This is a genomic window from Bradyrhizobium denitrificans, assembly GCF_013179005.1.
Classification (GTDB): Bacteria; Pseudomonadota; Alphaproteobacteria; order Rhizobiales; family Xanthobacteraceae; genus Bradyrhizobium; species Bradyrhizobium denitrificans.
On sequence record NZ_JABFDP010000044.1, the window covers coordinates 1 to 50,402 of the forward strand.

The window sequence follows — 50,402 nt, forward strand, 5'->3', positions numbered from 1 at the left end:
GCGGGCCTCGCCCGCGGCTATTGGCAGCGTGCGTCGCTGAGCGCGGAGCGCTTCGTCCCCGATCCGTTCGGCGCAGATGGTGCACGGCTGTACCGGACCGGGGACCTGGCGCGCTGGCGCGCCGATGGCGTGCTCGATCATGTCGGCCGCGCCGATCATCAGGTCAAGATCCGCGGCCATCGCATCGAGCTTGGCGAGATCGAGGCGCGGCTGCGCGAGCAGCCCGGGGTGCGCGACAGTGTCGTGGTGGCGCGGGAGCTGGGCGGAAGCCGGCAGTTGGTCGGCTATGTCAGCGGCGAGGATGCACTCGATGGCGCGAGCTTGCGCGCAGCGCTGGTCCCGGTGCTGCCGGACTACATGGTGCCGTCGCGTGTGATGGTGCTGCCGCAGCTGCCGCTGACGCCGAACGGCAAGATCGACCGCAAGGCGCTGCCGCAGCCCGATGCACGGCCGAGTGAGCGAGCGCGCGTCGCGCCGCGCAATCCGACCGAGGCGGCGCTCGCCGCGATCTGGGCCGATCTGCTGCATCAGGACGAGGTCGGCGTCACCGAAAATTTCTTCGAGCTCGGCGGCGATTCCATCATCTCGCTGCAGGTGGTCAGCCGTGCGCGTCGCGCTGGCCTTGTCATCGAGCCGAGAGACGTGTTCCGGCACCAGACCATCGAGCTGCTGGCGCATGTCTCTCGCGCGATGCGGGAGGACAAGCGGACGGCGGTCGTGACTCGCGGTGTATTGGCAGGCCTCACCGATGACGAGCTCGCGCGGCTCGGGCTCGACGAGGACCGCATCGAGGACTTCTATCCGTTGTCGCCGATGCAGCAGGGTATGCTGTTCCACAGCCTGCGCGACGCCGGCAGTGGCGTCTATGTCAACCAGATCAGCGTGGAGATCCGTGGGCTCTCTGTCGAGCGCCTCCGCTCGGCGTGGCAGGAGGTGTCTGCGCGACATCCGATGTTGCGGACGGGCTTTCTGTGGCGCGAACTGTCGGGATCTCCGCTGCAGGCCGTCTACCGGCACACGGTGGTGCCGTTCGAAACTGAAGACTGGCGCGGGCAGGCGGTCGACGAGGCCAGGCTGTCGGCGGCCCTGGCCGGTGAGCGGGATGCGGAGTTCGACCTCGCGAGGCCGCCTTTGCAGCGCGTGCGTCTGCTGCAGGTCGAGGATCAGTGTCACCGCCTGATCTGGACCTATCACCATATCCTGATGGACGGCTGGAGCTCGGCGCGTTTCCTCCGCGAAGTCCTGGACACTTATGCCGGACGGCAGCTCGGGCCCGGCCCGTCGCACTATCGTGACTACATTGCCTGGCTCGTGGCCCAGGATGCCACGAAAGCCGAGCGCTTCTGGCGTGGACAGCTGGCTGAATTTGATGAGCCGACGCAACTGGCTGACGCGTTCGGTGGCCGCCGGCACCAAGTGCACGGGCACCTTCGCTGCTCCACGCGGCTCGATGAGAGCGCGACCACGGCCCTGAAGGCGTTTGCCCGCCGCGAGCGCGTCACGCTGAACACGCTGATCCAGGGCGTCTGGGCGCTGCTGCTGCAGCGCTATACCGGTCAGCAGACCGTCACCTTCGGCGTCACGGTCGCTGGCCGGCCTGCCGATCTCGACGGCGTCGAGCAGATGATCGGCCTCTTCATCAATACGCTGCCGATGATCGAGACCCCGCCGCCGGCCTCCGCCATCGGCGACTGGCTGCGCGCGATGCAGAGCCGCAGCGCCGCGATCCGCAACCATGAGCAGACGCCGCTCTACGACATCCAGAGCTGGGCAGGCCGCGCCGGCGAGCCGATGTTCGACAGCATCATCGTATTCGAGAACTATCCGGTTGACCGTGGCCTGGTCGGAGATGGCTCGCTTCGCTTTGCGGGCCTGCGCAATGTCGATGTGACCAACTATCCGATGGACCTGTCCGTCATGGTCGACGACACGCTCCAGGTCGAGTTCACGTACATGCCCAGCCATTTCACGTCTGAGCAGGCGGAACGGATCCGGGCGCAGTTCGAGCATCTGCTCGCCGCGCTGACGCACGACTCCGCGGTGCTGCTTGGCGCGCTGGATCAGGCCACCAGCCAGGATCTGGCTTACGCGCGCGCCAGCAACGCCCATGCCGTGCCCGCTGCATCGGCTCCGCTCGTGCATGAGGCGATCAGCAGACACGCGCTGATTGATCCTGAGCGTACGGCGCTGACGATCGCCGGCGACAGCCTGTCCTACGGCGCGCTCGAGCGCCGCGCCAATCGCCTGGCGCATCATCTGATCGCGCTCGGCCTCGCGCCGGACCAGCGCGTCGCCGTCGTGGTCGAGCGCACGGAGGCGACGATGCTGGCGCTGCTGGCCGTGCTGAAGGCGGGCGGCGCCTATGTGCCGCTCGATCCGGAGCTGCCGCCCGAGCGGATCGCCTATGTGCTGCGCGACAGTGGGGCTTTGTTCTTGCTGTCCGGAGCGCGCGACGTGGCCGCGCCGAACGACGTGTCGCGCGTCGACCTTGGCGGCTTCGATTTCGAGTCGGGACCGGATCATTCGCCGCAGCCGCGCCTGCATCCGGAGAACGTTGCTTACGTGATCTACACGTCCGGCTCGACCGGACGGCCGAAGGGTGTCGCGGTCGCGCACGGACCCCTGGCCATGCATTGCCGCGCGACCGCTGCGCTCTACCAGATCGACGACCGATCCTGCGAGCTGCACTTCCTGTCGCTCGCCTTCGACGGCGCGCATGAGCGGTGGCTCACGGTGCTGTCGCACGGGGCGCGGCTCGTCATGCGCGATGCGGAGCTGTGGACGCCGGAACAGACGGTCGAGACGGCGCGTGCGCATGGCGTCACGCATCTCGGTCTGCCGCCGGCCTATCTGCAGCAGGTCGCCGATTGGGTCGAGCAGAGCGGCAATCCGCCGCCGGTGCGGCTGTATTCGTTCGGCGGCGAGGCGATGCCGAAGGCGGGCTTCGACAAGGTGAAGCGGACGCTGAAGCCGCAAATCCTGATCAACGGCTACGGACCCACGGAAACGGTCGTGACGCCGCTGGTGTGGAAGGTCGATGGCAGCGCCGATTGCGACAAGGCCTATGCGCCGATCGGCGTTCCCGTCGGCAGCCGCACGGCCTACATTCTCGACGGCCAGCTCAACTTGATTCCAGCCGGCGCAGCAGGAGAGCTTTATATCGGCGGCGCCGGCCTCGCGCGCGGCTATCATGCCAAGCCTGGCCTGACGGCTGAGCGCTTCCTTCCGGATCCATTCTCGTCCGCTCCTGGCGCACGCCTGTATCGCACAGGTGATCTGGCGCGCTGGGACGCCGACGGGGTGATCGAATATCTCGGGCGCGGCGATGACCAGGTCAAGGTCAGCGGCTTCCGTATCGAGCTGGGCGAGATCCAGTCGGCTCTGTCGTCGGAGCAGGCGGTCGCGCAGGCCGCCGTGCTCGCCATGCCCGGCGTCGCAGGCAACCAGCTCATCGCCTATGTGGCGCCGAGGGATGCGCGCAACGCCGTTGGGGCGTCGGCCGAACGACTATCGGCCAGCCTCGTGGCATCGTTGCGCCGGAGCCTGCCCGCCTACATGTTGCCGGCGCGAATCATCGTGCTCGATCATCTGCCGACGCTGTCGAGCGGCAAGGTCGATCGCAAGGCGTTGCCGGCGCCTGATGCCGCGGCGGCCCGCACGTTCATCGCGCCCGAAAGCCCGGCCGAGATCGCCATGGCCCGGCTGTGGGCCGATGTTCTTGGAGTGCCGCAGGTCGGCGTCACCGACAATTTCTTCGAACTCGGCGGAAATTCGATCCTGAGCCTGAAGGTGATCGCACGGCTTCGTCGCGAGCCGATCCTCGGCGGCGATATCAAGCTGCGCGATCTCCTGCAGAAGCCGACGATCCGTGCCTTGCTCGGCGCGCCCGCGAGCCCGCCCGAGCGGCCGTCGGCTCTGCTGCCGTTGAATGCGTCGGTGTCGGGCATAGCGCCCGTCTTCTGCGTCCATGGCGGCTTCGGCACCGTCTTCGACTATGCGCCGTTGGCGCGCCGCGTGGAGGGGCGTCGCCAACTGATCGGGGTGCAATGTCGCACCTTGATCAATCCATCCTTCGCCGACCCGTCGCTGACGGCCATGGCCGCCGGCTACGCCGACGAGATCATGGAGGCCCAGGACAGCGGTCCTTATCATCTGATCGGCTGGTCGCTTGGCGGACTGATCGCATGTCTGGTCGCCGCTGAACTTGAGCGCCGCGGCAAGGAGGTCGCGAGTCTCGGGTTGATCGATAGCTTCGTTCCCGATCCGCAACGTCGCGCGGAGCGACGCGCCGAAAAGTACTGGACCGACGAACTGCTCGGGCTGCTGTCCGTGGCGGCACCCGGTGCGCAAATCGCAACGATCAGGTCGCAGGCCGCGGCGCTCCGTGATGCCGGTGCGCCTGAAACGGACGAGGCGATCAGGCACCTGATCGCGAGCGCGATCGCAACGACGCACCGGCAAGCGCGCGACCGCTTGCTCGGCGTGGATGACATCGTCGCTGCGTTCAGGGTGGGGCGGCATCTGAAGCGACTCGCCTATGAGGCTGACTGGCCTGCGGCTCTGTTCGCCGAACCGGCCTGCTGGTGGACATCCGGGCGGCTGGAGCAGCGCGACGTGCTGGGGGCGCGGCTGACGGCAGCGGTGGATCTGGGCGTGCTCGGTGATGACCACTTCGCGATCCTGGCCAACGACGCCTTCCTTTCGTCCATCTGGTCATGGCTCGAGCCGGTCGGCGCAGCGCAGCCGGTGCAGGCGCCGCAGTCCGAACCGGCAGAATGAGGTGATCATGAGCCTTCATCCCGACATTGCAGCGCTGCTCGACATGATCCAGCTCGGAACAGAATCCGGCGCGCGCATTCCGTTTCCGCAGCTCACACCGGCGCAGGCGCGCGCCGATTTCGACGCGTCGTCGCCGTTGCTGGACGTCGATCCGCCGCCACTCGTGCATGAGAGACAGCTGATGCTTCCGGCGCGCGACGGAACGGCGATCGCCGCCCGGCTCTATGCGGACCGCACGCCCGATTGCGCCGAGCCGCTGCCGGTGCTGCTCTACATGCATGGCGGCGGCTTCGTCGTCGGCAGCCTCGATTCGCACCAGCCGCTGTGCCGCGGACTTGCGATCGACAGCGGCGTGGCCGTGTTGTCGATCGACTATCGGCTCGCGCCCGAGCATCGGTTTCCGACCGCGTTCGAGGATTGCGTCGATGCGCTCGCCTGGCTTGGACGCGAGGGGCCTGCCGCCGGCCTGGACGCGCGGCGCGTCGCCGTCGGCGGCGACAGCGCCGGCGGCACGCTGGCGGCGGCGCTGGCCATCGCGGCGCGCGACGATCGCGCCTTGCCGCAACCTTTGTTCCAGGTGCTGGCCTATCCCGGCCTCAGCCCGCAGCAGAGCTCGGAATCCTATGCGGCGTTTGGGTCGGGCTTTCTGCTCGAGCGCGAGACCGTGGACTGGTTCTTCAATCACTATCTGCGTCAGGAGGCAGACCGGCACGATTGGCGCTTCGCGCCACTGGCCGCGCCCGACCTCGCCGGCGTCGCGCCTGCGATGCTGCTGCTGCCCGAGTTCGATCCCCTGATCGCCGAGGGAAGGGATTATGCCGCGCGGCTGCGCGCGGCCGGCGTCGCCGTCGATCTGAAGATCTATCCCGGCATGATCCACGAATTCCTGCGCATGGGCAACGTCGTGCCGGACGCGCTACAGGCGCGCGCCGAAATCGGCGCCAGGCTCGCCGAAGTCTTTGCTCGGCAAACCGGAGTTGGCCGCTGATGACGACCTCATCCAATCCGGGGATGGTGCATGCCGGCAGCCTGCTGCGGCCGTACTGGAAGCTGGTTCTCTGCGGCCTCGTGCTCGGCCTCATCGGCGGCGCCAGCGTCGCCAGCCTGCTCGCGGTGGTGAACAGCGGGCTCTATGCCGGCTCCGGCGATGTCGGTAGCCTGGTCGCATCGTTTGCCGGCCTCTGCGTCCTGATCGTGATCGGATCGGTCGGCTCGGACATCAGCGCCAATGTTGTCGGCCAGCGCATCATCGCCTCGCTGCGCAAGTCGCTGGCCGCCAAGATCCTGATGGCGCCAATCGATCAGCTGGAGTCCTATCGCGCTCACCGGCTGATTCCCGTCCTGACCAAGGACGTCGATGCGATCAGCGATTTCGCCTTCTATTTCCCGGCCTTCCTGGTCTCCGGCGTCATCGTCGCCGGCTGCCTTGTCTATCTCGCTGTGCTGTCGTGGCCATTGTTCCTGATCGTGGCAGCGTTGATCGCGCTCGGATCGTTTGCGCACTTCCGCGCGCGCCAGCGCGGCCTGTCCGGGTTCAATCTCGCCCGCCGGTACGAGGACGATCTGCAGAAGCATTACCGGACGATCGCCGAGGGCGCCAAGGAGCTGCGTCTGCACCGCCCACGCCGGCATCACGTGCATGTCGATCTGATCCAGCGCACCATCGAGCGGATCAGCGACGTGCAGATCAGCGCCATCAATCTGCTGGTCACCACACGCGCGCTCGGCACCGTGATGCTGTTCCTGGTGATCGGGGCTGCGCTCGTGCTGCGGCCGCTGCTGTGGCCGGACAGTCCGTCGTCCGTATCCAGTGGATTCGTCCTCGTGCTGCTGTTCATGCGCGGACCGATCGATCAGCTCATCGGCATGCTGCCGTCGCTCGGGCGCGCGCAGGTCGCGATGCGGCGTATTGCCGAATTGTCCGAGCGTTTCGCAACCGCCGAGCAGGATCTGCTCGACGAGCCGGCGCAGTCCGCCGGCGAACGGGTCGGCTCGATCGAGCTGCGCGGCGTCTCCTACGCATTCCAGGCGGCTGCCGGAGACAATCCGTTCGTGCTCGGTCCGATCGATCTGCGCATCACCTGCGGCGAGATCATCTTCATCGTCGGCGAGAACGGCAGTGGCAAGACGACGCTGATCAAGCTGCTGCTGGGGCTCTATGTCCCCCATGAGGGAATGGTGCTGCGTGACGGCGTGCCCGTCGTCAGCGATACGCGGGACGACTATCGTCAGCTCTTCACCACTGTGTTCTCCGACTACTATCTGTTCGATACGCTGCTGCAACCCGGCAGCCAGGCGCCGGAAATCGCGCAGCGCTATCTCGATCGGCTGGAGCTCGCCCACAAGGTCTCGGTCGAGAACGGCGCGTTCTCGACGACGGATCTCTCGACCGGCCAGCGCAAGCGCCTCGCGCTGATCAATGCCTGGATCGAGGGCCGCCCGGTGCTGGTGTTCGACGAATGGGCCGCAGACCAGGATCCGGCGTTCCGTCACGTCTTCTATACCGAGCTGCTTGCCGACCTGAAGCGGCTCGGCAAGACGATCATCGTGATCTCGCATGACGACCGCTACTTCCACTGCGCGGACCGCATCGTTCGGCTCCGCGATGGACGGGTCGACGAGGCCGCGGCGTTCGTCAACGTCGCGATTGCAGGACGGGGTGGCGTCACGCCAGCCGTCGAGGGCGTGAGCGAGCCGCTTTGTAACTAATCTAGATCGAGAGCGGGCCATGCCTGCTTGTCTTCGGCGCGACGACAAATTTACATCTTGAACGGGAGCGGCTGGTGGCGAAGCACGTGCAGGTCAAAAGCGGTGAGGGGCGTATGAGCGCGAGCTTCGATGCAGGGAGTGGGGCCTTCCGGGCCGGAACGGATGTCGCGATGTCGGTCGTCCGCGATGATGAAAGTGTTCGCGTGATCGCCGGCGGCGAGTTGTTGCTGTCGTTCCGGTTCGACGGAGATCGGGGCACGGTTGCCATGTCCGGCGATGTGGGAGATCCCCGGCGCTTGGTGAGCGGGCTCTCCGCCGCCGCCGAGGCGCTGTTTGGCTGGCATCCGTCGCTCGACAGACTCGTCCTCGATCTGCGCGGGCGGCCGGCGGCCGCATCGACGTTGGCGCGCGATGGCCTCGCAGTGATCGTCGATGGCGCGCCCGTGCTTCTGCCGGAGATGCTGATGCAGCGGCGCGAGGCCTGGCTGTCGGACGCGGCCCGGCCGGCGTTTCCGCTGTCCTACGTGATGACCGGCGGCAAACGGCATCCGCGGCGGCCACCGAAGCCAGCCGGCCGGGTCTATTCGCGCTTCATTCCGTGGCTGTCGGACGTCGTCAGCTTTCGTGTGGTCGACATCGAACGCGATCTGGCACTGGTTCACCGCTGGCTCAACGATCCACGCGTGGATGCATTCTGGAACGAGGCGGGCGACCTCGACAAGCATCGCCAGTATCTTTCGAAGCTGCTGTCGGATCCGCACATGCTGCCGCTGATCGGCTGCTTCGGCGAGCGTCCCTTCGGCTATTTCGAGCTGTACTGGGCCAAGGAGAACCGCATCGCGCCGTTCTACGACGCCGACGACCACGATCGCGGCTGGCATGTGATCGTCGGTGAGGACGAGTTTCGCGGCCGCGACTTCATCACTGCGTGGTTGCCCTCGCTGATGCACTACATGTTCCTCGACGATCACCGCACCATGCGCATTGTCGGCGAGCCCGCGGCAGCTCACCTCCAGCAGCTGCGCAATCTCGACCGCGCCGGCTTTGCCCGGATCAAGAACTTCGACTTCCCGCACAAGCGAGCAACCCTGGTCATGTTGCTACGTGAACGGTTCTTTGCCGACCGGCTGTGGCAGCCGGCAGCGAAGGACACGCCCCTCGAGACCCAACGCTGACGGAGCATCACCCATGTCGCATCAACTCGCCCCGGACTATGATGTCGTCGGCGTCGGCTTCGGGCCGTCCAACCTGTCATTGGCGATCGCGCTCGAGGATTGTGCCCGACAACGACGGCTGGATTGCCGCGCGCTGTTCGTCGAGCGGCAGCCGAGCTTCAAATGGCATGGCGGCATGCTGCTTCCCGGCAGCAACATGCAGATCTCTTTCCTCAAGGATCTGGTGTCGCTGCGCGATCCGACGAGCCCGTTCACCTTCATCAACTACTTGCACAAATCGGGCCGGTTGCTCGACTTCACCAATTGCAGGACGTTCTATCCCAGCAGGATCGAGTTCAACGACTATCTGCGCTGGGTTGCCGGCCAGTTCGACGCGATGGTCGAATATGGCGAGACGGTCGTTGCGGTCGAGCCGGTGAGCGCCGGCCAGTCCGTCGTCGCGCTCCGCGTAGTCACGCGGACCGGGGACGGGGCCGAGCAATCGCGCATCGCGCGCAACCTCGTGGTCGCGGTCGGCGGCGTGCCGCACGTTCCGGCCGTGTTTCAGTCGGTCGCCGGTGACCGAAGGGTCGTGCATACCAGCGGCTACCTCGATTCATCCGCGATCGCCGAGCTGAGCGGCCGGGCGCCGCGCGTGGCGGTGATCGGCGGCGGCCAGAGCGCGGCCGAGGTCACGCTCGACCTTAGCGAGCGGAATCCGAACGTCCGGATCGATCTCGTGTTCCGCGGGCACGCGCTCAAACCGTCCGACAGCAGCCCGTTCGTGAACGAGATCTTCAATCCCGACTACATCGATCATTTCCATTCGCGCGACGAGAGCCAGCGCGCCGCGATCATTCGCAGCTTCCGCAATACGAACTATGCCGTCGTCGACCCGGACCTGCTCGATCAGCTCTATCGCATGACCTATCAGCAGCGCGTCTGCGGCTCACGGCGGCTCGCACTCCACCCCCGTAGCGAGATCGTCGGCGCGCAGGCCGTCCGCGACGGAATTGCGCTCGAGCTTCTAAACAAGGACGAGGGCATCCGTCATCACGCGACCTATGACGCGATCGTGCTTGCCACCGGCTACGAGCGATCGCCGATCCCGGCCTTTCTCGATCCGATTAGCCGCTACATCGAGACCAGCGCGCTGGAGCGCGACTATCGTCTCCAGACCAGCCCCGGCTTTCGCCCGCAGGTCTATCTGCAGGGCTGCTCGGAAATCTCGCACGGTCTGAGCGACACGCTGTTGTCGGTGCTGCCGATGCGCGCCCACGAAATCACGGCGGCACTGATGTCGAGCACGGGGACGCAACGCGGGGTAGAACAGGAGCCGCATTTGGCCGAGCGTGTCTACTCCTAAGGCAGGTGGTGACCTGGTTCCGGGCCGGCGCGGAGCCCAGGCGATGGCCGTGAGGGAAATCGAGCGTCACGGCCGATGAGCATCGGTGATCGCTGTGAGTGCGCATGTTGCCGGCTGGCATCCTGAGCGGCAAGCAGGCACGGCGGAGGGCAGGACTGTCAAATGGCTGAGCCGCATTTGCCTGAGCGGGTCGTGAATATGTTGGTATCGAGTGACCATGCGCGGCTGGTCGGCCGGACGCTGACCGAGCAGCGCGATTACATCGTCGATATCGCGACATTGCATACGCGCGATGAGCTGCTGCGGCGTTTCGGGGGCAATCGCGTCCTGCTGAGGCAGGTCGAGAAATGGCTCGGCTTTCACGGCCGCCGCCTTCGGCGGCCGGCCGAGAGCATCGACATCGTCATGTGCGGATTGGAGTTTCGCAAGCGGCGCATTCGGCGGTCACGGCCGGTGGCCCGGCGGCGCCCGCTGGATCCGAAGGTCGCTCCTCAGGAGCGAGGCTGACGATCCGGTTCGGGTCTGCCGAGGGCCCTCGGCGAGTGGGATGACGGCCGGGTTCTGGCTTCAGCCATGGCGCACGCAAGCCGCGAAGCGCCGGTTCGCCTTGCCCAGGACTGCCGCAACGGGACGGCCATAGGCAGGGCGCAGGGAGCGCGGCTGACCGGGATTTACAACAGCTCTGGTCGAAGGTCGCCTGCCAGCGCGGCGGGATAGCGAAGGGGACGCAACCAGGATGCGCGCGGCACTGTAGCGTCTGCCGGACGCGCGCGAACGACGTCCATAACCGCTGCCGAGACGCCGACAAAGGCGGCCTCGATGTCGTGTCCGTGCAGCGTCGGCGGGCAAATGCCAAATCCAAAATGGTGCCCCTGGCCGGCTTCAAACAAAACAGCTAAGCGTTTGAGTTAACATCATTTTGCTCTGGGCGTTTGTAGACGATACCAGCAACAGCGCCAGCGTAAAATCCGTGTATTTGGGTTCGAATCCGATCTCGCTGCCCTCCGGCGTCGGCCCGGGTTATTCATTCAAATTTCCGTCATAAATCGCAAGGGCGGTGGCGGCACACAGGCGCCGAAAGGCTCCCCAGCTGGATTGGTCCATGACGGCAGATGCCGGGCCAAGCGTCTGGGGTCGCTCCTGAAGACGATCAGCCAGAGCCCGCTGACCATGTAGACCTTCAGCCGCTACGACGATGAGGACCCTTGGGGACAGAGGCCTTGGGTCAGAGCTGACGCTTGCGGGAGGCATAGGACTAGTACCTCGACACAGAGGTTTTGACTCTTTGCTTTTTCGTCGCTCCAGCTGGGACTTTGGGATAGGCGCGGCCTAGTTTGGCGCGCGCCTGTTCGGGCGTGAACATCCATTTGATTTGTGCTCGCTCAGCGTTCCGACGTTTCTCACATGCGGCGGTCTCTTTGACGAGGCGGGCGTAACTGTCGATGCGCCGGTCGAGGCACTGGCGGACGAGGTCGCCGATCTCGATCTCGACCATGTTGAGCCAGCTGGCATGCTTCGGGGTGTGATGGAACTCCAGACTACGCAGTAGCCGACGCTCCTGGTCGGCCGGGAACGCCTGGTAGAGCGCGCCGGCCGTATGGGTGGACAGATTGTCGAGCACCACGCGAATGCGATCGGCCTTGGGATAGTGCACGTCGTCGAGTTCGCGCATGCACTGGGCGAAGCCGATGGCGGCGCGGTGCTCGGTGACCTTCACCTTGCGCCAGGGACGGTTCACGTCGATGAACACGAACAGATTGGCCGTGCCATTGCGCCGATACTCGTAATCGTAGCGCTCGATCTGTCCAGGCTTTGCCGGGATCGGCGGCCGGGTCTCGCCTATGAGCTGGACCGGGCTCTCTTCAAAGCAGATCACGGGCTGACGCATCTGATGGCTCGGCGTACAGATCAAGCACATCCTCGATGCGCGCGACATACTCCGCATCGATCTTCGGCACGCACCACATGCGCCTGCGCCATGGTTTGAGATCGTTCTCGGCCAGGCGCCGCCGCAGGGTATCGCGCGACAGGCTCTCGTGCGACGTCAACCTGACCATCTCGTCGGCCAGAAGCTCCAGCGTCCAACGCGCTCGACCCGCAGGCGGGCTCGAGGCAGGCGGTAGCCACCAGCAGGGCCTCCTGCTTGTCGGTGAGCTTGCGCTCCGCACCGGCCCGTGGCTCCTCACTCAGGGCGGCAACCAGATTGCCTTCGACGAAACGCCTACGGGTCCGATACACCGTCGAATGGCCGACGCCGACGTGGTGGCAATGTCGTCGTCGCTCATCCCAGCATCGGCTGCCAGGAGGATCTGCGCCCGCTTGAGCTTGCGTAGCTCTTGGCTACCTCCGGCTAGTAAAAGCCCCAGTTCCGCCCGCTCGGCGCAGCTCAGATCGACGTGATAGCGTATGTTCATCCCGGCCTCCGTCCTGGAGGCCGAGCTGAATCGGCCGATCAATCAAATGTACGGCAAAGCAGCGCCCGGCTTCACTCCCAAGCAGGGCCGGTATCTGACGTTCATCGACGCCTACACCCGCCTTAACCGGCGGCCGCCCGCCGAACGCGACATCCAGCACCATTTCGGCGTCACGCCGCCGACAGTGCACCAGATGATACTCACGCTCGAGCGCGCCGAATTCATTAGCACGGGGCGCCTCACGCAGCATCCAAGTCCTCGTCGCACCCGAACACCTGCCGATTCTGCAGGACTCCGATCAATCGGTCAAAACCTCTGTGTCAGGTACTAGTGTCCAGATTCACAAGTTCGCAATCGTGGATTCGCAATAGGTTCGTGTCGCTATGCCAGAGATGGTGGCTGCAGAGCGACGGAGGATCTGCTGTCGGCCCGGCCGCTTGTTCTCCTAATATTGAGCGATGACGAGCGAGCTGAACTAAAGTCGCTAACAATGCGCCGGAAGACCGCGCAGGGGCTGTCTCTGGAGCCCGGATCGTGTTGACCTGCGCGGAAGGCAGTCAAAACACGGAAGTAGCAGTCAAGTTAGGCCTGGAACGGGAAGCGGTGGGCACGTGGCGACGGTGTTTTGTGGAGCAGCGCATGGCTGGTCTGCACGACGAGCCGCGTTCTGGGGCGCCGCGCAGCGTTGACGATACTCGGGTCGAAGCCGTGATCGTGAAGACGCTGGAAAGCTGCCCCGAGAACGCTACTCATTGGAATTCCCGCGGCATGGAAGGCCAGCGGTCTGTCGGTGTCGACAGTACAGCGTATCTGGCGGGCTTCGGGCTCCAGCCGCACCGAATGGAAACGTTCAAGCTCTCGACCGACCCTAACTTCGTTGCCAAGGTACGCGACATTGTCGGCCTTTACGTCTCGCCGCCAGAGCACGCCATCGTTCCGTGTGTGGACAAGAAATCCCAAATCCAGGCGCTGGACCGCAGTGAACGGACGCTGCGATGCGTCCCGGCCAGCCGGCACGTAAGAGCCGTGACTACAAGAGGCACGGCACCAAATTCCTGTTCGCCGCCCTCGACATCGCGACAGGACGGATTATTAGCAAATGCTACGGACGGCACCGTGCTACTGAGTTCTGCAGGTTCCTCGACGAGATCGAAGCTGCCGTGCCGCGCGAACTCGACGTCTATCTCGTCATGGATAACTACGCCACCCATAAGCCTCCGATTATCCGGAAATGGCTCGCCGAAGACCGCGTTGGCATGTGTACCTGACTCCGACCAGTTCGTCATGGCTCAACCAGGTCGAGCGCTTCCTCGCTATCCTCACCGAAAAGAAAATCAGGCGCGGAGTCTATCGCAGCGTCGGATCATGTCCCATAGAGTGGTGTAGCTGGCATTGTGGGTCACCGGGCAATTCCGGTGCGGGTCGAGCTGGTTAGCCTGCCACGGCGGGCAGGCCTGTAACGGGACCATCGCTCAAAGGCCCGATGGTTTCCAGCGTCATGTAGCGGGCGCGCTGGACGGCCCACTCGTCGTTCTGTACTAGCAGAATCGCTCCGACGAGGCGGACGATGGCCTCCTCGTTTGGGAAGATGCCGACGACCTCGGCGCGACGCTTGATCTCGCCATTGACCCTCTCGATTGGATTGGTCGAGTGCAGCTTGGCGCGGTGCTGTGCCGGGAAGCTCATATAGGCGAGCACGTTAGGCTCGGCCTCATCCATGAGGGCAGCGAGCTTGGGCCCCTTGGGACGGAGCTGATCGGCGACCTTGCGCCATTGCGTCTTGGCTGCCTCGGCGTCGTCCTGGGCGAAGGCCGTGGCGATGAAGGTGGAGACCACGCGGCGCCCGCTCTTGCCAGCATGTGCGAGAGCATTGCGCATGAAGTGAACGCGACAACGTTGCCAAGTGGCATTGAGCACCTGGGATACTGTGGCCTTGATGCCCTCGCGAGCGAGGGTGTCAGAAAGAGCGTGTAAGGAGGTTTCTATGAGTTTACCGTTCCGAGGAGACTCACATGACGACGATAACACCTGAGTTACTTGATCAACTTCTTGCTAACCATGAAAAGCCGAAGGACCTGACGGGAGACAACGGGCTGTTCAAGCAGCTCAATAAAGCATTGAGCGAGCGCTCGGCACCGAACTGAGCGAGCACCTCGGCTACGAGAAGGGCGATCCGACAGGTCGCGGGACCGGCAACAGTCGCAACGGTACTAGCAGCAACAGGATCCTGACCGAGGAAGGCGCGATCGAGATTGCCGTCCCCCGAGACCGCGCCGGCAGTTTTGAGCCTCAGCTCATCGCCAAGGGACAGACGCGGTTCGATGGCTTCGACGACAATATCCTGAGCCTGTATGCCCGCGGCATGACGGTGCGCGAAATCTAGGGCCATTTGGCCGAGCTCTATGGCGCCGAGGTCTCACCGGACCTGATCAGCCGGGTCACCGACGCCGTCCTCGATGAGGTGCGGGAATGGCAGAGCCGGCCGCTGGAAGCCATCTATCCCGTGGTTCTCTTCGACGCACTGCGCGTCAAAATCCGCGATGACGGCCTGGTGAAGAACAAGGCTGTTTGCGTGGCGCTGGCGCTCAACCCGGACGGCGAGAAGGACGTGCTCGGGTTATGGATCGAGCAGACCGAAGGGGCCAAGTTCTGGCTCAAGGTCGTCAACGATCTCAAGGCGCGCGGCGCCAACGACATCCTGATTGCTATGGTCGACGGGCTCAAGGGCTTTCCGGAGGTCATCACGTCGGCATTCCCGCAGAACGTGGTACAGACCTGCATCGTATACCTGATCAGGAGTAGCCTGGCCTTCGTGTCCTGGAAGGATCGCAAGGCGATCCTGTCCGCGATCAAGGCGATCTATCGGGCTGAAAACGCCTATGCAGCGCTCGTCCGCCTCGAGGAGTTCGAAGCCGAGTGGGGCAAGCGCTACCCGGCGATCGGAGCGGCTTGGCGGCGGGCCTGAGACTACGTCGTGCCATTCTTTGCGTTCCCCCCAGGCATCCGCAAGATGATCTACACCACCAATGCGGTCGAGGCGTTGCATCGCTCGTTGCGCAAGATCATCAAGACGCGCGGCAGCTTTCCCAACGACGATGCAGCGTTGAAGCTGCTCTATCTTGCGATCAGGAACCCCGGCTGCGCTGGCGACGCCCGGTCGAATGGACCGCCGCGATGGGCCAGTTCGCAATCCAGTTCGGCGAGCGCTTCGCGGGAACGACGCGATGACGAACGGCATCACGGCAACGATGATGATTGCTCGGCGAGCCCCTTCGCCGTCAAGTCCTGTGCCTGCGGCGCATCGCTTCGCGGCTTCGGGACTTGACCGCTCGGTACCGCCAAGCAAAATTGTCAACCATGCCGTCGACGCCTCAGTCCTGATCCCGCGACATCAACTTCACCCCTCACGGACACCCCTTACACAAAATTCCTGAAATTCCCTCGCGAGCATCCGAGATCACGAGCTTGACGCCACGCAAACCTCGGCGGGCGAGCTTGCGCAGGAACGCGGTCCAGAACGCTTCGGCCTCCGACGGGCCGACGTCCATGCCCAGCGCCTCGCGCCTGCCGTCGCGGTTGACGCCGATTGCGACAATCACCGCGACCGAGACAATGCGCCCGTTCTGGCGCACGCTATGGGGGAACGCGCGGGCGGACGGCTTTGCTCTACCGAGCTCAACCACGCTCGAGGACACGACCCAGCATCGCCGCCCTCAGGGCAGATATCACCTCGCTCATCGACCGGCACGACGCCGATCCCAAACCCTTCCGAGGGACCAAATCAGCCGATGACATCCTTGCTTCCATCGAGCGCTTCAGCCGACACAGTGCCCCAACAGAACTCAACGCGATGCCGCGAACTTCCGGTTCACGACACTAGTTCGCAGACAACTCATCCTTATGGTCGTAGACAGCGATTTATTTAATCTGGGCGATGAGCCAGCCTGTCACGAGGAATGGTGAGCTGCCGGACTGCGCTGTTCATTGATCAACTGCAGTCTTCATTTGTCGTTTGAACCGACTCGTCAGTTTGGTTCGGATCATCGGTAACTGCGGATCGTCGGCGTCGATCTGAAGTCGTTTCCACGGAAATAAAAGCAGGGCGTGGTGCGTTGACGTCTCTTCTCCGAGCACTCTGGGTGTGGGGTGTGAGAAGCGTATCCCCGTTGAAAACAGCAGGCAGATGCCGCCGCGCTGCCGGTGCCGAGCGATGAGCTCGCTAAGCTGGGTCAGTGCCTCTTCATCCAGACCTGCCTCCGGATCGTCTAGCAGGAGATAGGGGGGGGCCTTGTAGAAGGCTCTTGCGATAGCAAGCCGCTTCAGAACGCCCGGAGAAGCAGACCCGGTAACCTGATCGATATTCGTCCCCGCCAGCGGAGCCAGCTCGCTGAGACCAATGTCTGCAAGAGCTGTCTCGACAGCATCCAGGTCAGGCTCAGGATTGAACCGCGCGATATTGTCGGCGAGCGTGCCGTGATAAAATTCGATTCTTTGGGGGACATAGCCAATGCATTCGACGCGCTGGTCGCGGGCGATATCCTCAAGGAAAACGCCACCGAACGAGATGGACCGCCGCCGTGTGGGTAGGCACCCGGCGAGCGTGTTTGCAAAAACAGTCTTGCCAGCTCCAGTTCGTCCTACCACCATCAGCGCCTCGCCCGCTTTGAGCCTGAAGCTAACTCCCTGCAAAATGGTGATCCGGGTACCTGGCGTTTCGATCGTGAGATCGTCGGCCTGCAGCACAGGTCGGCCCATCCCAGGATATCCGACGGGCGACGGCGTGCTTACGCGTCCGGCAGAACGCAACCGAGGCCAAGCGGACCGCGCACCCTTGATGTCACGCCAACTCTTGATCAGCGTATCGACTGGATCGACGATCCGGGGAGCGAGAAACGCTGCGATCATCATCGTGCCGACCGATGCATCGTGTGCCATCATGAGATATGATGCGAGGCCCAGCACGGCGACCACGTAGACGCTCTTGAAGGAACGAGACAGCGCGTTCAGCGCGTCGTCGGGCAACGAGTCGTTCCAGCGAATACGCTGGCTTTCGCAATGGTCGTCGATCAATGTGCGTTGAATGTGGGACCACGGGACGAAGGCACGGCTAAGAAGATCGCCGGGATTGTTGATTGCTGGTTTGGTGCGTTGAAGGGCGGCGTTGCGAAGGCGCGCCAGATTGTACTGTTGCACGATACCGAAGCCTGCGACCAATGCCGTAAACAACGCAGAGAGCACTCCCAGCCAAATATTGATACGCACCAGAACCGCGAAATAGATCAGCACCCAAGGTGTATCGAACAAGCTGACGAATCCGTTTCCGAGCAGAAATGTGCGGATCGTTTCGATGTCGCGCATAGAAACGTTCTCGCTCCTCCGAGGCGCGTCGATCACGACGATGTGAGGAAGTGCTAGCTCACGGTAACGCTGATCCACGTCGATTGCGAGCCGCCGTATGACGCGAAGCCGTATGAAGCGAAGCGTGGCCTGACACAGGTGGATGACGATGATTGTGCCGAACAATTCCAACAACAGATGCAAGCTCTGCGTTTTCCGGCTGACTTCATAGATCGAAGCGATCACTAAAGGAACGCCGAGGTTTAGCAGGCCACGTAAGCAGCTTAGCCCTGCGACGAGCCCGATCGCGAGCTTGAATCGGGGCTGGGATTTGGTGTTGAGTTCCTCTCGCCTGGATTGCCGATTGGACTCAGCTTGTTGCCTGTGCTGCTCGAAGACGGCGCGGAAATACGGCATCGGAACTCAGCGCATGTGGACAGAACCCGAAACGCTCTCAATCGTCCTTTTGGGGCGTGAGATCGAAGATCTTCGCAAGCGCGGCAGTCACATCGCTGCGCGCTATAGCCGCCGCCTCGCGGTCATAGCCGAAAGTTACTCCTCTCGTGACGCACGCGTCCTTCGGCTCGAAGGCCTTTCCAGTATCGCGGTTAACGAAATCGCCGCGAGCCCTTTCCTCAAGGCGGCAGCCGCGCGCCGTTGCGAATTGGCTAAGGAACACTTGATGCTTCAGGTCCGGATTATCGAAGGAGTTGTACGCGTTGGGATATTCCCGGAGGACGATGTCGATATTCGCATTCGACAGTTTGGCAACGTAGTCGCGGCAAACGGATACTGGAAACCAGTCGTCAGAGCTGCCGTGAAATAATCGGACCGATGCCTGACTCGGCTCCGTCTCGTCGACCAGGCTGATGTTGCAGGGCGTGTACAATCCGATGAACAGGGCAATCCGGGCACTGCCCGTAGAAAACGCTTTTCGAAACCTCTCCAGCCGCCCGTAAAGCGCGACGACTCCGCCCGTACCAAATCCCATCAACGCGATCCGGCTTGCGTCGATGCGCGGATGCTTAGCAAGCAGATCAAGGGCACGATATGCATCGGGAATCTGAAAAAGGCGCTGTGTGGGAGGGTCAACTTGACTTTTCCCTGCATTGAAACGCCGCCCGCTGAAGGAGTCGACCGTGAAGGTCGCAATTCCCTGTTTGTTCAGCGCATTGGCCCAGCGCTCGACAGCAAGGTTGCCGCCGTCAGAGCTGGGAATCAGGATTACCGCGGGGAACGCAGGATCCTGCGATCGTGGCAGTCTCAATTCGCCGGCAATCGTCGCTGGCGTGCCGCCGGTCTGTCCCATCAGAACATCATTGTCGGCGCTCGTGGTGGTTGCAAACGGAATCAATAAAACGTGACTGGCGTTTTGGCCGAAGCACGGTGCGCAACATGTCAACCAGACAGAGAGGGCTGCGATACAGAAGCGGTTCAAGGTCACGTTCCACCTTCAGAGAGGGGGCGCCTCAGGACGAGTAGACTCCGTACAATTTAACGCTGTAATCGAGGTGCTTCAACAGAAACAAGTCGCAAGCGCATTCGAGAGTATCGCTTGCTCGTGTTAGTTATGATTTCGCCGAAAAGAGATGATTGGTAGTTGTGCAAGGGAGAGTTGAGCGCCCCCGTGCGACTTGATGTCGCGAAAATGGTTGCACGAGGACTGGGAATTCGTTAAACAGAAACTCAATCTTAGGCTGTCTAGAAAAGCATGCTTGCAGCGTATGGCTCAAAATCTGTCGCCGTCAGACAAGGTCGTCGTCAATCAGAATTCATCTCGCCCAGGTCCGTACAGTTATCCAGCATGCCAAGGCAGCGATCGGTTCGACTATAGTACTCTCGATAGATCTGTTGCCAATTTTTTGACGGGGCATGCACAGCGAATAAGAAAGTATGTGCATGCGACCACGATTCAGGTCGGCAAGGACTTGATCGCGGCGAAGCGATATCTGAGTCACGGCCAGTTCATTCGCTGGATTGAACAAGAGGTCGGAATACCGGCCCGGACGGCGCAGGCCTATATGCGTATCGCGCATTGGGCAACAGGAAAAAGCTCAGTTGTTGCACGTCTTCCGTCGACGCTGCTATTCATCTTGTCTGCCTCCAGCACACCAGTTGAATATGCCGAGGATATTCTTCGACGTCTCGAATCGGGCGAAAAAATCGCACCAGCGACCGTGAAGAAGGAATTGAAGCAGCTGCAAACGAGGGGGCCGTCGACGCAGCTGCTCTGCAGCGACGAGGTCACGAGAGATGCTTCCAACGGCATCGGTGACGTGGAGGTTGTGATCCCGACTAGGGAAGAGGCTCTCAGAGAGGCCGTTCTGATCCTGTTCCAGAAGCTATCGCAAGATGAGTTCATGCGCGTGAAATCGATCATGACGAACCGCACGATGCTCAACGACCCGGAACTGTCCATCAAGCTCGCCGAGGCGTTCACGACGGTCGCATAGTGCGGCGACTTCAGATCGTTCCCGGCTTCGGCCGCCTTGCGGTGTCTAGACCGGAAGCGCCGCCGCCTCTCGCCTCGTGAGGCCTTCCCGGAGCAGATCGGCAACGAGATTGGTATGGGGCCTCTCGCCGCGGCCCTTGACGAAGATGTGCGCGAAGAGATCGAAGGCCAGTCCGTAGATGCCGGTAAACGGCGCCACGGCGCCGAGACTGCGGGCGTATATCGAACGATGCTGGGAGAATGGTGGACGGAGAAGCGAACGGTGCATCGTCCCGAGTGCGCTCGGTAGACCCAGCTTTCGTCGCATCGCTGCCAAGCAGGCAACCGGCCCGAGGGAGGCCGCTGCGGCCTTGAGCGCCACCTTCTGGATGCCAAGGCGACGGTTGACACGATGCTCCAACGGCAGCTGCAATGCTACGCCGGCAAAAATATCATCGAGATACGGAACTCGGCATTCGACGCCGAAGGCCATGTAGTACTTGTCGGCGATCTGAAGATGATTGGAGACGAGCTGGTCGTGCAGATAGATGTCGAACACGATTTCGGCATGTTCGTCATCGGACCGCGCCGCGGCAAGTCGTTTTAGGTCGTGCATGATGTTGGGATGAGGCGTAATTCCGCGTGCCGACAGTCGACTCACCCGATCGAGGCGCTCCTGCGCGTCCTTCGCATGTCCCAGATAGGTCTTGTAGCCGCCGAACAGTTCGTCTGCCCCTTCACCGCTCATCATGACACGATGATGTTTGGCGGCCTCCATGGCCAGGAAATAGTTCGGTATGGCCGAGAAAGTCGAAATCTGTTCCTCGATCCATGCGACGTCGGCGAGCGCCCCAACGTATTCGTCTGGCTCGACGCTCCGCTCGGTGATGGAGACAGGGTAGCTTCGTGCGACGTGGCGCGCGACTTCAAGGTCGTCAGAGAGCGTGCTCTCTGATACACAAATTGCATGTACCGGTGTTGCACCTCTCTTGGCAGCTAGGATTGTGATCGCGCTGGAATCAAGTCCACCGGATAAGGAGACCCCAATTGACGCTTCGCAGGCGAATTGCCGGCTGACGGCAGTATCGAGCGCCGTGAGGAGCTTCGCCGCGTTCGCGTCCAGATCTCGATCGTTGTCCGGAACGAATTGAACGGTTCGGAAACGTCTGGTCGAGCACGCAATTCTCTCCGATCCGCGCTCGACGGTCATGATCGTTCCGGGCGCCAACTCGTGAACGTCCTGAAGGAATGTGGTGCCGGCCGCGGGATAGCCCTGAACCGTATTGTCGACGACGGCCTGCCAGTTCACGCGTGCCGAGAACGCGGTTGACGCCGAGAGAGCCTTGATCTCGGAGGCAAACAGCAGCGAATACGCGCTGGATTGACAAACATAGAGTGGCTTGATCCCGAATCCATCGCGGCACAAATGAACCATGTTGCCATCAAAGAGCGCGATCGCGAACATGCCTTGAAGACGGGTGATCGCCTGCAGCCCTTCCAACGCATAGAGCTGCGCAATAACTTCGGTATCGCAGCGTGTGGAGAAGCGAACGCCCTTGCGCTCGAGTTCCTCGCGCAGTTCGCGGTGGTTGAAAATCTCGCCGTTGAACAGAACGGCAACTCTGCGCGTGCTGTCATAGATGGGCTGGTCACCTCCCCGCGGATCGACGATCGACAACCGAACCATCCGCGCCGAGAACCACTCGCCATGGAGCGCGCCGATGCCATCTGGACCACGATGAGCCATGGCACAGATCATTCTGTCCGCAACGCCTGCGTCCGCGATACCAATGATGCCTGCGATACCGCACATAAAGTCGTCTCTCCAACCACAAGTCTATTGATGTCCTATTGGTCCAGAGCAGACTTCAACACGATCTTCAGGTCAAGAAGTCCGTAAGGTTTCATTTACTCGACCTGCGTGGCGTGCCGGCGGATCCATCAGGAAAAGAGAATCGGCTCGCGCGGGGGCGCGGGCAGGTGGAGATGCGCCGAGAAGAGGGTCTCCAAGTGCGAGGGATGCTACGGGTTTGAATGCAGGATGAAGTAAGAGCTCGCGACTCGATCCTAGAAAACGAATTGATCACGATATCATTCGTGCGACGAAAAGCAGTAAAGACGAGGAGAAATATCGGCGAGCTGTTCCCAGCAGGCCAGGCAAGAGCGCGGGGCGGCCGTCAGGATGACGAAGCCGGACGAGGTTTCTCCGTTGAGTCCCCAAGAGGGCCGAAGGTTGGACGCAATTGCGCCCAGGCGCACAGAAAGACGAAATCTCAACCGAAGGTAGAGTTTTCAGGATGTGGATCTCGGTGAAGCGGCTTGATTCTCCTCAGACCAGACGATAGTGCCTGCAGACAGGCGCAAATGGTCAAAGGCTTCGGGCGATTGGGCCACATATTTCGATAGCCTGTTGACCCATTCGGTCTAGAGCAGGACAGCTCCAATCGTGCTCACGGCGTCCAGTAGAAATTGAAGTGCGTCGCCGTCGGAGGGGCTCCCGACGCGCAATGGTGCGAATACAGCAGACTCACGGCGCTGATTGCCGCAACACCGAAATGGCAGAAGCTGATAGCGGGCTCTATTGCTTCTAAGCTTGCTGGCGACCGGATTTGGTTCATAGAGGCTGACGCCTTCTTGCGCATAGGCGCAACGATTGCGCATTTGTGGCTGGCGATGTGCTATGGCCTCAGAATAGCCGCGACGTTGGTGGAGCGAACAATGATGTCATCATCCGGCTCGCTGACACTATGTGAAAACTGGAGGCGCGTGTGACGAAGACCGATCCGGCCGTCGGGGCCCATTGTGACTTTGCGGACGTCGAGCATGCGGAGGATGTTGCTGATCCCTACCGTACACTGGAAGATGGCTCGCGACCCGATGTGCAGGACTGGCTACGGTCGCAAGGGCAGAAGACACGGCGCTTTCTGGACGCCTTGCCGGGGCGCGACCGGATCGAAAGAATGTTATTGTCGGCGAGCTCCACAACTCGGTGGGGCGTACCAATACGACGTGCTGGCAAGAGCTTCTACACCGTTCAGCACGGCGATGCCCAGCAGCAGGTCTGGATGGTGGCTGATAAGGCCGGAGAACGCATCCTGGTCGATCCTCACTCGTGGCGCGGGCAGGATACCGACTATGTCGGTGCGTTCGAGCCTAGTCCTGATGCCCGCTACGTCGCTTATGTGAGGCATCTGTCGGGAAGCGGCTTCGGTACCTTGCACATCTTCGATGTCGAGCGCGGATGTGACTTGCCGGAGGTCATAGGTCGCTGTCGTCTGGCCTTTCCTTCATGGGCAGCGGACAGCCGTCGATTCTTGTACACGCGAAGCTCCGAGGAATTGCCGTCGGCGAGCGCCTGGGATGAGATCGTGATGCACCGCGTGGGCGACACGGTGGATTGCGACCAGGCGCTGTCCCTCCGATGGGACCCTAGTCTACGCTTCGGCTGGACGAAAAGCCTTCCGGACCGCAGCGGCTTTGTTTGTTACCGAAATGGCGGTGGCAGCAGACACGCCGTGTGGATCCTGGATGAGAACGGTGCGGAGGTGGTACAGATCGCCGATGCGAATGAGTTTGATCTCTCCGTCGTCCACAAGACGGGTTCCACGATCTTCGCGTTGACCGACTATATGGCCACTCGCATGCGCGTCGTGGCGTTCGATCTGTCCGCTCCACAACCGGACAACTGGCGAACTGTCATCCCGGAGTCGAGTTGCGTGATCAAATGGGTTACGTTCGTTGGTGGAAGTTGGGTATTGTGCCGAAGCGAGCATGGCTGGGACAGGGTCGAAGTCCAGGATGCCGATGGGGGCCCACTCCGGCGCGTTCCGCTTCCCGAGCCGGCCATATTATCGTGGCCGCAATCGACGCCAGACGATGACGATCTCGATCTCGCAGTCTATTCATTGGCTCATCAAGGAACGATTTACCGGATTACGCCTCGCCTCGCGGCGGCGCATCCCGTTCGATCGCTCAAAGGCGATCACGGGTTGTCGGACTGCGTCTTGGCGCAAGTTTTTGTCACCGCGCGCGATGGCGAGCGCATACCGTTGACGCTCATCCATCCTCCGGGATTGGTGCGGGATGGTCGGGCTCCCACGTTGCTATACGGATACGGAGCGTTCGGCCGTCCTGCCGCCCACGGCTTTTCATTCGCGACCTTGGCCTGGCTCAAGTCTGGCGGCGTCTATGCGATCGCGCACACCAGGGGTGGCAGCGAGGAAGGCGAAAATTGGCACGAGGCTGCCAAGGGGGCCAAACGAAGTGTTGCACACCAGGATTTTTGCGATTGCGCGGAATGGCTGATAGCCGAGCGCTATTGCAGCGCTGACACGCTTGGGATCCGCGGCGCAAGTGCAGGCGGTTTGCTGGTCGCGACCGCCTTTTTGCAGAGGCCGGATCTGTTCGGTGCAGCCATCTGTGACGCCGCTCCTACCGACATGGTCCGGTTTCCGAAGTTCACTCTGGGCAGTGCGTGGATCGATGAGTTCGGTGACCCGGGCGACCCGGCCGCGCTACAGGTCATCCTGCAATGGTCGCCCTTGCACAACGTCCAGAGCGATCGATCCTATCCGCCGATATTGATCTCCACTGGCGCCCGCGACGAGGTCGTGGCTCCCCTGCATAGTATGAAGTTCGCTGCTGCGCTTCAGAACACGCCGTCACCCCTGGTGCTTTTGCATGTTAAGGAGAATGCCGGCCACTCAGTTGCGAATTCGCGCGACCAGAGGCGGCAACTGGTGGTCGATCAGCACGTATTCCTCTGGAGCTGCCTTGCAAAGGCCGGCCAGAGCTCTGGTTGAATCGCGCGCGCGGGACTCGCTCATCCAGTTCACGCCGGGCGGAGGGGGGGCGGCATTGTCTCCGCGATGCATTCAGCGGTGATCGCCGTCCGGTACTCGCATCGGCTTTTTGTCCGTCGCCTCCTGGCAGGGGCAGAGACGCGGGGGCCATTTGATAGATCTCGCGTGAACGGCAGATGAGAAGAGAACGGATGGGAATAGCGAACTGTTAGTAAAAACAGTCAGTTGCAGATCTGATCGGAGTTGTCTGTTTCGTGTTGCTAGGACGATCAGAGATATCCAGAATGCGAGCCGGGTCGATGCCAATCCCATTGAGGAGTTGAAAGATGCTGAATGAAGTCGGACGCGAGTCATCGTTCCTGAAAGCCGTTCCGCAGGCTCTTCTCAGCGAAGATCATGCCCTAGTATCAGTGGCAAATCTGGCGCGTGAGAATTTTGAGCGGATTGCCGATTTCGATCTAAGCGATGTCGTCGCGCGTTACGTTAGGGAGCATCGTGTCGACATAGAGACCGCAAATGAGCATGCAGTTGAGCTGAAGAAGTTCCTTGCCGTGTGCTCAGCAGCCCCGGTGGGAATGGCTGGACCAATTGACGATGTGTGGCATGTTTTCGTGCTATTCACGCGCAAATATGCCGAGTTCTGCAGGAATATGTCTGGCGGCTTCGTTCACCACGAGCCGGATACGTCCGATGAAGATCACGAGCGCTCGACATCGGGTTATCAAAAGTTCATCGACATCTACGAAATGGCGTTTCAGGAAATTCCGCCCGGCCACATTTGGCCGGATCGGACGCTCTTTCTCGACTCCGCCTCAGCTGGTTGCGCCGGTTGCGGCAGCGCAAATAGCCCAGCCGGTTGCACATCGTGTTCCGCATGCAATGGACAGGACACGACGGTCGTGTAAGCTGCCGTAGGGAGGTAATGACAGCTGAGTTGTCGATGTCGGCATCTTGAAAGGGGGGGGCTTTGAGAGATGCATATTGAGTCCGGACAAGAACCGTCATTCCTCCCGCCCCTTTCCGGGACGCTTCTCTCTGGCGAGACGCGCACCGCGCTCGGTCACCAGTCGTGCGCGCGAGAATTTTGCGCGCATCGTCGATTGAGATCTCTGTAATCTCATCGGGTCAAGGATTGCCATGTCGACCAGGAGACGACGCGCGGGAAGGTTTTGAACTAGAGAGGCTTCTCGCGATTTGTGGCGCAGTGGCTGTTGATATGGCGGGATAATTAAGCGGCAAAATGACAAACATACTTTTTTGTGGCAAGTGGCCGCCGATTCAGGGTGGAGTATCACGAGAGAGCTACGAATTCGTGGTGTCGGCTTTGGAGCATGGCCACAGGGTGCGTGTCGTGACCAATGCGGATGATGTGGACGCAACATTTAGGATGCGGTTCGCTGAGGGTGATCTGGCTAGGGTGCGGCTCGCAGCGTTTGGTAAGTCTATGAAGCTGCGCAATACGGAGCGTGTCCGCTACGGGAGCTATATTCCCTGGGCCTCGCCGTTCCTGAGCTCGCTCCTCGGATCGCTGCTTGATGAGGTGAGTGCCGAAGCACCGGATGTCATACTTGGTTCCTATCTTGAACCCTATGGGATTGCCGCCGCGCTTGCTGGTCAGCTTACGGATACGCCTGTTTTGATCCGTCATGCGGGTAGTGATATCGGTCGCTTGGCTAAGGTGCCGAGCCTCAAGATGGCCTACAGACGTGTCCTTTCAGGAGTCAGGTCGATCCTGACAGTTCCGAGTGGCGGAGCCAGTGCTGCGCTCGATGACCTTGGTGTGCCCGAAGATCGAAGGTACATACTCCGAGGCGATCCGTTCAACTTTGAAGGGTTTTCCGATGCTGCATCGCTCGACATCGAGGGGCTGCTTAGCGTCTCAAAGAGCAACGGCGAAAGCTCGTCAGCGTCCGAAGCGGCTCTTCCTGCGAGCAACCGACCATTCGAGCCGGACGGCCTCGTGATCGGCATCTATGGAAAGGCCGGTCCATCGAAGGGCACAGTCGAGCTCGCCGAGGGGCTCGGTGTGCTCGCGCAAGAGGGGATTCCGTTTACCTTTCTAGCGATGAGCACCGGCTGGCCTTCGCACCTCGAGATGTTGCAGCGAGTTGTGAAGGCTAATGACGAACTCGCTCGACGAACGTGGTTTCTGCCGTCCGTTCCGACATGGCGTGTGCCCGAGTTCCTCGCACGCTGCGACATTGTGGCGTTCCTGGAGAACAATTTCTCGATTGAATTTCACGGCCCGCGTGTTCCGCTGGAGGTCATCGCAGCCCGGCGCGTTCTGATGCTGTCGACAGACCAGCATCAGCGGCTTTCGTTCAATCGTGCTCTCGTAGACGGCAAGAACGTTCTGCTTGTCGATCTTGCGAAGAGATCGAGTGACATTACCGCAAGGCTGCGTGAGGTTCTCGTCCAGCGCGAGAAGTTCGAGCGCTTGCGCGGCGGCGCGGTTACGTTGCCGAAGCTGCTGGGTCTATCAATCGAGAGTCGGGCGCAGAAGTTGAAGCATCCCATGCTCTCTGCTGTCGAGGAACTCATTCCATGAATGCGCCGACAGGTGCGATCGAAGGCCTGCAGAGGTCGGCATTTGCGCGCGGACAAAGCCTTGCGCAGTTATGGGAAACTGGCGCCTTCGAGTTCGTTACGATATGGTTCACCGACCTCTCTGGTCGTTGGATGCGCCTGAGCTGGCCGCGCGAAGCGATGAACTACCAGAAGCTGGTCGGTGGGATTCATTCATCGGTACTGGCAAGTCACTGGCGGGATGCAACGAACTGCGACTATCTGTTCAAGGCCGATGCAGATACGGCGTTTATTGATCCTTGCGAGGCGTCCCCGACGCTATCGTTGATTGCAAACGTCTGGGAGCCCGATGGGAGCGGGCAGTACGCGCGAGATCCACGAGGCGTATTGCTGCGCGCTATCAAGCAGCTCGAGCGCGTTGCGAGTGGCTGTCTGTGCAAGGTCGGTCCTGAGCTTGAATTCTATATATTCGATGAAGTACGGTACAAGCTAGGTCAGTTTGAAACCTACGTGAGGCTCATCGAGGCGGAGAGTTCGTCCAACAGCGAGCGTACTCAGTCGGCACACAATCGCGGATACGTGCTCGGTCACTCGAGCCTGCATCTGTCGCCGACGTCCGACTATACGGCGCCCACTCGGGAAGCAATCCTAAGGAATTTGGCAGCAGTTGGTCTGTCGCCACTCCACAATTTCCACGAGGCCGGACCAGCGCAGGCTGAAATTGGAATCAGTCATCTTGAAGCTTTACGCGCTGCCGATGCGATCCAGCTCTACAAGCGGGTGGCGCGCGCGACGGCGACAAAGCTTGGCCAGCTCGTTACTTTCATGCCTGCTCCGATACCCTTCGCGCCCGGCTCAGGTCTACATTTCCATCTTTCAATCTGGAGCGAAGGAGTCAATCTGTTCAGCGGCAGCGGTCTCGGCGGCATGTCGGAGACTGCAATGCATGCAATCGCTGGTGTCATGAAGTATAGCAAGGCACTCTGTGCCTTCCTCACACCGAGCCATAATAGTTTCTGCCGGCTATCGCATGCGTTCAACCCCATACGCGATGTCGAATTCGGCGTTTCCAACAGGCGCATACCAATTCGCATTCCACCGGCGCTCGAGCCCAATGAGGCTCGTATCGAGTTGCGCTTCCCTGATGCGTCCTGCAACCCGTATCTCGCATTGGCGTCGATCATCGTAGCGATGGTGGCGGGAATCGAGCAGCGTCTTGAGCCGGGTGCCCCGGCGGTCAACAATGCGCCAGGTTTCCTTGGCGACGTCCGCAATCGGGCGAAGAACGGCCTGCCGCGCGATCTTGAGGAAGCCCTCCTAGAGCTGGATAAGGTCAAGGATGTGTTTCTCAGAGACGACGTCTTCTCCGAAGAGATGCTGAACGCTCACATCGAGCTTCTCAGTCGCCGTGCGCTCTTTCGCGCCACGCGCGGGCATCCGGCGGACTACGCGGAATGCCTGGATTGCTAGCGAAGCGAGAATAGGTGTGGAAGATCCAGAGATGCCAGCCAGGGAAATGGGGCGAACAGAATGAGCGGTGAGTTTGAAACCACGTCGCTCCAACTGTCGCACCGCAACCACTTCCGATTTGGCTACAACGGGATATGGTTCACCGAGCGTAAGAAGGCTGAAGATCGCTGGAACGTTGCCTATGGCCGCTGCGAGCGACCGGTCGCCGATTGGCGCACGGAGTGTATCAACACGGCGCGGCTGATCCGGGAGGCGACGTCCGAAGACCTCTGGGTTCTGTTCTCAGGCGGGATCGACAGCGAGGTCGTCGTCCAGTCTTTCATGTTCGCGGGGATCCCATTCAAGGTGGCCATCACGTGCTTCGATAGCGACCTCAACCGCCAGGATGTGCGCTACGCAGTCAAATTCTGCGAAACCCATCAGATCCCGTACCGCCTGCTCAAGCTCGATATCATCGACTTCTTCGAATCGGGGGAGGCACTCAGCTACGCCGCAGCTTCCAAATGTGTACAACCGCAGCTTCTTCATACCATGTGGGCGATGGATCAGGTGGACGGCTATCCCATCCTGGGAAGCGGCGAATGTTTTCTGCAGAAGAGCGTCAGTCCAGCTGAGCCCGATCATTGGGTCATGTACGAGAAGGAACGCATAGCCGCCTGGTACCGGCACCTGCTGCTGCGCGGCAGGGAGGGCTGCGCCGGCTTCTTCCAGTACACGCCGGAGATCATGCTATCGTTTTTGCTGGACCATGAGGTCGTGCGGTTATGTACGGGTCAGGTCAACGATGTCTCCAGCACGATGCCGGTGAAGGCAAGCATCTATCGCCGATATTTCCTGCTGGAGCCGCGTCGAAAATATCACGGCTTCGAGAACGTGCTCCATCTGGACGACGGATTGCGGCCGGAGCTGGAGCGCCGCTTTGGCGATCACAACGCCATCGTCTTTACCGAATACACGCAGCTGGTCGCGGCTCTCGCAATGGAAGTCAATAGCCGCGATATCAGCAAGATACGGGGACAACCGTGTGCAGCGATGTAGTATGATCGGTTACCATTGAACGGGCGAATGACCGGGTAGGTTGAAATGTACACCGAAGGTGCATCTGGCGCGAGCGGCAGCGTGGATTTCATCCGCCAGCATATTGAGCGCTACGGCCTGCTGGGCGAGAACAATGTTGAGTCGAGCCTAGAGCAGCGTGTCCCCAGTGTTGCTGATGTCCCGGAGTTCACGAAGGGCAACCATTTCAAGTTCGGGTTTGACGGAGGCGTCTTCAATGGACGGCCGACTCGCTCGAGTATCTATTGGGTGGAATATAGTGCGATCACTCGCTCGCATCGATCGTTCCGCGAGGAGTTGCGGCAGGCGTTGATTGATGTCGCTGATCGAGTAGGTGCCTTCAGCGTCACGTCGAGCAGGTCCTATATCGCGGCCTTGGTCGCGGCCGAGGCGACGCAACTCGGATTGCCGGTCAGGCGAATTGCGATCGAGATCGAAGGTCTGAGACCGGCGCATTTGGCAGCAGATGGCGAGACGGAGCGCCATACCGTGTCCTGGGACCAATTTAGTGCGTTTGCCAAGGAGTTTGCCAAGTGCGCAGGTTGCTCGGATCCGTGGATCGCATTCGAGGCGATGCACGGCCACCTGTCTGATCTGCCCCATATCTACGATGGCTCGGAGATACGGATCGAGAACAACAATTTCGACTGGAGCCGGAGATGCGCAGTCGGCGAGGCCGAGTGGTCCCTTGTCGACAACGAAAAGTTCACGGCGATCAACCGCTTCTTGCTCGAGAAGGGTCGGCTTGGAATTCCGCAGATCCTGAGATGGTCTCCCGAGCTTCTGGCCGCCCAGATCAACTCGTCACCATATCGTCGATGGTTCCAATACGGGGCGAATAAGGGGGGCATGTATCGCGAGGGCGGACGCAATCGGTTGGCGCGGATCGGCCTGGCAGTCGAGGCGATGGGAAGTACAGACGTCGTACCTAGTGCTAAACTTGAAAGCTGCGAACCCGCGTTGGACGAGCTCATGAAGGCGCTCCGCCGCAACATGAAGAACATTGCGCCCGGCTGCGTCGCCCAACATCGTTATCCCTTATGGCGTCTGTCACCGCTGCTGGGCCTTGATGGTCCGGACCGATTCAATGTAACCCCTGCCTGGTATGGTGTCGTCCATGAGCAGTAAGCTTGTATTCTCCATCATTCCTTTCCCGGAGTGGCGACGCGAGATTGCGCCGCTTTGGCTCATGGATGGTCGTCACCGAACAATCCCGCCGATCATCAACGGCCATGGGCAGATGCAGTATGTTGGACGCGAGCTGTTCAAGGGAATCGTACTGTTTCCGATCGCAGCGGAATATGAGGGCGAGCGGATTGCGTGGACCTCGGTCTACAATATTTCGAGTACTGCTCTGCGGGTGCGGGGCATCTATGTCTTGCCGGAGTATCGTTCCAATGGCATCGGACGGGCGATGGTCGAGTACGCGCTCGGCCTTTGGCCCGCACCATGGCGGATGTGTTACATGTATGCGAGGGAGTCGAACGTCGAGCGCTACAAGCGTTGGGGATTCGAAGTTGTGCCTGGATGCTTGGTCCGTAGCTGCGATGAGGCGAGGATGCCTGACGAGGCCGGAATCATCCTGATGCGCAAGCAGATGAACCAGGAGGAGGCGGTGCACGGTTCGCAATGGAGAGGCGTTGCGTGACGCCCGGTGGACGGTGCCGTTCGCTTGCAGAATGAACGGCTTGTCATGTAGGACTGGACGTGGGCGACGATGTTTCCGCTCACCGATCAGCAATTCCTTCTCGACGGTCGCGCAGGACGCTCGTTGCGTAGTGGCTGTGCCGGGATGCGAGCTGGCGCGGCTGCTCTACGTTGATGACGGTGAGCATGCTCGATGTGCGCTTCGGCTCCGTGGCAACCGACAGCGATCGAAGGGATATTGCGTGGCGTGCGGCATCGGCCGTCGCTTACGAATGGTGGGTAGTGGGGCCGGTGCGCGGGGCCCGGGTCCGGGAGAAGATAGATGGCCAACCATTTCGCCGTTGAGAGCATTCCATCGAATAGCACGATCTTTTCGTACCTGAAGCAAAGCACCGACTACGAGCGTGCCTGTCGCGCAGTACGGACCAGGTTGAGGCAAACGGAAAAGCTTGAGCTCGATCTGTTGGGAGTCGACGTCGCCGAGTTGCGAGAGAGCGTCAATAGCATCATCGCGAGCCACGGCTTCGGCGGCTGGCGCCACCAAGGTGGGGAGAGCAGCACCTACGGCGGCTTTTCGTTGACCTATAATCCCGATCACCAGGACAGCCCTGACCCCCATGTCGGATCCATTGGAACCCCGAAAAATCTCCGATCGGAGTTCTTCTGGAATGCCACCGGCCGGCACGCGGAGCTCAAGCATTCCTATTTCGATACATATGGCTTCCGGAAGCGAACACCAGCATCGCGCCAGGGAGCACTCGGACGATTCATCGACAGTTTCGGCAAACGCATGATCCGGAGCCGCGTCGGGATCATTCCCGGTGATAAAATCGATACCTCCGATCCCGCGTACCAGCAGGGCGAGGGCTGGCATCGGGACGAGCCCGTGTTCGAAAACCTCAGGATCAATATCCCGCTGCAGACTGACGCGAACTATGTTTTCCAGATGGAGGGGGGCGAGCCCTACCATCTTGAAGTGGGAACGGCCTACAGTTGGGACACCAATCGTCCTCATCGGGTATTTGCGCGCGGGCCGACGAAGGTCATGCGGATCCATCTTGTGTTGGGGTTCGCTCCATGGTTCGACTATTCCGACGAGGCGGATGAATGGTTCCCCAACGAATTCTTCGGCCGAATGCATCCGTTCGACATGCTTGCCGACGGCTATTTCAGCAAGCATCTCCGGCTGCGGCCCAACCGGCTGCGACTGTAGTAGCCCTCCAGCGCGCGCCGAGCCGGCGAATGATGCCGGACCAAGAGCCGGTGACGACCGCCGAAGATTTCGTCACCGGCCGAAACGCCGTTCGGAAGTGGCTTTTCGCGGGCTACGCCAGCTTTCAAGTACTGCTCCGTGAGCTGGTTTGCTGCTGGAGAGCGGGGGCGTGACGTCCGAACAGGAGACGCAGGCTCTCGGATCCGGCAAGAGGGAAGCGGCCGTCTTCCCGGGACGGCGTCTGATGGCGATTGTCTTGGTTATCCTTTGCGCTGCGGCCGGTCTGACCATCGGTTGGCAGTTTCCGCAGTCTCGATCCGTCGCGCTCCGTGCGCCGACGATTCTGAAAGACTGGCTGGCACGGTGGGGAGCGCCTGCGGAGCAGTTTGCGGCGCAGCCCCGTCCGCCTGTCCAAGTCAAGGTTGCGACGGTTCGGAAGGACGACGTGCCGATCTTTCTGACCAGCATTGGCAACGTCCAGGCATACAACACGGTCAATGTTCAGAGTCGGGTCGACGGGGAAATCACGAAGATTCTGTTTGAAGAGGGGCAGACCGTCAAACTGGACGACGCGTTGGCCGTGGTCGATCCGCGCCCGCTGCAGGCGCAGTTCGATCAACAGCAGGCGATCCTGCAAAAGGATCAAGCGATGTTGTCCGGAGCAGTCCTGGACCTTGAGCGCTACGAAATGCTGTCGAAGACGTTGGCAGTGACGCGGCAGCAACTCGAGCAACAGCGGGCCCTGGTGGATCAATACAAGGCCCAGATCAAGGCCGATCAAGCCCAGTTGGACTACGCGCTGACACAGTTGACCTACACCGCAATCCGCGCGCCATTGTCTGGGCGCATTGGAATCCGCCAGGTGGACCAGGGCAATCTCGTCCGCGCCGGCTCCGGGTCGGTGATCGCCGTCATCACGCAGTTGCAGCCGATCTCGGTGATCTTTACCGTCTCGGCTGCGGCCCTCTCCGAGACCCAGTTCGTGCCCGGACCGATCAAGGCGGCGGTGACCGCTCTCGATCAGGACAACGCCACAGAACTCGATCATGGCACGATCGATCTCGTGGACAACGTGGTCGACCCGGCGACCGGCACGATCAAGCTCAAGGCGAGTTTTCCCAACGTCGCTCAGAAGCTTTGGCCGGGCAACTTCGTCAACGGCAGGATCACGCTTGATGTGCGTCGCGATGGTCTGACGGTTCCGGCCGTGGCCGTGCGCCATGGCCCGCAAGGGGACTTCGTATGGGTGGTGCGGCCTGACCATACCGCGGGTTTTCGGAATATTCGCGTGAGGCAGATCGTCAATGGGCGGGCATTGATCGAACGCGGACTTGCGCGAGGCGAGCAGGTGATTGTCGAGGGCTATTTCCGGCTTGAGAATGGCTCAAGGATCGAAATCACCGAGGAGACGCCGCCCGCCAAGAAGCGGACGAGTACGGCGGCAGAGCGAGGTTAGGTCTGTGCTCTCGGCGCCCTTCATCCTGAGGCCAATCGCAACGACGCTCTTTATCGTCAGCCTCTTGCTGCTGGGAGCGATGGGTTATCGCATGCTGCCGGTGGCTCCGTTGCCGAGCGTGGACTATCCGACCATTCAAGTCGTCACATCTTTTCCAGGGGCCTCAGCGCAAGTGGTCGAGACCTCAATCACGACGCCATTGGAGCACTATTTCGGCATCATTGCCGGGCTTGAGCTGATGAACTCGACCAGCTCCTATGGCGTCAGCCAGATCACGCTGCAGTTCAATCTGGATCGCAACATCGACAGCGCTGCGCAGGACGTTCAGGCCGCTATCAATGCTGCGTCGGGCTGGTTGCCGACGAGCCTGCTGCCGAGTCCGCCAACATATCACCAGGTCAATCCTGCTGACACCCCCGTGCTGATCTTGGCGCTTACGTCTGACACGATGCCGCTTCATCAGGTCAACGACTACGCCATCACGGTTCTGGTTCCCAAACTGTCCCAGGTCTCCGGCGTGGGTCAGGTGACGGTCGAAGGCGGCCAGACCCGTGCGGTGCGATTACAAATCAATCCCACCCGAATCGCCGGACTCGGCATGTCGCTTGAGGATGTGCGGAGCGGCATTGCCGCGACTACGGTATCAAATCCTAAGGGGTCTCTGGATGGGCCGCGACAGTCCTTCCTGGTCGATGCCAACGATCAGCTCTTGGAAGCCGATAGCTATCAGGACGCCGTGATTGCTTATCGTAGTGGCGCGCCGGTCCATCTGCGCGATATCGGCCGCGCCGTCGACAGCGTCGAGGACGCCGAGCAGGCGGCTTGGTACATGGGCAGGCAGGCGGTGCTGCTCGAAATCCAGCGCCAGCCTGGCGCCAACACCATCCAGCTCGTTGACGCAGTGAAGGTAGTGCTGCCGTCATTGAGGGCAGCCCTGCCCGCCCAGGTGCGGGTGGATGTCGTCAGCGATCGCACCGCGACGATCCGCGCGGCGATCGGTGACGTGAAGTTCACGCTTATACTCACAGTGGTCCTGGTCGTCCTGGTCATTTTCCTGTTCCTGCGCAGGCTATGGGCGACAGTGATCCCAGGAATCGCTCTGCCGGTCTCGCTGATAGCGACCTTCGGCGCCATGGCGCTATGCGGGTTCAGCCTCAATAATCTATCCTTGATGGCGCTGACGATTGCGTCGGGCTTCGTGGTCGACGATGCGATTGTCATGATCGAGAACATCACGCGCCATGTCGAAGATGGAGAGGCCCCGCTTGCCGCGGCACTGAAAGGTGCGCGGCAGATCGGATTTACCATCGTCTCGCTGACCGTCTCGCTGATAGCTGTTTTCATACCGCTGCTGCTGATGGGCGGCGTGGTCGGTCGGTTGTTCCGCGAATTCGCAATCACGCTTTCGCTCGCGATCGTCATCTCGGCCATCGTCTCGCTCACGTTGACGCCGATGATGTGCGCTCAGCTGCTCCGCGCCGAGGATGAGCCAACATCCGGGCTGCTGCGCTGGACCGAGAGGGTCTTCGATATCTCTGCGAGAGTCTACGCCTCAACGCTGCACATCGTGCTACGACACCGGGCTGCGACCCTGCTATTCACGCTCGCGATGATGATCGCTGCCGCTGTGTTGTTCTCGGTCGTGCAAAAGGGCTTTATGCCTCAGCAGGACACTGGTCTTATCGTCGCTACGACGGATGCGCCTCAGGACGTTTCGTTTGTTAGGATGACAGAAATCCAGCGCGAACTGGCCAAGATCGTCCAGCGCGCTCCAGAGGTTGTTGCGGTCGAGAGCTTTGTGGGCGCCGGAGCTGTGAATGCGACGCTGAACAGCGGTCGGCTATACATCGATATTGGTTCACCCGAGCATCGGAACGCCTCGATCTGGACGGTCATGGAGCGGCTTCGCGAGTCGACGAAGGGTCTGCACGATGTCACGATGCATCTTCAGGCCGTGCAGGATCTGGTCATCGAGACGAGGGGAGCGCGAACACAATATCAGTATATGCTGCAGGACCTGGACAGTGGTGAGCTGAAGATATGGAGTGAGCGGCTTTTGGCGGCGTTGCGGGAACATCCGGAGTTCGCCGACGTGGCCAGTGACCGGCTGGACGACGGGATACAAATGGCTCTGACCATCGACCGCAAGGCCGCCGCGCGCTATGGCATAACCATGACCAACATTGACCAGACGTTGTACGACGCGTTCGGTCAACGCCAGATCGCAACCATCTATGGCCCGCTCACGCAGTACCGGGTCGTTCTCGAAGTAGATCCGACATTTCGCATCGGTGGTGATCTGCTCAACAATATCTACCTCAGCCCGGCCAGTGCCCAGTCGTCGACGCTCGACCAGCAGGCAGGCGGCATAAGCGCGAGCTTCACTGCTCCCTCATCGCAGATCCCGCTGTCGGCGGTCGCGCAGCTGGAGCGACAGCCGGCGCCGCTGCTCGTGGCACATCAGGGACTGTTCTCGGCGACAACGATCTCGTTCAACCTGGCTCACGGCGTGTCGCTCGGGCGCGCGATCGAGACGTTGCACCAGGCCGAACGCAGGATCGGTATGCCGCCATCCGTGACGACCAATCTGGCCGGCGCAGCCTCGGAATTCACGAAGTCGCTCCAGAGCGAACCGTGGCTGCTTTTGGCTGCTGTTGTGGCAGTCTACATCGTGCTGGGCATGCTCTATGAGAGCTACGTTCATCCGATCACCATACTTTCGACCCTGCCGTCGGCCGGCATTGGCGCTTTGCTCGCGCTGATGCTTTTGCAGCGCGAACTCGACTTGATTGCCCTCATCGGAATCGTGCTGCTCATTGGCATTGCCAAAAAGAATGCGATCATGATGGTGGATTTCGCGCTTGCGGCTGAGCGGGAGGAGGGGCTGTCGCCGTTTGAGGCCATTCGCAAGGCATGTATTCTGCGCTATCGTCCCATCATGATGACGACCGTAGCGGCGCTGTTCGGCGCGTTGCCGCTCGCGGTTGGGACTGGCACGGGCTCGGAGTTGCGGCAGCCGCTCGGTATCTCCATCGTCGGCGGCCTGATGCTTTCGCAGATCATTACGCTCTATACGACTCCCGTGATTTATCTGGCCTTTGCGTCTCTCGCTGAATTCGTGCGGAAGGCGACGTCGGCGGGTCGGGGAGCAGGCGCCGAAATCCTGCCATGAACATATCGACGCCGTTCATCGAGCGGCCGGTGGCGACATCGCTGCTCATGCTTGGTTTCGTCCTGCTGGGCGTCGTTGCGTTTGCTCAGTTGCCGATCGCCTCGCTGCCAAGCGTGGAGAGGCCAACCGTGGTCGTCAACGCGCCGTTCCCCGGTGCCAGCCCTGGCACGGTGGCCTCGGCGCTGACCCAGCCGCTCGGCCGCAGTATCAGCCTCATTCCCGGTGTCGCCGAGATGTATTCTACGAGCGAACTCGGTAGTGCGACAATCATCGTCCAGTTCGACCTGAAAAAGAGCCTTGATGCAGCATACGGAGCCGTTCAGGCTGCGATGAAGAACGCGGCGCCCGATCTACCCAAGGGACCGTGGCCGGCCTACGCCTTCAAGGCGAACCCCAACGGCTTCGCAGCGATCTCCCTGGCGATGACCTCTGATGTCGTGCCGATGACGGACGTCTACAATTACGCCGACAGCGTCGTGTCGCCGAAACTGTCGGAGCTGCCGGGAGTGGCGCGGGTCTATATCTACGGGGCCGACCGTCACGCGGTGCGGATCCAGGTGTCGCCGGATCTTTTAGCGACCATGAACTTGTCAATGGACCGTGTTCGACTGGCGATTGTTGCTGCTTCGCAGAACTTGCCAAAGGGATCGATCGCGGTCGACGGGCAGCGCTATGTGATAGAGGCCGAGGACCAGTTGCTATGGGCGGATGATTATCGAGACCTCATTGTAAGCTGGCGTAACGGCTCGCCGGTGCGGCTCGCCGATATCGCAAAGGTCAGCGACAGTGTCGTCAACAGTCGCCTTGCCGGTTGGTACGGCACTCAACGGGCGGTGATCCTCTATGTCTACAAGCAGCCAGACGCCAACATCGTGGCGACGGTCGATGCCATCAAGGCGATGATCCCGCAATTTCAGGCCTGGCTGCCGCCTTCCGTCAAACTGCGCACCGTCTACGATCGCACCACGCTGATCCGTGCCGCGGTTCACGACGTGGAGCATACGCTGCTGATTGCCGTGGTCCTGGTCGTCGTGATCATCTCAGTCTTCCTCAGGAGGCTCACGGCAACCCTGATTCCGGCCATAACAATTCCCGTGTCGCTGGCCGCGACGCTAGGAGCAATGTATCTGTTCAATTTTTCACTCGACAACCTGTCCCTGATGGCGTTGACGATTGCCACGGGCTTCGTGGTTGATGATGCCGTGATCGTCATCGAGAACATTATCCGGCGAATGGAACTCGGCGAAAGCGCGCTTGATGCCACAATTCGCGGCTCGCAGCAAATGGGCTTTACCGTTGTCTCGGTCACGGCGGCGCTGATGGCGGCGATGATCCCCGTGCTCTTCATGTCGGACATCGTGGGCCGCTATTTTCTGGAGTTTGGTGCAACGGTCGTGATCGCGATTGTGGCGTCGGCACTGATCTCGCTCTCTCTGACCCCGACACTCTGCAGTCGCTGGCTCGCTACGCGGGCCCAACCACAACCGTCCGTGTCGCGCATCGGCGCGGCGCTTGCACGAGGATATTGCTTCTGCCTCGATTGGTCGCTGCGCCATCGCGGCACGTTGCTGGCTGCGAGTGCGCTGGTCACGGGCGGGTCGGTCTGGCTCTACCTCGATCTTCCGAAGGCGTTTATGCCGACGCAAGACACTGGAGTCATGCTGGTTCGCATTGTTGCGCCATCAAGCATCTCTTTCGGTGCCATGGAAGAATGTCAGCGGGCGGTCGGCGAAGCGCTTCTGGAGGATCCGGCCGTCGCTGCTCTCAATTCGTACATCAGCGATAGCCCCAGGAGCGTCGGTCAGATGATAGTGGCGCTGAAGCCCCTAGAGTCGGGGCGGCCGCCGATCGAGCGCGTGATCGAGCGATTGCGCGACCGCGCGGGTACCATCAACGGCGTTCGTACGGTATTCGTACCCTTGCAGGATCTCAATGTCGGTGCGCAAGGCAGCGCAGCGCGCTACCAATACACGATGTTTGGCGTCGACGAGGATCAGGTGCATGGTGCCGCCGAGACGATGGCCCGGCGTATGAGGAACATCCCGAATCTCGTCGACATGGTGCCGGATTGGGAGACCGGGGGATTGCAGGCCGGCCTGACCATCAGCCGCACCCGCGCAGCTGCGCTCGGGGTCACGGCGAAGGGGATCGACAACGCCTTGAACGACGCATTCGGCCAGCGCCAGATCAATCTGCTCTACTATCCGACCAACTACGGCCGTGTAATCTATGAAATCCCTCCCGAACTGGCGACCGATCCGTCGATATTCGCGCGCCTGTATGTTCCGAGCGCGACCGGCGCGGTCGTGCCGCTCACCGCGCTGACAGTGCCCAAGCGCGCGCGGTCGGCGATGTGGATGCACCATAGCTCGCAGTTTCCGTCCCGGACGGTTTCGTTTGATGTCAAGTCGAATGGGTCCGTCAAGCAGCTACTGGATGCGATTCGGGCCGAAGAGGTGGCCGCCGGCTTTCCCGACGGAGTGAGAGCCGAATTCCGTGGTCTCGCGAAGGAAGTGGAAGCATCATCACAGCGCCAGATATCGCTGTTCGCGCTGGCTCTGATCACGATCTATGTGTTCCTCGGTATCCTCTATGAGAGCTATATCCACCCACTTACCATCCTGTCCACTTTGCCTTCGACTGCATTTGGAGCATTGCTCGCTCTCAAGATCACCTCGGTGCCGTTCTCGCTGATCACCACGATTGCCTGCATCCTGGTGGTTGGACTTGTCATGAAGAACGCGATCATGATGGTGGATTTCGCGCTCGACCTTCAGCGGACAAGTGATCTCCCTGCACGCGATGCCATCCGTCTCGCGGCGGCACAGCGGGTTCGTCCGATCGTAATGACCACGCTGACGGGGATTTTGAGCGCGATTCCGGTGGCAATCGGCACCGGCCCGGGCCACGAACTACGGCAGCCGCTCGGAATTGCAATTGTGGGCGGGCTGGCGGTGTCGCAGGCTCTAACACTGCTCACGACGCCGGTCGTGTTTATCGTGATGGACAGTATCAGCGGACTCATTCGAAGCCGGACGGTCGAAGCGAAGATGTCGCATCGAGATAAGTTCTCTACCGATAGATAGGGGATCGTATGACCTTCATCATGTGCCAGGGTATTATAATACCTTGATCATCGACACAGCATCAGCTTTCAACGCATAGTCGTCTAAACGTCGTCTTTCCGCACTGCGCCGGTTAAAGGGCGGGCAATAGGGCTCACCGGGCTTTCTCTCAACCCGTCCTCTGGATGCCATCTAACTGGATCTGCAATCCAGCGGTTTAGATCGGATTCATGCCAGCCCGAACCGTTGCTGCTGATTTTGAGCTGAGCCGGGAACGTGCCCTCGGCGATCTTGCGGTAGATGGTGGACCGGGACAGTCCGGTCCTGGCGAGGACGGTCTTTAGACGGATTATACGGTCTGGTTCGCGCATGGCCGAGCTGCCTCTCGCTCGCTGTTTCCGACGGCTCCTGAGACAGACAGGCCAAACAGTTTCGGGGACAAGAGGATTTCGAACGTTGGCGGGGGTGGCGTAGAGTCGGCGGCAAACAGGATGGGTCAAATTCCGATGCTCCGGCCTCTGCCGAGATCGAGGCCGTGGGCGAAAGCCAGTTCCTGCCCGAGCCGGCGGCCTNGGCCGTGGGCGAAAGCCAGTTCCTGCCCGAGCCGGCGGCCTGATTCGAACGCGACGCCAAGGTCGTTCTTGCGGCTGACGAGGATGGATTCCAGTTGCGGATCGCGTTCGAGGCCTTTAGCCATATCGCTCATCGCCGAGCGAGCGGCCTTATAGCCGGGCATGTCGCCCGCCTGATACAGGCGCTGACTACTGTGGTCGAGCTTGCGCCAGCGCTCCACAAAGAGGTCGGCGCGAAGAGCGGGATCGGTGCGCAGTTCGGTTTCAAGCTGGAGAGCTCGGACTGCGCGGCCGACCTGACCGCCGGACGCCTCGCGGGCCAGCTCGGGATTTTTTGTATAGGCGGCTTCAGCGTCGTGCGGGCCATAGGACCGCACCGCCTCAAAGGCTTGGCGGGCCTCATATAGCTCTTTCACCTGGTCTGGACTTGCCACGCCACCCGTTTCCTGCGCCGTAAAGATCGCATCCACGGCGCGGGCATGGCGCACCAGTGCCTGGGTCCGCACGCGACGCAGCTCCTTATCTGGGTCTTCCGCCGGCTTCCTTCCCGGCGCTTCGACGCCGCGTCGTTCGGCTGGCATACCGCTCGTTTCTCTTTCCGGAATTGCCGGCTCCGGCCTCCGCCGGCTATCCAGCCCGGGCACATCTGTAGGAGAGCGCAGGCCGTCGAATAGGTCGCGCAGCTTCTCGGGCACGACCTTGCGCACCATCTCGGCCACGCGCTCGCGGAAGCTGATCCCACGCCGCTGGGCGTAGCTCCGGACGGGATCAACACGGTCGTAGTCCGAGGCCATGTCCTTAGCGCGGTCGCGCGACAGGGCGCGGGCGAGCCGGTCCGCGTTGGCAAAATCGTCACGGCCATAATGCAGCTCCACGCCGTTGCGGTGCCTCGATAGGGCGACATAGCTGCCGTGGGCATCCATGCCGGGTGTCGCCAGCACATGGACGCGGTCGACCGTCAGGCCCTGCGCCTTGTGGATCGTCGCGGCATAGCCATGGTCGAACCGGCTGTAATCCTTTAGGTCGAAGCGCACGGATCGGCCATCGTCCGTATGCACGGCCATGGATTGCGCGCTGACTTGCTCGATGGTCCCGAGCGTGCCGTTCTTGACGCCGAGGCCGCGTTCGTTCTGCAGGAACATGACCCGGTCCCCGCTGGCAAAGTTTCTCGCGCCGCGCTCGACCGTCACCCCCACCTCGTCGCCGAGATCGCCCGCTGCCCGCATCCGCTCGCGCGCCGCCTCGTTCAGGATGCGGACCTCGTCGTTCGTGTGGGTCAGGATGATCCGGCTCCGATCCGGCGATGCCTGCCGGTCGCGATCCCAGTGATCGATCAGATCGCCGCGCGCCTGGTCGCGACTCTCGGCTTCATGCACCATGCCGTGGGCGCGGTACGCTTCAAGCGCGTGGCCCACCTTGCCAGTCGCCAGATCGCGTGTGGCGTCGCGCTGCCAGCCCTCCCGCTGACGGCGCACGTCGCCGATCTCGGCGCTGCCGTGACGCTCATGAATCGACCGGAACGCCGCGCCGGCTTCGATGGCCTGCAACTGTTGCGGATCACCGACCAGCACCACCTTGGCTCCAGCCTCGGCGGCATGGGACAACACGCGCTCGAGCTGTCGCGTGCCGACCATCCCCGCCTCGTCGATGACCAGCACATCGCTCGATTTGAGCAGGTCACGGCCCTGTTCCCAGCCATGCTCGAGGCTGGCAATCGTGCGCGAGGCAATGCCCGATCCGCGTGCCAGGTTTTCTGCGGCAATGCCGGACAGCGCCACGCCGCGGACCTCGAAGCCGGCTGCTTCCCAGGCCTCCCCCGCCACCCCCAGCATCGCGCTCTTTCCCGTCCCGGCATGGCCGACCACGACGCTGAGATCGCGCCCCTCAGTGACATGCGCCAATGCCTCGGCCTGCTCGGCCGACAGCACCAGGCCGCGCGCTCCCGCGCGCGCCAAAGCCGCCCTGCGGTCCGCGTCACGAACCTCATGGCGATCCCGGTGCGCCAGCAGCTCAGAAGCCCGGTGCAGGCGCTGTTCCGCCTCGATCATTCCGCGGGTGGTGAAGCGGTCCTCGCCGCGGGCGTCCTTGCCGAGTTCAATCAGATCGGGCGCTCCCTGCATCGCGCCCACCACCTGGTTGAACTGGTCGAGCCCGTCGCTGTGCCGGTGCGCGAACTTGGCCAGGTCGCGGCAGGTGAAGGTCGATTGCTGCCGGGTGATGGCCTCCAGCCCAAGGGAGGGATCGGCGATGATCCGTGCGCCATTGTTCCGCGCGATCTCGCGGTGCATCTGGGCGCGGTCGGCCCCGGCATCTTCGCCGGCGATACCCCGGACCTCGATCCGTTTCGCCGGCGCGCCGATCTGGCTTTGCGGCTCGAGCGCAATCCCCTGGGCTTCCAGACTGCGATGGTCGATCCGCGCATCGATGTCGAGCTCCGTCAGCCGCTCATTGGCGAGCTCGGCCCAGCGTTCACGCCAGCGCTCCACCAACTTGGTGCGGTTCCAGTCCCGGACCTTCTGGCCAAAGCCGTTCTTGTCGACCGCGCGCATTGTCAGCATGACATGAGCATGGGGCTTAGACATGCCGTCCTCACCCCTGTCCCAATGCACATTGAGGTCGGCGATCATGCCGAGACCGACGAACTCGCCGCGAACGAAGTCCCGAGCGAGCTCAATGCCCTGCGTCTCAGCCAGCTCGCGCGGAATGGCAAACTCGACCTCGCGGGCCAGCTGTGCATCTTTCCGGATTTCGAACGCTTCGACATCGTTCCAGAGCCGCTCCCGATCGCGCCAGGCTTGCTGCGCATTCTCCGGCATCATCACCTCGGAATGGACGACGCCGCGCTTGGCGGAGAAATCCTGATCACGGCCGAGCCGCTCGTCGCGCAGCCGCGAGCCAGACCGGTAGGCCGCTGATGCCACCGCACTGCTCCCGGCCTTCCGGCCGATGACCTTGACGTGAAGATGATAGATCGCCATCGCGACCAGAGCATCTACACAGCGAAGCGTACGTCGGCACGACGTATAAGCGCGCCCTCCCTCGAAAAAATCTCGGGAGGGATTATCCCGTCTCAGCTCGTCCTGACGACCTTACAGCATTCCGCCTGCCGCTTGGCTATCGTTTCTCCATCGAACTCATGGAGACGATGATGCGCAGACCTCGCGACCTTGATGCGGACCTGAAGGCACTCGAAGACAAGGCACGCGGGCTGAAAACTCGTAAAGTGCGCCAGCTCGGCGAGCTTGTCATCGCGACTGGCGCCGACACTCTCACCGCGGAAGAACTGGCCGGCGCGCTGCTTGTCTTGGCCGAGACGAAAGAGGCCGGAAAGAGGGAGGCATGGGCCAAGCGCGGCGCCGCGTTCTTTCAAAGCCGGACGCGGCGAATTGCACCAGCAACTGACCGCGACGGGGACGGCCCTTCGGCGCAACCGAGCGGCCCTCAACCGGCACCGAGCCGCAAGGGCGCGACATGATATGCGCACCTGGCAAGTCGAGCGCCGCAAGCGCACGCGGCATCTCATCGAACTCGGTGGCCTCGTCGTCAAGGCGGGCGTTGTTGACCTGACCGGTGACGACCGCGCCATCATCTACGGCGCGTTGCTCTGGATGGCCAAAAAGCTCCGAAGCGAAGAGCGCGAGAAGGCGTCGGCGCTCTGGACTGCAATGGGGAAAGAGGCGTTCGAGGACGGCCAAAGCGTTGGTGCCTCCGACGCCCAGGTCTAGCCTCCGAGCCATTCGTGCATTTTCTCGATCTTCGCCGAGCCGAAGCCGTGCGCGAGCGGCTCGGCTCAGGCGGACTATTTAATGAAGGCGAGCGGCACTTGAAGTGTATCCTCCCCGAGCTGGATCTCGGCGAGAGTGCTGGTCCTTGGAAGCTTGAAGACGTTCGATCAGACGACAGGTTGAGGGCGGCGTGCTAGCACCGGATGTGGAAATCGGATCAAGTCGACGTACGGCCCATGTTGGCTAGACTGACAGTCGCCGCGATGCGCCGCTCGTCCATGCCGTCGAGGGACGGGTCTACTGCTCGTCGCTGCACACAATAACGTGCGCTTGCGGTCGTGGCGGATTATCCATCGCCGGCAACCGACGAATGAGTGCACGGCCAGCGTCAACCAGTGGACAGGAATCGGATCGCGCGCCAACATAAGGCCATGAAGAAGATCGGGAAAAGCGACGTCATCGGGCAGCAGGGAATGTCCCTCATCGAGGGAATCATTCTCTCCATGGGATTCATGTTTTATCCAACCGGCGGCGTCGAAGCGGGCATCGACGGCTTCATCGAGCTGCGTGATGCCGAGACGGGCGAGGTGGGCAACCTGCTCCTGCAGGTCCAGGGCAAGGCGACCGAGCGCGAACGGCTTCAGGGGGAGAACGGGGAGACGTTCGAATTCCCCTGCGCCGACGCCGATATCGAATACTGGACCAGAGGCACGGCGCCCGTTCTCCTTATCGTCGTGGCTCTGAGGACGCGAAAGGGCTACTGGAAGTCGCTCAAGGAGTGGTTCGCGGATCCGGAACGACGCAAGTCACGCAAGGTCGTCTTCGACAAGAGGAAGGACGAGTTCACGCGGGAGGCCAAGGCCAGCCTGATCTCGGTCGCGACGGCGGTCCGTCCCGGGGCGTCGGGCCCGAGCGTCAAGAAAAGTGAGCAGATATTGGTGAACCTGCTGGAGGTCAAATTCGCGCCCCGGCTGTTCTGGGCGCCTACGTCCCACGGATCGGACAAGTCGTTCGGCGGAGCGCTCGGCGAGATAGTGAAGCCCTTCCCAGGAGAATGGATCGTCCGTTCGAAGTCGGTGCTGTGCTTCCATCCTCTGGACGAACATCCGTGGAAGAAGCTCTGCGACTGGGAGGCCATGGAGGAGTTCGACGCCACGGAGTGGGCGAATAGCGACGACGAGGACCGGCAGCGCGACTTCGTGGCTCTCCTCAACAGGGCGATCGGTGTGTTCGTCAGGCCGGACCTGTACCATGACCGCGACAGCCGCGTGTTCTTCTTCCGCAAGCCGAAGGATAGGGACAGCCTGAACTATGCCTACCGAAGCCTGCAGAACACCACTACCCGTCGCGTGGTAGGACCGTATGGCAAGAAGAAAAGCGATCCGAAGAAATTCGCCTATTGGCGGCACTCGGCCTTCCTGCATCGCTTCGTCCGGCTCGCCGGCAAATGGTACGCCGAAATCACGCCAACTTACCACTTCACGTCTAATGGACAGGATGCCGATGCCTACGCCGGCGAGCGGCTGAAGAAGATTAAGGAGATCGAGAACAACGCGGCCGTCATGGGGCAGTTCGTGATGTGGCGTGACTTCCTGACGACGCACGGTGCGGAGGACCTGTTGACGAAGACGTACCCGTTCCTTTCGTTCAGCGCGGTCGACGCACTCGAACTCGACGTCGGGGTGCCGGACGATCTTTGGAAGTCGCAGGAGACCGACCCCTCGTCTCCGTTGTTCGAATACGCCCTGGCGGGCGAAACGGTCGAGAACATCACGTGAGGCTCACCCATCTCACCGAACCGGACCTGGAGTTCGGACACGCGTTCCGTCATCCCGATATTCGTTTCGGCATCATGGACTACGGTCCGCTCGATTTTGGGATGGAGAGCGCGCCCAAGCGCATCAAGATGGGAGTCATCGGCAGCGCAGAGACGGTTGAAGGAACGGCGCGCTGGATCGAAAAATGCGCGAAGGGATTCGCCGCCAAGCAGAGCCGGCAACCGAACCTCTTCCCTTCGTTCCCTGGTGTCGATTTCGAGACCACGTTCAGATGTGAATTCGTGACTTCCGACGAGATCCAGCGCGTCCTTCCGGCGCGTGAGATCGCCCGCCTCGTAGCGATACCGGGCCAACGGGAGGTCACGCAGGCGATCGTGGGGACGATCACCAACGAGATCTCGGCCTTGGCAGAGCAGACGGCGAAGCCGGACGTCGTACTGATCGCGTTGTCGGTCGAAATCATCGAGCGGACCTACAACGCCCGTGACGTAGCAGGCGGCGAGGACGACGACGAGACCGAGGCGGGTACCGCGCTTGATTTCCGCGGCATGCTCAAGGCGTCGTGCATGCGCTTGAGGCTGCCGATTCAGCTTCTCTGGCCGACGACCTACGACCCCGCGATTAGGATCCCGCGCAAGCTGAAGGAAACCAGCGAACGCCTCACCCAGGACTCGACAACGATCGCTTGGAATCTGCTGACGGCGGCCTACTACAAAGCGGGCGGTTTGCCTTGGCGTCTGGCGCGCGACGCGCGTCAGCTCCGGACGTCGTTCGTTGGGCTGAGCTTCTATCGTTCGGTAGACGGCTCGCAGGTCCATACCAGCACCGCCCAGATGTTCGACGAGCGCGGAGAGGGGCTGATTCTGCGGGGTGGCCGCATGGTCGAAAGCGAGGAGGACCGCCGACCGCACCTGACTGCAATGGACGCTTATGAACTGCTGAAGGGTTCGCTGAAGGTGTTTCGGGCTCAGCACGGGCATTGGCCTGCTCGCGTGGTGCTCCACAAGACCTCGAAGTTCGACCGCAACGAGCTGGAGGGTTTTCACAAGGCGATAGATGAACGCGACATCGATTACGCGGATTTCGTCTGGATCCAGAAGTCGATGACCCGCCTCTATCGTCTCGGCATATACCCGCCGTTGCGGGGGACGCTGCTGCGCTTCGACAAGGATCAGGCGCTTCTCTACACCCGCGGCAGCGTCGACTTCTTTCGAACCTATCCTGGCATGTATGTGCCGCGTCCTCTGCAGTTGCGGTGCCAAGTCCAGGGACAGCCGTTGCAGCACGTGGCCGAAGAGACGCTTGCTCTCACGAAGATGAATTGGAGCAATACGCAGTTCGACAACGGCATGCTGATCACGATCGCTGCCGCAAAGCATGTGGGAGAGGTATTAAAATACGTGCCAGAAGGGCAAGAAATAGCGCCGAGATACAGTTTTTATATGTGATGATGACACGGTCGCTGTCCCATGCAGCGGGGCACGGTCGGTGACGTGACGATCTACGTCGACGTATACGTTGACCGGACCTCCTTCTGCTCCAACTTGTTTTCGATATCGTCGGCGACTTGAGATGGTTGAGAAGGCATCGGATTTCGATGGTCTCATCTCGGACGGCATGCGGTTGTCGCTGTCGCGTAAAATCTTTCACCGTTGCTGGTGTCCGCGACTATCCAACTGGCCGTCGTCGTGCGCGGTCGTGCGCTGTGACGCTCGGATGCTCGCATTGACGCCGCCAATCGCACAGACGAGTCTCGTTCTCGTCGAGTCGTTGCTGGCAGAGGAATCCATGAACTGTAAACGGCGAGAGAACGTCGAGTTAAAAGAGACACATGTCAATTCATCGGCGTCGGACATCGTACCGGTGCAGCCGATGCCATTTTCCCAGAAAATCACCTGCACGATCAACGAAGCGTGTGAAGCGACGAGCCTCGGGCGTACGAAGCTCTATGAGCTGATTGGGGACGGGCGCCTCGCGACGACAATCGTCGGGCGCCGGAGATTGGTGGTTGTCCGTTCACTTCTGTCGCTCCTTGAGCCGAATACCTCGGTGTGACGGTGCGCGGCTCAAGTGCGAGCGATTCGGCTTTCCGAGTTTTCTTCGTCGGCCGCTCATTTTAGGACCCGGCCGAGTTCCTTTATTCGATCTAGCTCACCCGCCCACCATTGCATCATGCGCATGCGGTCCCGCCAACACCCGGCTGAATGGTGAGGTGCCGTATATGAAAGCTCTAACAAACGCCCGCTGACTATTCAGACAGAATACTGCTTTCAGAAGACCCTATGAGGATGCGCAGATGCTTGCTAAATATCCGAGGTTCGTGCCTCACACGATCGAATGTTCCGACGGTATTTGAGAGGCCATTCACATGAGCGAGGATGGTGCGCTACACATTGTCAAGCTAAATCCGGAGCCGGAAGAGTATGTCGAAGCCGAAACCGCGTTTTTGCGAGCGATTGGCCTGTGCATAACTCAATGGGCATTCATCGACCGGATGCTGTTTCGTTTATTCAAGCAAGGCATCGGTGCGCCGACGCATCGTGCGGCGATTGTCTTCTATGACCAGCACTCAATCAACTCCCATTTCCGCCAAGTAGACGCGCTTTTGAGGGGGCTACTTGAAGACAAGGAGTACAACGATTTGCGCGAGCTATGGAAAGAGCTGCGCGAGAAAATTACCGACCTGCTGCCGACAAGAAACGTCATCGCCCATCAACCGGTGCGACGAATTGGAACCCACGATGGACAGAAGGCGGTGTACATCTACGGTATCTACGTGGAGCCGTACCAGCGTTTTCTCAAGAAAGATCCAAAGGGAATGAAGGGGAAGGCGGCGCTGGTTACGGAAGATTTGAACGCTCATGCAGAGGCCGTTGAGGAGTTGATGGTCCAGTTGATATCATTCAGTAAGATGGTCATTCGAACATTCACACGCTGATAGCTGGCGCTATGGAATTACTGCATGCCGAAGAACGATGAAGCTCAACAGAGGAGGAATCTCGTAAACGTTTCCCGGTTTGAAAGGCACTGGGAGCCCTTGGGAATCAACTTCTCGGACTTCTTTACATGTCGGCTTCGGGTGCAATATCGCGATCTAGACAAGAGCGTCACGACAACAGCGCGGCTCTTCCCGGGCGGCAGGGTGTATGTGTCAGAAGCGGAATGGTTCAATGCGGATGATCACTACACCGAATTTCTGGTTGATTTTCAAACCTATAAGCTAACGAAGCGACGGAGAGCTCTGCGCGTGTACGGCGGCGGCCCACGACCGCCGGCGGACAAGATGGGCGGTCCGTACGTTTACGACATTCGGCCGATCAAGAAGAAGCGACATCCCTGACCTATAGATGGCCATCGGTCTTTTCTGTAGGTCTAACCGAGCGCTCGCTTCGTGATCTGAGGGGGCCTTCAGGCTCGGATCTTAACGACACGCCCGAGTTCTTTCATCCGATCAAGTTCATCCGCCCACCACCGCATCATACGCACGCGCTCCTGCCAAAACTCGGCGGCATGGGTATAGGCGCCACGGATTTCATTCGCCTCCTGGTGGGCAAGCTGACGTTCGATCGCGTCCGCATGCCATTTGCCGCTCTCGTTGAGCAGAACCGAGGCTGTCGATCTGAGGCCGTGGACCGTGATTTCGGTCTTGTCGTAGCCGAGTCTTCGGAGCGCGGCGTTCAGTGTGTTGTTGACCTTGCCCCTTGGGCATAATCCAGTTTGAAGTTCGTTC

At 61.2% G+C, this 50,402-nt stretch carries 36 protein-coding genes and 4 pseudogenes; 28 read left to right on the plus strand and 12 right to left on the minus strand.

The genetic code is table 11. From position 1 onward, the window contains the following. From HL671_RS34340 to HL671_RS34365, 6 genes are all read left to right on the plus strand, one after another. Nucleotides 1–4,779: non-ribosomal peptide synthetase (locus HL671_RS34340; protein WP_172242796.1), on the plus strand; the 4,779-nt coding region annotated here is incomplete at its 5' end. 7 nt (nucleotides 4,780–4,786) lie between these two features. Beyond that, on the plus strand, nucleotides 4,787–5,767 hold the full coding sequence (locus HL671_RS34345) for an alpha/beta hydrolase (RefSeq protein ID WP_172242799.1): 981 nt from the start codon (nucleotides 4,787–4,789) through the stop codon (nucleotides 5,765–5,767). Then, the gene (locus HL671_RS34350) at nucleotides 5,767–7,488 is read left to right on the plus strand and encodes a cyclic peptide export ABC transporter (RefSeq protein ID WP_172242802.1); all 1,722 of its coding nucleotides are present in this window, start codon (nucleotides 5,767–5,769) and stop codon (nucleotides 7,486–7,488) included. The genes HL671_RS34345 and HL671_RS34350 overlap by 1 nt, the downstream gene beginning before the upstream one ends. 74 nt (nucleotides 7,489–7,562) lie before the next feature. Further along, the gene (locus HL671_RS34355) at nucleotides 7,563–8,663 is read left to right on the plus strand and encodes a GNAT family N-acetyltransferase (RefSeq protein ID WP_250173270.1); all 1,101 of its coding nucleotides are present in this window, start codon (nucleotides 7,563–7,565) and stop codon (nucleotides 8,661–8,663) included. A 13-nt stretch (nucleotides 8,664–8,676) separates the two neighbouring features. Then, the gene (locus tag HL671_RS34360; protein ID WP_172242805.1) at nucleotides 8,677–10,008 is read left to right on the plus strand and encodes a lysine N(6)-hydroxylase/L-ornithine N(5)-oxygenase family protein; all 1,332 of its coding nucleotides are present in this window, start codon (nucleotides 8,677–8,679) and stop codon (nucleotides 10,006–10,008) included. A 162-nt stretch (nucleotides 10,009–10,170) separates the two neighbouring features. Further along, nucleotides 10,171–10,515, plus strand: coding sequence for a hypothetical protein (locus HL671_RS34365; protein ID WP_210264219.1), 345 nt, complete (start codon nucleotides 10,171–10,173; stop codon nucleotides 10,513–10,515). A 748-nt stretch (nucleotides 10,516–11,263) separates the two neighbouring features. On the opposite strand, the gene HL671_RS39225 is transcribed toward HL671_RS34365, so the two are convergent. From HL671_RS39225 to HL671_RS39240, 4 genes and pseudogenes are all read right to left on the minus strand, one after another. Further along, nucleotides 11,264–11,896: an IS630 family transposase gene (locus HL671_RS39225; RefSeq protein WP_374050088.1), complete on the minus strand. Its 633-nt coding sequence runs from the start codon at nucleotides 11,894–11,896 to the stop codon at nucleotides 11,264–11,266. Continuing rightward, a complete protein-coding gene (locus HL671_RS39230; protein WP_374050089.1) occupies nucleotides 11,871–12,056 on the minus strand; it encodes a hypothetical protein in 186 nt (61 codons plus the stop codon). The genes HL671_RS39225 and HL671_RS39230 overlap by 26 nt, the downstream gene beginning before the upstream one ends. Before the next feature lie 37 nt (nucleotides 12,057–12,093). Next, nucleotides 12,094–12,246 (minus strand): annotated as a pseudogene (locus tag HL671_RS39235) (helix-turn-helix domain-containing protein); the annotation flags it as partial. Next, nucleotides 12,195–12,422, minus strand: a complete 228-nt coding sequence (locus tag HL671_RS39240) for a hypothetical protein (RefSeq protein ID WP_374050090.1) — start codon at nucleotides 12,420–12,422, stop codon at nucleotides 12,195–12,197. The pseudogene HL671_RS39235 and the gene HL671_RS39240, both read right to left, overlap by 52 nt. Between HL671_RS39240 and HL671_RS34375 the strand changes: the two genes are divergently transcribed. Together HL671_RS34375 and HL671_RS38605 are read left to right on the plus strand one after the other, a co-directional pair. Then, entirely contained in the window at nucleotides 12,415–12,753 is a 339-nt protein-coding gene (locus tag HL671_RS34375; protein ID WP_307768966.1) for a LexA family protein, read from the plus strand. The two genes, HL671_RS39240 and HL671_RS34375, sit on opposite strands and share 8 nt — an antisense overlap. Before the next feature lie 664 nt (nucleotides 12,754–13,417). After that, nucleotides 13,418–13,690 (plus strand): transposase, encoded by a 273-nt coding sequence (locus tag HL671_RS38605; protein WP_246579620.1) that lies wholly within the window; start codon nucleotides 13,418–13,420, stop codon nucleotides 13,688–13,690. Between the two features lie 163 nt (nucleotides 13,691–13,853). On the opposite strand, the pseudogene HL671_RS34385 reads toward HL671_RS38605, so the two are convergent. Next, nucleotides 13,854–14,372: pseudogene (locus tag HL671_RS34385) on the minus strand (transposase); the annotation flags it as partial. Nucleotides 14,373–14,434: 62 nt separating this feature from the next. Here HL671_RS34385 and HL671_RS34390 point away from each other — a divergent pair. Further along, a pseudogene (locus HL671_RS34390) lies at nucleotides 14,435–15,650 on the plus strand (IS256 family transposase). Nucleotides 15,651–15,856: 206 nt separating this feature from the next. Here the strand turns inward: HL671_RS34390 and HL671_RS34395 are convergent. From HL671_RS34395 to HL671_RS34405, 3 genes and pseudogenes are all read right to left on the minus strand, one after another. Beyond that, nucleotides 15,857–16,054: pseudogene (locus HL671_RS34395) on the minus strand (transposase); the annotation flags it as partial. Nucleotides 16,055–16,403: 349 nt separating this feature from the next. Continuing rightward, nucleotides 16,404–18,176, minus strand: coding sequence for an ATP-binding cassette domain-containing protein (locus HL671_RS34400; RefSeq protein WP_172242808.1), 1,773 nt, complete (start codon nucleotides 18,174–18,176; stop codon nucleotides 16,404–16,406). 37 nt (nucleotides 18,177–18,213) lie between these two features. Continuing rightward, a complete protein-coding gene (locus HL671_RS34405) occupies nucleotides 18,214–19,203 on the minus strand; it encodes a dienelactone hydrolase family protein (RefSeq protein WP_210264220.1) in 990 nt (329 codons plus the stop codon). A gap of 280 nt (nucleotides 19,204–19,483) precedes the next feature. Here HL671_RS34405 and HL671_RS34410 point away from each other — a divergent pair, with 280 nt between their 5' ends. After that, entirely contained in the window at nucleotides 19,484–20,212 is a 729-nt protein-coding gene (locus HL671_RS34410) for a DUF3102 domain-containing protein (RefSeq protein ID WP_246579629.1), read from the plus strand. 45 nt (nucleotides 20,213–20,257) lie between these two features. On the opposite strand, the gene asnB is transcribed toward HL671_RS34410, so the two are convergent. Then, the gene (gene asnB, locus HL671_RS34415) at nucleotides 20,258–22,003 is read right to left on the minus strand and encodes an asparagine synthase (glutamine-hydrolyzing) (RefSeq protein ID WP_172242816.1); all 1,746 of its coding nucleotides are present in this window, start codon (nucleotides 22,001–22,003) and stop codon (nucleotides 20,258–20,260) included. A gap of 955 nt (nucleotides 22,004–22,958) precedes the next feature. On the opposite strand from asnB, the gene HL671_RS34420 reads away from it, so the two are divergent. The 11 genes from HL671_RS34420 to HL671_RS34470 all read left to right on the plus strand — a co-directional run bounded on the left by HL671_RS34420 (nucleotide 22,959) and on the right by HL671_RS34470 (nucleotide 40,618). Then, entirely contained in the window at nucleotides 22,959–24,992 is a 2,034-nt protein-coding gene (locus tag HL671_RS34420; RefSeq protein ID WP_172242819.1) for a prolyl oligopeptidase family serine peptidase, read from the plus strand. Between the two features lie 326 nt (nucleotides 24,993–25,318). Continuing rightward, nucleotides 25,319–25,897 (plus strand): glycine-rich domain-containing protein, encoded by a 579-nt coding sequence (locus tag HL671_RS34425; protein WP_172242822.1) that lies wholly within the window; start codon nucleotides 25,319–25,321, stop codon nucleotides 25,895–25,897. 335 nt (nucleotides 25,898–26,232) lie between these two features. Continuing rightward, nucleotides 26,233–27,540 (plus strand): glycosyltransferase, encoded by a 1,308-nt coding sequence (locus tag HL671_RS34430; RefSeq protein WP_172242825.1) that lies wholly within the window; start codon nucleotides 26,233–26,235, stop codon nucleotides 27,538–27,540. Then, complete coding sequence (locus HL671_RS34435; protein ID WP_172242828.1) at nucleotides 27,537–28,988, plus strand: glutamine synthetase family protein; 1,452 nt, start codon at nucleotides 27,537–27,539, stop codon at nucleotides 28,986–28,988. Before HL671_RS34430 ends, HL671_RS34435 begins: the two co-directional genes overlap by 4 nt. A 60-nt stretch (nucleotides 28,989–29,048) precedes the next feature. Next, on the plus strand, nucleotides 29,049–30,026 hold the full coding sequence (locus tag HL671_RS34440; RefSeq protein ID WP_172242831.1) for a hypothetical protein: 978 nt from the start codon (nucleotides 29,049–29,051) through the stop codon (nucleotides 30,024–30,026). A gap of 45 nt (nucleotides 30,027–30,071) precedes the next feature. Next, nucleotides 30,072–31,172 (plus strand): hypothetical protein, encoded by a 1,101-nt coding sequence (locus tag HL671_RS34445; RefSeq protein WP_172242834.1) that lies wholly within the window; start codon nucleotides 30,072–30,074, stop codon nucleotides 31,170–31,172. After that, on the plus strand, nucleotides 31,162–31,692 hold the full coding sequence (locus HL671_RS34450; protein ID WP_172242837.1) for a GNAT family N-acetyltransferase: 531 nt from the start codon (nucleotides 31,162–31,164) through the stop codon (nucleotides 31,690–31,692). Before HL671_RS34445 ends, HL671_RS34450 begins: the two co-directional genes overlap by 11 nt. A gap of 321 nt (nucleotides 31,693–32,013) precedes the next feature. Continuing rightward, nucleotides 32,014–32,904, plus strand: coding sequence for a hypothetical protein (locus HL671_RS34455; protein ID WP_172242840.1), 891 nt, complete (start codon nucleotides 32,014–32,016; stop codon nucleotides 32,902–32,904). Between the two features lie 169 nt (nucleotides 32,905–33,073). Next, nucleotides 33,074–34,360 carry an efflux RND transporter periplasmic adaptor subunit gene (locus HL671_RS34460; RefSeq protein ID WP_172242843.1) on the plus strand — a complete coding sequence of 429 codons (1,287 nt, stop codon included), beginning with the start codon at nucleotides 33,074–33,076 and terminating at the stop codon, nucleotides 34,358–34,360. A gap of 4 nt (nucleotides 34,361–34,364) precedes the next feature. Next, nucleotides 34,365–37,532, plus strand: coding sequence for an efflux RND transporter permease subunit (locus HL671_RS34465; protein WP_307768968.1), 3,168 nt, complete (start codon nucleotides 34,365–34,367; stop codon nucleotides 37,530–37,532). Next, the gene (locus tag HL671_RS34470; RefSeq protein ID WP_172242849.1) at nucleotides 37,529–40,618 is read left to right on the plus strand and encodes an efflux RND transporter permease subunit; all 3,090 of its coding nucleotides are present in this window, start codon (nucleotides 37,529–37,531) and stop codon (nucleotides 40,616–40,618) included. Before HL671_RS34465 ends, HL671_RS34470 begins: the two co-directional genes overlap by 4 nt. A gap of 83 nt (nucleotides 40,619–40,701) precedes the next feature. Here HL671_RS34470 and HL671_RS34475 read toward each other — a convergent pair whose 3' ends face one another. Continuing rightward, nucleotides 40,702–40,968 (minus strand): helix-turn-helix transcriptional regulator, encoded by a 267-nt coding sequence (locus tag HL671_RS34475; protein WP_246579621.1) that lies wholly within the window; start codon nucleotides 40,966–40,968, stop codon nucleotides 40,702–40,704. Between the two features lie 125 nt (nucleotides 40,969–41,093). Next, nucleotides 41,094–44,147, minus strand: a complete 3,054-nt coding sequence (gene traA, locus HL671_RS34480; RefSeq protein WP_172242852.1) for a Ti-type conjugative transfer relaxase TraA — start codon at nucleotides 44,145–44,147, stop codon at nucleotides 41,094–41,096. A 170-nt stretch (nucleotides 44,148–44,317) separates the two neighbouring features. Here traA and HL671_RS34485 point away from each other — a divergent pair, with 170 nt between their 5' ends. From HL671_RS34485 to HL671_RS34515, 7 genes are all read left to right on the plus strand, one after another. Then, nucleotides 44,318–44,644, plus strand: a complete 327-nt coding sequence (locus HL671_RS34485) for a conjugal transfer protein TraD (protein ID WP_172242879.1) — start codon at nucleotides 44,318–44,320, stop codon at nucleotides 44,642–44,644. A 1-nt stretch (nucleotide 44,645) separates the two neighbouring features. Then, nucleotides 44,646–44,894 carry a conjugal transfer protein TraD gene (locus tag HL671_RS34490; RefSeq protein ID WP_172242855.1) on the plus strand — a complete coding sequence of 83 codons (249 nt, stop codon included), beginning with the start codon at nucleotides 44,646–44,648 and terminating at the stop codon, nucleotides 44,892–44,894. Between the two features lie 431 nt (nucleotides 44,895–45,325). Continuing rightward, the gene (locus HL671_RS34495) at nucleotides 45,326–46,672 is read left to right on the plus strand and encodes a DUF4365 domain-containing protein (protein ID WP_172242858.1); all 1,347 of its coding nucleotides are present in this window, start codon (nucleotides 45,326–45,328) and stop codon (nucleotides 46,670–46,672) included. Then, nucleotides 46,669–48,120, plus strand: a complete 1,452-nt coding sequence (locus HL671_RS34500; RefSeq protein WP_172242861.1) for an argonaute/piwi family protein — start codon at nucleotides 46,669–46,671, stop codon at nucleotides 48,118–48,120. The genes HL671_RS34495 and HL671_RS34500 overlap by 4 nt, the downstream gene beginning before the upstream one ends. A gap of 124 nt (nucleotides 48,121–48,244) precedes the next feature. After that, the gene (locus HL671_RS34505) at nucleotides 48,245–48,727 is read left to right on the plus strand and encodes a hypothetical protein (protein ID WP_172242864.1); all 483 of its coding nucleotides are present in this window, start codon (nucleotides 48,245–48,247) and stop codon (nucleotides 48,725–48,727) included. Nucleotides 48,728–49,040: 313 nt separating this feature from the next. Continuing rightward, a complete protein-coding gene (locus HL671_RS34510) occupies nucleotides 49,041–49,610 on the plus strand; it encodes a hypothetical protein (RefSeq protein WP_172242867.1) in 570 nt (189 codons plus the stop codon). A gap of 24 nt (nucleotides 49,611–49,634) precedes the next feature. Then, nucleotides 49,635–50,012, plus strand: a complete 378-nt coding sequence (locus HL671_RS34515; RefSeq protein ID WP_172242870.1) for a hypothetical protein — start codon at nucleotides 49,635–49,637, stop codon at nucleotides 50,010–50,012. A gap of 68 nt (nucleotides 50,013–50,080) precedes the next feature. On the opposite strand, the gene HL671_RS34520 is transcribed toward HL671_RS34515, so the two are convergent. Next, on the minus strand, nucleotides 50,081–50,402 hold a 322-nt coding region (locus HL671_RS34520), incomplete at its 5' end, for a tyrosine-type recombinase/integrase (RefSeq protein WP_335341772.1).

Bases quoted from the DNA above. Each gene is read 5' to 3' on its own strand.
- HL671_RS34495 (WP_172242858.1), top strand. From the start codon at position 45,326: ATGAAGAAGATCGGGAAAAGCGACGTCATCGGGCAGCAGGGAATGTCC.
- HL671_RS34450 (WP_172242837.1), top strand. From the start codon at position 31,162: ATGAGCAGTAAGCTTGTATTCTCCATCATTCCTTTCCCGGAGTGGCGA.
- HL671_RS34510 (WP_172242867.1), top strand. From the start codon at position 49,041: ATGAGCGAGGATGGTGCGCTACACATTGTCAAGCTAAATCCGGAGCCG.
- HL671_RS38605 (WP_246579620.1), top strand. From the start codon at position 13,418: ATGCGTCCCGGCCAGCCGGCACGTAAGAGCCGTGACTACAAGAGGCAC.
- HL671_RS34475 (WP_246579621.1), bottom strand. From the start codon at position 40,968: ATGCGCGAACCAGACCGTATAATCCGTCTAAAGACCGTCCTCGCCAGG.
- HL671_RS34430 (WP_172242825.1), top strand. From the start codon at position 26,233: ATGACAAACATACTTTTTTGTGGCAAGTGGCCGCCGATTCAGGGTGGA.
- HL671_RS39225 (WP_374050088.1), bottom strand. From the start codon at position 11,896: ATGCGTCAGCCCGTGATCTGCTTTGAAGAGAGCCCGGTCCAGCTCATA.
- HL671_RS34515 (WP_172242870.1), top strand. From the start codon at position 49,635: ATGCCGAAGAACGATGAAGCTCAACAGAGGAGGAATCTCGTAAACGTT.
- HL671_RS34375 (WP_307768966.1), top strand. From the start codon at position 12,415: ATGTTCATCCCGGCCTCCGTCCTGGAGGCCGAGCTGAATCGGCCGATC.
- HL671_RS34445 (WP_172242834.1), top strand. From the start codon at position 30,072: ATGTACACCGAAGGTGCATCTGGCGCGAGCGGCAGCGTGGATTTCATC.
- HL671_RS34350 (WP_172242802.1), top strand. From the start codon at position 5,767: ATGACGACCTCATCCAATCCGGGGATGGTGCATGCCGGCAGCCTGCTG.
- HL671_RS34345 (WP_172242799.1), top strand. From the start codon at position 4,787: ATGAGCCTTCATCCCGACATTGCAGCGCTGCTCGACATGATCCAGCTC.
- HL671_RS34505 (WP_172242864.1), top strand. From the start codon at position 48,245: ATGGTTGAGAAGGCATCGGATTTCGATGGTCTCATCTCGGACGGCATG.
- asnB (WP_172242816.1), bottom strand. From the start codon at position 22,003: ATGTGCGGTATCGCAGGCATCATTGGTATCGCGGACGCAGGCGTTGCG.
- HL671_RS34440 (WP_172242831.1), top strand. From the start codon at position 29,049: ATGAGCGGTGAGTTTGAAACCACGTCGCTCCAACTGTCGCACCGCAAC.
- HL671_RS34365 (WP_210264219.1), top strand. From the start codon at position 10,171: ATGGCTGAGCCGCATTTGCCTGAGCGGGTCGTGAATATGTTGGTATCG.
- HL671_RS34435 (WP_172242828.1), top strand. From the start codon at position 27,537: ATGAATGCGCCGACAGGTGCGATCGAAGGCCTGCAGAGGTCGGCATTT.
- HL671_RS34470 (WP_172242849.1), top strand. From the start codon at position 37,529: ATGAACATATCGACGCCGTTCATCGAGCGGCCGGTGGCGACATCGCTG.
- HL671_RS34455 (WP_172242840.1), top strand. From the start codon at position 32,014: ATGGCCAACCATTTCGCCGTTGAGAGCATTCCATCGAATAGCACGATC.
- HL671_RS34490 (WP_172242855.1), top strand. From the start codon at position 44,646: ATGCGCACCTGGCAAGTCGAGCGCCGCAAGCGCACGCGGCATCTCATC.
- HL671_RS34485 (WP_172242879.1), top strand. From the start codon at position 44,318: ATGCGCAGACCTCGCGACCTTGATGCGGACCTGAAGGCACTCGAAGAC.
- HL671_RS34425 (WP_172242822.1), top strand. From the start codon at position 25,319: ATGCTGAATGAAGTCGGACGCGAGTCATCGTTCCTGAAAGCCGTTCCG.
- HL671_RS34410 (WP_246579629.1), top strand. From the start codon at position 19,484: ATGGCTCAAAATCTGTCGCCGTCAGACAAGGTCGTCGTCAATCAGAAT.
- HL671_RS39240 (WP_374050090.1), bottom strand. From the start codon at position 12,422: ATGAACATACGCTATCACGTCGATCTGAGCTGCGCCGAGCGGGCGGAA.
- HL671_RS34400 (WP_172242808.1), bottom strand. From the start codon at position 18,176: ATGCCGTATTTCCGCGCCGTCTTCGAGCAGCACAGGCAACAAGCTGAG.
- HL671_RS34360 (WP_172242805.1), top strand. From the start codon at position 8,677: ATGTCGCATCAACTCGCCCCGGACTATGATGTCGTCGGCGTCGGCTTC.